53 protein-coding genes and 2 pseudogenes are annotated in these 55,633 nt (G+C 42.3%); 17 read left to right on the top strand and 38 right to left on the bottom strand.

Features of this window, described 5'->3' with window-relative positions; all coding sequences use genetic code 11:
* Positions 1-324 precede the first annotated feature (324 nt).
* The 7 genes from PseudUWO311_RS20355 to PseudUWO311_RS20325 all read right to left on the bottom strand — a co-directional run bounded on the left by PseudUWO311_RS20355 (position 325) and on the right by PseudUWO311_RS20325 (position 11,134).
* Positions 325-5,475 (bottom strand): translocation/assembly module TamB domain-containing protein, encoded by a 5,151-nt coding sequence (locus tag PseudUWO311_RS20355; protein ID WP_142657066.1) that lies wholly within the window; start codon positions 5,473-5,475, stop codon positions 325-327.
* A gap of 190 nt (positions 5,476-5,665) precedes the next feature.
* Entirely contained in the window at positions 5,666-6,349 is a 684-nt protein-coding gene (gene rppA, locus PseudUWO311_RS20350; RefSeq protein ID WP_142657071.1) for a two-component system response regulator RppA, read from the bottom strand.
* Between the two features lie 638 nt (positions 6,350-6,987).
* Positions 6,988-8,013, bottom strand: coding sequence for a DUF3326 domain-containing protein (locus PseudUWO311_RS20345; protein WP_142657065.1), 1,026 nt, complete (start codon positions 8,011-8,013; stop codon positions 6,988-6,990).
* Positions 8,010-8,774: an ABC transporter ATP-binding protein gene (locus tag PseudUWO311_RS20340; RefSeq protein WP_142657064.1), complete on the bottom strand. Its 765-nt coding sequence runs from the start codon at positions 8,772-8,774 to the stop codon at positions 8,010-8,012. The genes PseudUWO311_RS20345 and PseudUWO311_RS20340 overlap by 4 nt, the downstream gene beginning before the upstream one ends.
* A gap of 30 nt (positions 8,775-8,804) precedes the next feature.
* A complete protein-coding gene (locus PseudUWO311_RS20335; RefSeq protein WP_142657063.1) occupies positions 8,805-9,650 on the bottom strand; it encodes an Rpn family recombination-promoting nuclease/putative transposase in 846 nt (281 codons plus the stop codon).
* Between the two features lie 76 nt (positions 9,651-9,726).
* The gene (locus PseudUWO311_RS20330; protein ID WP_142657062.1) at positions 9,727-10,194 is read right to left on the bottom strand and encodes a GUN4 domain-containing protein; all 468 of its coding nucleotides are present in this window, start codon (positions 10,192-10,194) and stop codon (positions 9,727-9,729) included.
* 94 nt (positions 10,195-10,288) lie between these two features.
* Positions 10,289-11,134 (bottom strand): ribonuclease III domain-containing protein, encoded by an 846-nt coding sequence (locus PseudUWO311_RS20325; protein WP_142657061.1) that lies wholly within the window; start codon positions 11,132-11,134, stop codon positions 10,289-10,291.
* A gap of 168 nt (positions 11,135-11,302) precedes the next feature.
* On the opposite strand from PseudUWO311_RS20325, the gene PseudUWO311_RS20320 reads away from it, so the two are divergent.
* Both PseudUWO311_RS20320 and PseudUWO311_RS20315 read left to right on the top strand, forming a co-directional pair.
* Positions 11,303-11,533: a hypothetical protein gene (locus PseudUWO311_RS20320; RefSeq protein WP_142657060.1), complete on the top strand. Its 231-nt coding sequence runs from the start codon at positions 11,303-11,305 to the stop codon at positions 11,531-11,533.
* Positions 11,523-11,789 carry a type II toxin-antitoxin system RelE family toxin gene (locus PseudUWO311_RS20315; protein WP_142657059.1) on the top strand — a complete coding sequence of 89 codons (267 nt, stop codon included), beginning with the start codon at positions 11,523-11,525 and terminating at the stop codon, positions 11,787-11,789. Before PseudUWO311_RS20320 ends, PseudUWO311_RS20315 begins: the two co-directional genes overlap by 11 nt.
* A gap of 8 nt (positions 11,790-11,797) precedes the next feature.
* Here the strand turns inward: PseudUWO311_RS20315 and nblS are convergent, their stop codons facing one another.
* Positions 11,798-13,774, bottom strand: coding sequence for a two-component system sensor histidine kinase NblS (gene nblS / locus PseudUWO311_RS20310; RefSeq protein ID WP_142657058.1), 1,977 nt, complete (start codon positions 13,772-13,774; stop codon positions 11,798-11,800).
* Positions 13,775-13,844: 70 nt separating this feature from the next.
* On the opposite strand from nblS, the gene PseudUWO311_RS20305 reads away from it, so the two are divergent.
* Positions 13,845-15,497, top strand: coding sequence for a hypothetical protein (locus PseudUWO311_RS20305; RefSeq protein ID WP_142657057.1), 1,653 nt, complete (start codon positions 13,845-13,847; stop codon positions 15,495-15,497).
* Between the two features lie 227 nt (positions 15,498-15,724).
* A complete protein-coding gene (gene radC, locus PseudUWO311_RS20300; RefSeq protein ID WP_142657056.1) occupies positions 15,725-16,459 on the top strand; it encodes a RadC family protein in 735 nt (244 codons plus the stop codon).
* A 153-nt stretch (positions 16,460-16,612) separates the two neighbouring features.
* Here the strand turns inward: radC and PseudUWO311_RS20295 are convergent, their stop codons facing one another.
* The 4 genes from PseudUWO311_RS20295 to PseudUWO311_RS20280 form a co-directional block, all read right to left on the bottom strand.
* On the bottom strand, positions 16,613-17,059 hold the full coding sequence (locus PseudUWO311_RS20295) for a Spy/CpxP family protein refolding chaperone (RefSeq protein WP_142657055.1): 447 nt from the start codon (positions 17,057-17,059) through the stop codon (positions 16,613-16,615).
* A gap of 165 nt (positions 17,060-17,224) precedes the next feature.
* On the bottom strand, positions 17,225-17,647 hold the full coding sequence (locus tag PseudUWO311_RS20290; RefSeq protein WP_223807657.1) for a hypothetical protein: 423 nt from the start codon (positions 17,645-17,647) through the stop codon (positions 17,225-17,227).
* 452 nt (positions 17,648-18,099) lie between these two features.
* The gene (locus PseudUWO311_RS20285; RefSeq protein WP_142657054.1) at positions 18,100-19,767 is read right to left on the bottom strand and encodes a protein kinase domain-containing protein; all 1,668 of its coding nucleotides are present in this window, start codon (positions 19,765-19,767) and stop codon (positions 18,100-18,102) included.
* 53 nt (positions 19,768-19,820) lie between these two features.
* Complete coding sequence (locus tag PseudUWO311_RS20280; RefSeq protein ID WP_142657053.1) at positions 19,821-21,893, bottom strand: GAF domain-containing protein; 2,073 nt, start codon at positions 21,891-21,893, stop codon at positions 19,821-19,823.
* A 481-nt stretch (positions 21,894-22,374) separates the two neighbouring features.
* On the opposite strand from PseudUWO311_RS20280, the pseudogene PseudUWO311_RS20275 reads away from it, so the two are divergent.
* A pseudogene (locus PseudUWO311_RS20275) lies at positions 22,375-22,845 on the top strand (hypothetical protein); the annotation flags it as partial.
* 276 nt (positions 22,846-23,121) lie between these two features.
* Entirely contained in the window at positions 23,122-23,724 is a 603-nt protein-coding gene (locus tag PseudUWO311_RS20270) for a Uma2 family endonuclease (protein WP_142657051.1), read from the top strand.
* 27 nt (positions 23,725-23,751) lie between these two features.
* On the opposite strand, the gene PseudUWO311_RS20265 is transcribed toward PseudUWO311_RS20270, so the two are convergent.
* From PseudUWO311_RS20265 to PseudUWO311_RS20235, 7 genes are all read right to left on the bottom strand, one after another.
* Positions 23,752-24,939, bottom strand: a complete 1,188-nt coding sequence (locus tag PseudUWO311_RS20265) for an LptF/LptG family permease (protein ID WP_142657050.1) — start codon at positions 24,937-24,939, stop codon at positions 23,752-23,754.
* Between the two features lie 70 nt (positions 24,940-25,009).
* Positions 25,010-25,738, bottom strand: a complete 729-nt coding sequence (gene lptB, locus PseudUWO311_RS20260) for an LPS export ABC transporter ATP-binding protein (RefSeq protein WP_142657049.1) — start codon at positions 25,736-25,738, stop codon at positions 25,010-25,012.
* Positions 25,739-25,821: 83 nt separating this feature from the next.
* The gene (locus PseudUWO311_RS20255; RefSeq protein WP_142657048.1) at positions 25,822-26,418 is read right to left on the bottom strand and encodes an LptA/OstA family protein; all 597 of its coding nucleotides are present in this window, start codon (positions 26,416-26,418) and stop codon (positions 25,822-25,824) included.
* Positions 26,415-27,992, bottom strand: coding sequence for a bifunctional pantoate--beta-alanine ligase/(d)CMP kinase (locus PseudUWO311_RS20250; RefSeq protein ID WP_142657047.1), 1,578 nt, complete (start codon positions 27,990-27,992; stop codon positions 26,415-26,417). Before PseudUWO311_RS20250 ends, PseudUWO311_RS20255 begins: the two co-directional genes overlap by 4 nt.
* Before the next feature lie 321 nt (positions 27,993-28,313).
* Complete coding sequence (locus PseudUWO311_RS20245; protein ID WP_142657046.1) at positions 28,314-29,393, bottom strand: septal ring lytic transglycosylase RlpA family protein; 1,080 nt, start codon at positions 29,391-29,393, stop codon at positions 28,314-28,316.
* 737 nt (positions 29,394-30,130) lie between these two features.
* Positions 30,131-30,952, bottom strand: a complete 822-nt coding sequence (gene larE / locus PseudUWO311_RS20240; RefSeq protein WP_142657045.1) for an ATP-dependent sacrificial sulfur transferase LarE — start codon at positions 30,950-30,952, stop codon at positions 30,131-30,133.
* A gap of 261 nt (positions 30,953-31,213) precedes the next feature.
* Positions 31,214-33,928, bottom strand: a complete 2,715-nt coding sequence (locus PseudUWO311_RS20235; RefSeq protein ID WP_142657044.1) for a valine--tRNA ligase — start codon at positions 33,926-33,928, stop codon at positions 31,214-31,216.
* A gap of 459 nt (positions 33,929-34,387) precedes the next feature.
* On the opposite strand from PseudUWO311_RS20235, the gene PseudUWO311_RS20230 reads away from it, so the two are divergent.
* A complete protein-coding gene (locus PseudUWO311_RS20230) occupies positions 34,388-34,945 on the top strand; it encodes a pentapeptide repeat-containing protein (RefSeq protein WP_223807656.1) in 558 nt (185 codons plus the stop codon).
* A gap of 7 nt (positions 34,946-34,952) precedes the next feature.
* On the opposite strand, the gene PseudUWO311_RS20225 is transcribed toward PseudUWO311_RS20230, so the two are convergent.
* Positions 34,953-35,519 (bottom strand): hypothetical protein, encoded by a 567-nt coding sequence (locus PseudUWO311_RS20225; RefSeq protein ID WP_142657043.1) that lies wholly within the window; start codon positions 35,517-35,519, stop codon positions 34,953-34,955.
* A gap of 148 nt (positions 35,520-35,667) precedes the next feature.
* On the opposite strand from PseudUWO311_RS20225, the gene PseudUWO311_RS20220 reads away from it, so the two are divergent.
* Positions 35,668-36,801 (top strand): cob(I)yrinic acid a,c-diamide adenosyltransferase, encoded by a 1,134-nt coding sequence (locus tag PseudUWO311_RS20220; protein ID WP_142657042.1) that lies wholly within the window; start codon positions 35,668-35,670, stop codon positions 36,799-36,801.
* 201 nt (positions 36,802-37,002) lie between these two features.
* Here the strand turns inward: PseudUWO311_RS20220 and PseudUWO311_RS20215 are convergent, their stop codons facing one another.
* Positions 37,003-37,212, bottom strand: a complete 210-nt coding sequence (locus PseudUWO311_RS20215) for a hypothetical protein (RefSeq protein ID WP_142657041.1) — start codon at positions 37,210-37,212, stop codon at positions 37,003-37,005.
* Positions 37,213-37,328: 116 nt separating this feature from the next.
* On the opposite strand from PseudUWO311_RS20215, the gene PseudUWO311_RS20210 reads away from it, so the two are divergent.
* Positions 37,329-37,514 (top strand): hypothetical protein, encoded by a 186-nt coding sequence (locus tag PseudUWO311_RS20210; protein ID WP_142657040.1) that lies wholly within the window; start codon positions 37,329-37,331, stop codon positions 37,512-37,514.
* Here PseudUWO311_RS20210 and PseudUWO311_RS20205 read toward each other — a convergent pair.
* The 5 genes from PseudUWO311_RS20205 to PseudUWO311_RS20190 form a co-directional block, all read right to left on the bottom strand.
* On the bottom strand, positions 37,504-38,361 hold the full coding sequence (locus PseudUWO311_RS20205; protein WP_142657039.1) for a hypothetical protein: 858 nt from the start codon (positions 38,359-38,361) through the stop codon (positions 37,504-37,506). The genes PseudUWO311_RS20210 and PseudUWO311_RS20205 overlap by 11 nt on opposite strands.
* The gene (locus PseudUWO311_RS20200; protein WP_190303589.1) at positions 38,358-39,338 is read right to left on the bottom strand and encodes a MarR family transcriptional regulator; all 981 of its coding nucleotides are present in this window, start codon (positions 39,336-39,338) and stop codon (positions 38,358-38,360) included. Before PseudUWO311_RS20200 ends, PseudUWO311_RS20205 begins: the two co-directional genes overlap by 4 nt.
* 64 nt (positions 39,339-39,402) lie before the next feature.
* Positions 39,403-39,567 carry a hypothetical protein gene (locus PseudUWO311_RS24185; RefSeq protein ID WP_190303588.1) on the bottom strand — a complete coding sequence of 55 codons (165 nt, stop codon included), beginning with the start codon at positions 39,565-39,567 and terminating at the stop codon, positions 39,403-39,405.
* Positions 39,564-39,938 (bottom strand): hypothetical protein, encoded by a 375-nt coding sequence (locus tag PseudUWO311_RS20195; RefSeq protein WP_142657037.1) that lies wholly within the window; start codon positions 39,936-39,938, stop codon positions 39,564-39,566. The genes PseudUWO311_RS24185 and PseudUWO311_RS20195 overlap by 4 nt, the downstream gene beginning before the upstream one ends.
* A gap of 54 nt (positions 39,939-39,992) precedes the next feature.
* The gene (locus PseudUWO311_RS20190) at positions 39,993-40,292 is read right to left on the bottom strand and encodes a hypothetical protein (protein ID WP_142657036.1); all 300 of its coding nucleotides are present in this window, start codon (positions 40,290-40,292) and stop codon (positions 39,993-39,995) included.
* Between the two features lie 232 nt (positions 40,293-40,524).
* Between PseudUWO311_RS20190 and PseudUWO311_RS20185 the strand changes: the two genes are divergently transcribed.
* Complete coding sequence (locus PseudUWO311_RS20185; RefSeq protein ID WP_142657035.1) at positions 40,525-40,884, top strand: helix-turn-helix domain-containing protein; 360 nt, start codon at positions 40,525-40,527, stop codon at positions 40,882-40,884.
* Here the strand turns inward: PseudUWO311_RS20185 and PseudUWO311_RS20180 are convergent.
* The 4 genes from PseudUWO311_RS20180 to PseudUWO311_RS20165 form a co-directional block, all read right to left on the bottom strand.
* Positions 40,881-41,228: a hypothetical protein gene (locus PseudUWO311_RS20180; RefSeq protein WP_142657034.1), complete on the bottom strand. Its 348-nt coding sequence runs from the start codon at positions 41,226-41,228 to the stop codon at positions 40,881-40,883. The two genes, PseudUWO311_RS20185 and PseudUWO311_RS20180, sit on opposite strands and share 4 nt — an antisense overlap.
* 221 nt (positions 41,229-41,449) lie before the next feature.
* A complete protein-coding gene (locus PseudUWO311_RS20175) occupies positions 41,450-42,322 on the bottom strand; it encodes a hypothetical protein (RefSeq protein ID WP_142657033.1) in 873 nt (290 codons plus the stop codon).
* 31 nt (positions 42,323-42,353) lie between these two features.
* Entirely contained in the window at positions 42,354-42,815 is a 462-nt protein-coding gene (locus PseudUWO311_RS20170) for a hypothetical protein (protein WP_142657032.1), read from the bottom strand.
* A gap of 151 nt (positions 42,816-42,966) precedes the next feature.
* Positions 42,967-43,317 (bottom strand): two pore domain potassium channel family protein, encoded by a 351-nt coding sequence (locus PseudUWO311_RS20165; protein ID WP_142657031.1) that lies wholly within the window; start codon positions 43,315-43,317, stop codon positions 42,967-42,969.
* 37 nt (positions 43,318-43,354) lie between these two features.
* On the opposite strand from PseudUWO311_RS20165, the gene PseudUWO311_RS24670 reads away from it, so the two are divergent.
* The 4 genes from PseudUWO311_RS24670 (at position 43,355) to PseudUWO311_RS24180 (ending at position 47,489) form a co-directional block, all read left to right on the top strand.
* A complete protein-coding gene (locus PseudUWO311_RS24670) occupies positions 43,355-43,477 on the top strand; it encodes a hypothetical protein (protein WP_263402994.1) in 123 nt (40 codons plus the stop codon).
* A gap of 266 nt (positions 43,478-43,743) precedes the next feature.
* Positions 43,744-44,289, top strand: a complete 546-nt coding sequence (locus PseudUWO311_RS20160; RefSeq protein ID WP_142657030.1) for a hypothetical protein — start codon at positions 43,744-43,746, stop codon at positions 44,287-44,289.
* A 358-nt stretch (positions 44,290-44,647) separates the two neighbouring features.
* A complete protein-coding gene (locus PseudUWO311_RS20155) occupies positions 44,648-47,104 on the top strand; it encodes a CHAT domain-containing protein (RefSeq protein ID WP_142657029.1) in 2,457 nt (818 codons plus the stop codon).
* Positions 47,105-47,315: 211 nt separating this feature from the next.
* Positions 47,316-47,489: a hypothetical protein gene (locus PseudUWO311_RS24180; RefSeq protein WP_190303587.1), complete on the top strand. Its 174-nt coding sequence runs from the start codon at positions 47,316-47,318 to the stop codon at positions 47,487-47,489.
* A gap of 250 nt (positions 47,490-47,739) precedes the next feature.
* On the opposite strand, the gene PseudUWO311_RS20150 is transcribed toward PseudUWO311_RS24180, so the two are convergent.
* Together PseudUWO311_RS20150 and PseudUWO311_RS20145 are read right to left on the bottom strand one after the other, a co-directional pair.
* Entirely contained in the window at positions 47,740-48,441 is a 702-nt protein-coding gene (locus PseudUWO311_RS20150; protein WP_223807655.1) for a histidine phosphatase family protein, read from the bottom strand.
* A 198-nt stretch (positions 48,442-48,639) separates the two neighbouring features.
* A pseudogene (locus PseudUWO311_RS20145) lies at positions 48,640-48,849 on the bottom strand (formylglycine-generating enzyme family protein); the annotation flags it as partial.
* A gap of 314 nt (positions 48,850-49,163) precedes the next feature.
* On the opposite strand from PseudUWO311_RS20145, the gene PseudUWO311_RS20140 reads away from it, so the two are divergent.
* Positions 49,164-49,466: a DUF433 domain-containing protein gene (locus tag PseudUWO311_RS20140; RefSeq protein ID WP_142657028.1), complete on the top strand. Its 303-nt coding sequence runs from the start codon at positions 49,164-49,166 to the stop codon at positions 49,464-49,466.
* Positions 49,463-49,807 carry a DUF5615 family PIN-like protein gene (locus PseudUWO311_RS20135; RefSeq protein ID WP_142657027.1) on the top strand — a complete coding sequence of 115 codons (345 nt, stop codon included), beginning with the start codon at positions 49,463-49,465 and terminating at the stop codon, positions 49,805-49,807. Before PseudUWO311_RS20140 ends, PseudUWO311_RS20135 begins: the two co-directional genes overlap by 4 nt.
* Here the strand turns inward: PseudUWO311_RS20135 and PseudUWO311_RS20130 are convergent.
* Together PseudUWO311_RS20130 and PseudUWO311_RS20125 are read right to left on the bottom strand one after the other, a co-directional pair.
* A complete protein-coding gene (locus tag PseudUWO311_RS20130) occupies positions 49,793-50,326 on the bottom strand; it encodes a hypothetical protein (RefSeq protein ID WP_142657026.1) in 534 nt (177 codons plus the stop codon). The two genes, PseudUWO311_RS20135 and PseudUWO311_RS20130, sit on opposite strands and share 15 nt — an antisense overlap.
* A 29-nt stretch (positions 50,327-50,355) precedes the next feature.
* Complete coding sequence (locus tag PseudUWO311_RS20125) at positions 50,356-50,649, bottom strand: nuclease-related domain-containing protein (RefSeq protein WP_190303586.1); 294 nt, start codon at positions 50,647-50,649, stop codon at positions 50,356-50,358.
* A gap of 119 nt (positions 50,650-50,768) precedes the next feature.
* Between PseudUWO311_RS20125 and PseudUWO311_RS20120 the strand changes: the two genes are divergently transcribed.
* A complete protein-coding gene (locus tag PseudUWO311_RS20120) occupies positions 50,769-51,353 on the top strand; it encodes a hypothetical protein (protein ID WP_142657024.1) in 585 nt (194 codons plus the stop codon).
* Between the two features lie 37 nt (positions 51,354-51,390).
* Here PseudUWO311_RS20120 and PseudUWO311_RS20115 read toward each other — a convergent pair whose 3' ends face one another.
* The 4 genes from PseudUWO311_RS20115 to PseudUWO311_RS20100 all read right to left on the bottom strand — a co-directional run bounded on the left by PseudUWO311_RS20115 (position 51,391) and on the right by PseudUWO311_RS20100 (position 55,477).
* Positions 51,391-51,711 (bottom strand): hypothetical protein, encoded by a 321-nt coding sequence (locus PseudUWO311_RS20115; protein ID WP_142657023.1) that lies wholly within the window; start codon positions 51,709-51,711, stop codon positions 51,391-51,393.
* A 253-nt stretch (positions 51,712-51,964) separates the two neighbouring features.
* Positions 51,965-53,644 carry a type I restriction-modification system subunit M gene (locus tag PseudUWO311_RS20110; RefSeq protein ID WP_142657022.1) on the bottom strand — a complete coding sequence of 560 codons (1,680 nt, stop codon included), beginning with the start codon at positions 53,642-53,644 and terminating at the stop codon, positions 51,965-51,967.
* A 37-nt stretch (positions 53,645-53,681) separates the two neighbouring features.
* Entirely contained in the window at positions 53,682-54,677 is a 996-nt protein-coding gene (locus tag PseudUWO311_RS20105) for a YhcG family protein (RefSeq protein WP_142657021.1), read from the bottom strand.
* On the bottom strand, positions 54,674-55,477 hold the full coding sequence (locus tag PseudUWO311_RS20100; protein ID WP_142657020.1) for a restriction endonuclease subunit S: 804 nt from the start codon (positions 55,475-55,477) through the stop codon (positions 54,674-54,676). The genes PseudUWO311_RS20105 and PseudUWO311_RS20100 overlap by 4 nt, the downstream gene beginning before the upstream one ends.
* Positions 55,478-55,633: the final 156 nt, after the last annotated feature.

The raw sequence follows: 55,633 nt of genomic DNA, 5'->3' as shown, positions 1-55,633 counted from the left end.
GTTTTGCCATGCATTTAATATCTTGTGCCGTAAATCAAGCGAATATGCTGACATATTTTGTTTAACTTTAGTGATGCTTTAGATTACTAGACTTGTGGCGTGTTTGATCGGAATTTGCTGTATGAAAGATGAAACCAAAGTTGAAGGCTTACTACATGATGAAAATGGCATTAGAAATTAAAACTTTCAAGAGCATCCTCTATGGAATAAGATTGCGTCTATTTTGTAGTGGTTTCAGCATTTCTTCAATTCATTGACGATTGAGAGTAGCAATTTCCTTAACTCTAGAAGTTGAATCCATTTTTGTTGCTGCCCATGCTAACTTTAAAAGCGGTTCTCATATTCGATTGAGATACCTGTGTTGCCATTTGTGCCGTAGTTACCGCGCAATAAAATATTTGGATCGACACGATAACGAACGGAGAAATTAGTTGGTTGCGTGGAGTCATTAATAATCCTTTGTAGAGCCACTGAGAAGCTATTACTCACATCGATCGCAGCCTCGGCTGATAGACCTAAAGTGCCTGTGCCACTACCTTGCGTCTTCGTAGTCACAGGACTGAGGTTAAATTCCGCAAGATTAAGTGCATCGCCAATCGCATCTTGGAGGAAGGTTAGAACTGTGCTTCCTGCAAAACTTGCCAGCGCCGAAGAAGGGTCAGATCCACCTTGTTGTTGAAGAATGCCACCACCAATCAGCGCAACGATTTCTGCTTGACTGCGCGGTGGGCTGCTGGAAAGACGAATATCTGGGACAAGTGCTGTCCCCGTTACACTAGCTTGGACTCGTAAAGTCTTCTGCGCCCCCAAATTGCTAACAGGCACTTCATTGGGGCGAAACAGATCATCGGGGCGATTGGAACTGATCGGTACACGGGTAATCTCAGCCACGGCTCCAGTAACGCGGACATTGAGAGACGGATTGAGTCCTTGGGAAGGTTTAAATTCTGCAAAGTTTTCGTAGGCGCGATCAAGACGGAATCTTGTCGAAATTGCATTAAACTGTCCACGAGATATATTAATACGACCTTCTGGCTGTGGATTTGATAGAGTTCCGTTTACAATTAATGTTCCTTCACTTAAGAAGTTGAATAGTGGGAAGCGCGTTACCTGCATATTTTGCAATTTAACGGCAAGGCGATCAAAAGCAACATCTACTGAGTTTGTAGTATCATTCGCCAATTGGGTGTTATTTGCCGCTTCATCACCGATCACAAATCGACCATCGCCCAGCGCCACTTCGCCTGTGAGCACTGGTGCTAATAGAGAACCCCGCACGATCACACGAGTATTAAAATTATCAGAACTAATATCCCGAATATTCAGCTTTAGCTTATCCGCATTGATCGCAAGGGCTTGTTGATATTCTGGACTATCAACTGCTAAAAGATTCCCATTACTAATTGGCAGAATACCAGTGAGAGCAAGTTTCCCTTCGCTAAAGTTGCTAGTGATATTACTAATTAGGCGATCGCGAGTAAAGTCAACCGTGCCTTGAACCTGCGTAAAATCTCCTGGTAAGCCTGCAACCTTGACCTTGGCATTATCAATCACCATCTTGCCAGCGATTTTAGGGTCTCTAAATGTTCCATTTGCTCTGATGTTAATACTGCCCTTGCCATCCACCCAGCGCACAGGTTGATTAAAAATGTTGATGAAATTAATCCCTTCATCTTTAACATCGAGCTTAACGTCAAAGATACCAAAAACACCAAAATTACCGGAAGCTACTACTGAATCTTTGCCTGCGGTTTTCATATTGGCATTAAAATTGATATTTAACTTGTCATAGTTAAACTTTATGGCAATGAAATCTAGCGCTTGACGATTAACAGAACCATCAGTCAAACTCAAATTCCCAACCACTTTAGTGTCAAGAATTGTAGTCCCAGTAATCGATAGATCGCCATTGACTTTACCCGTCAAATCAAAGGGAATTGCACTAAAAAATGGTAGTGGCCGTAAAGACTCAATTGGGAAATCCTTGAGTTCAATTTTGCCGCTTTGTTCGCGAATACCCAGCAATGGGTTGGAGGATGGAATAAGTCTAATACTGGCGTTTGTAACCCGTCCATAGCTTTTGTTAGACTGAAAATTCGCCTTCGCGAGCGCAAATACGCCATTAAAATACTTTCCTTCTAGTTGGATGTCATCAACAGCAAATTTCCCATATTCAAATTTTTTGCCAACTAGATCAAAACCTAAGCGAATACCACTAGTTTTATTCAGTCCAAAGGTGATTTTTCCTTTGATGTCACCACGAAAATCTGTGAGTGGTGGCAGATTGAAATTGCGAGCCGAGGTAACTGTTTCTTGCTGTTCTTGTCGCAGTTCAATTTGGGTAAGATATTGTAATTGTTTATATAAAGGTTCTCCTAGTAATTTAATTGCTTCTAATGGTTTTAATTCAGCCGCTCTGTTTTTAGTAAAGGTAATTCCTTGGGTAACATCGACGATATTTGCCCATTGGAGCGTGGCAAATAGATCCTGCATTCGACCTTGGGCAATTTCGACAGCACCTGCGATTGGGTCATCAATGTAAGGATTGTAAGTCAGTCGGAACTTGTACTCATTGCTAATTTCTCCCTGACGGACGATTAAACTCCCATCCTTGACATCAAAAACTCCGTTGGCGTAGGACACTTTGGCGATCGCACGTTCCGCAACTACCCTTCCGAAGCGAGGACGCTCAACGGTAACATCACCAATCGCAGTGGGATTATTTGTAAAATCAACGATGAGATTACTAGACAGCTTGCCACTCATATCATTTTGCCCAGCCAGAGAAGCAGCTAAGGCAAGTGGAATATTTTTGACTGCAACTTGTAAACGACGAGGGTTATTCTCAAAACGTCTACCTGTCGCTGTAGATTCTCCCAAATTTACCGTAAAATCGATGGGACGAAACGCATTATCTAGTCGGGCAGCAATGCGATCGCGCTTTCCGCGCAAATCAACATTTAAGCCTTGATTGCCATCAAAATTGAGCTTCCCTTCCAATCGTGTATCAAAGGCTAACTTATCAACTCTTAGTCCCGCTAGGAGTAGATCGCCTGTTGCTTGAATAACGCTGCCAATTCCATTTAAAGCTCCGTTAAAAGTGAGCTTATCAAGTTCTATTTGATTAACCTTTAAGCTGGCTACGCGTAGATTACCGACTAGTCTTGGAGCCGCCAAATCGCCATTAATTGAGCCATCAAAATCTAGTGAACCGCGTGACGGAGGCACAATCCCTTGCTTGGCAAAGCTAGAACCTAAAGAAGCGAGATCGACATTATCCAGTTGTAAGGCTCCTGCGATTTTAAGTTTGTCGATCGCCCCTGAGAGGTTGCCCCGAAAATTAAAAATCCCTGAGGCTTGAGCAGGGATTGTACTAGAGAGAGTTGCCAAGCGATTGATATTAACATTGCGCGAAATCAGATCGAGGTTAATTCCTGCAATGCCTGTGGGAAATTCATTGCGTGAATTATTAGGGAATGATAGATCTACTTTGCCATTGGCGGTTAAATAATTACCAACTTGTAGTGAAGGAATCAGCAGATTCTTTCCATCCCATATCAAATTCGCGGCAATCGCATCTGGGATTTCTGTTAGCCCCTGTGGCAAGTTCACAGTGCCATCACCAGTAATATCTGCTAACGAAAAACCACCGCGATCGCTCCGTAGGTTGATGAATCCGTCGAGAATGCCTTTTTGATTGAAGAGAAAGGCAGATAAAGGGATCCCATTACTATTTAGCTGGGATTTCCACGCACCGCTAGTGATGTTGTAACTACCTGCTATCCCAATCTCACCAATGGGAAACCGCACCCGCGTATTCCGAATCGTCGCTAATCCATCCGCCAGAAAAACTTCTCCCCTCGCAGGATAGGTAGCATTAGGAGCATCAATTTGAGCCAGAATTTGGGGATTTGCTAAAGCACCAGTAATTTGTAAAGAACTAGTAATTTGACCAATGGTGATCGGTAATTTTGCCCCATAGAGTTTTGTGAAATCTTCGGCAACGCCAACGAGGCTTGAAGTAAAGAGGACTTCCGCAGGTTGATCCTTTTGGGGTAAGCGAATTTGCCCTTCGCCTGTGAGGGTTGCACCTGTGGAGGCGGCTTGAACTTTTTTGATTTGGAGTGTATTTAAATCCTTGAGTTCAATGGTGGCTAAAAAGCGATCGATAGTTACCCGATCAAAGCTCACGGATTTGGGCGTAGTAATGTTTAGTGTCAGAGCGGGTTTTTGAGTTGTTCCCGTAAGTTTACCAGCGAGCTTCACCTCTCCTGCGATCGCTACAGGTGTTTTGATATTAAAGCTTTCCAGTCCTTTAGCTAGATCTAGTACAGTGCTAGCAAAGTTTAAATTAAAACCTTTTTGCTGATTAAATGTCCCATCGACAGTGGTTACTAACAACCCATAGTTTGCAGAAAATTCCTTTAAAGTTGCATCAGTACCATCAAAGCTAAGTTGCCCTGAAATCTCAGTGATTGGTTTGATTAATTGTGGCAATTTCACCGCACCATCAGTAAGTTTGGCGGTTATAGCAATTTTATTTGCCCCCAACAAAGAGTCACTCGCAATGGTATCAGTAGGAGTTACTTTGTCTGCACTTACCGTAATATTTGCCTCAGCATCAAGTTTACCCTGTTGAACTTCCAACGGCGAATTAAGCGCAAAGCCTTGGACTGAGGCGATTTGCAAGTCTTGAGACTGGACATTAATTTTACCCTGTCCCCTTGTCAAATCCCAATCGATCGCAAAGGACATATTCCCTTTGTTACCATCTTTATCAGCATTGGCAACCTCGATCGCCTTCTTCAGTTGCTCAGGATTTGGTGGTGCGGCGATCGCCGCAAGATTAGGCAAAGTTATATGCCCTTTGCCATTCATCTTTAAACTTTGATTGTTCAGATCAACAATCTTCCAATTGCTCTCAATCTGCACTTGACTGAGAGAAACCAATTCTCCCTTAGCGATCGTCTGAATTGTCAACTGAGCATCATTAAAAGTTATCGTCCGCAAGTCCACAAACCCATCTTTAGTTTGCTTTTCTGGCGGCGTAATTTTTGGTAATTGCAGTAAACCTGTAACGTCCTGCTTGAGAAATAATTGGGGTTGCTCGGCGATCGCATCCAAACCAATTTTGCGACTGATCAAATAGCTCCAAAGATCAACCTTAACTTCGATCGCCTCAACCGCTAAAAAATTTGCCTCTTTGTCGGTTGGTGGCACAATTGACTTACCAAACCTAATGCTAGAAAAACCAACTCGTTCAACTTTGCCTAGTTGTAAAGGACGCTTGAGCGATTTGGCAAGCTCGGTCTGTAATAGTGGTGACAATTGCTCATTTAAAAAATAGCGTCCATACCAAAAAGCACCTAAGCTAGTTGCTGTAAATGCGATCGCAAGTCCAACACCTACGCGCCCTAGTTTTTGGGCGAATGTAGAGTTAGTCGGTCTCTGCGGCGGTAGTTGAGCCTGTCCCACAATTTTTCACTCCGTTGATGCCCTCACGACACCATTTTACATATGTTCGCCTTAGATCGGGTTTCATTTTTTGAAAGCCTTACTAAGCAAAGCTTTTAAAAAATATCAGGTTTTCTTTATCAAGTAAAGTACAAGCATTTACAGATATTGTAAAAGGTTGGCTTTGCAAACCTTTTACAATATCTGGCTTCTAGCCAAAGCGATAGCCTTTGCCATACACAGTATTGATCAAAGAAATTTGGCGATCGCGATCAATTTTGCGCCGTAGTAATTTGATCTGCGCTGCTAGGGCATTGCTCGTTGGGGCATCTTCTCCTTCTTTCCAAAGATGTTGCGAGATTAGTTCATGGCTTAGTAATTGGTTTGGGTGAAACATAAAATACTCTAAGAGCTGATATTCTCTCTCGGTTAAAGCGATCGCAACTTGATCTCGATATACGACTTGATTATCGCGATCAAGTTCCAAGTCTCCATAACTTAATTTTGCAGGCTCACTAGTTAATGCGATCGGCGAAGGGGCACGGCGCAGTAACGCCCTCACTCTGGCGAGTAACTCCCTCAATTCAAAAGGTTTTACTAAATAATCGTCAGCGCCACTATCTAAACCTGCGACGCGATCGTCAAGAGTATCTTTGGCGGTGAGGATGAGAACGGGTGTACTATCTCCTTTCTGACGCAATGAGCTGCAAATTTCTACCCCCGACTTCTCAGGCATCATCCAATCCAAAATCAGCAAGTCATAATCACCTGTCTGCGCTAATTCCCAGCCGCGATCGCCACTATTAGCGCTATCAACAAAATAGCCCTGATTTGTCAAAATCCGTTGAAGTGGTTCAGCTAGCTCTTCTTCGTCATCTACCAATAAGATTCGCATAAGTTTCCCATCAGGCTTAACTTCTTCCATTCTCAAATTAATTAATACCAAAACACAAAATGGCTACGCCATTTTGTGTTTTTTAAACACAGAACCAATATATCCATCGCCCGCTTAGCAAGCGGTAAATATATTGGTTTTTGTATTTAATTAGGACTTACGCAAAAGAACAAGATGTAGGGGCAATTCATGAATTGCCCCTACAGTAAAATGAGGCTTTCAGGGCATTTTTGCGTAAGTCCTATTAATTTTGCGTAGCTACTTATTGCCACAAGCGTGGCACATTAAGCGATTATGTTTTCCTCTCAATCTTAAGAGCATAGCTTGCAAGGATACTTTTAAACTTGAGGCTTGAGCATTATCGATCGCCCAAACTTGTAATGTTGTGGCTTGCTTGTTTTTCAGTAAGGATAATACTTGCAATCGCTCTTTGTCTGAGCTTGTTTACTGCCGCCCTAGCATCTTTTTCAGCTCTTCTTAACTTTCACTTATTTCTAATCTGCATACTCCTGCCATTTTTTTGCCCTCTTTCTTCTTTTTATCTTATATAGCTGTCGCCCCTTTGTGTTTTGGTATTAACAGTCTAGATTTGTTGCCACAGCAATATTCTCTGCAACGCCAATGCATAAAAATATCTCTTATACCCGCAAGCTTTGAGGATTAATTCCAGATTTAATTGCAGTCAAAACCCCGATCGCTTCCCAATAATTTTCAACTTGAATACCTTTTAAGCCCAACATTTCAGGCGTAACATTCAATGCTGTTTGATTTTCTCTAACAAAAATAGTCTGCACATGGGGAAGTGGATTAAGTGCTAGTAAACCTGCGCCGCCACAGGCACTATAGGGAGTGACGATCGCATCAATCCGATCAGCTTTCAAATCACCTGCATTAAATAAATCTGGCGATGTAATGATTTTTGGAGCGCGGCTCAAGCCAACCAATACACAAGGCAAAAACGTATAACCTAATTCTTCGGCAGCAGCGCGAGGCGAAACGCTCGGATCTAGTGGCAATGGTTGCAAAGCAGGAGCATGGGCGCAGGGAATGGCAAACTCGCGCACAATCGCATGACTAATTACGGCTTCGGCTCCCGCGAGAGCATCGACTCCTTTACCTTGGCGATAGTTTTGTAACGCCTCGCTATCTGAGTCATCAGGAAATCTTGCCACCACTGCGATCGCTTCGACTTTGGAGACTTTAATTAATTTTTCGGCGGCTCTGAGTAAACTATCGAGATTGGCGATTGTTCCCCATGTCGCGCCAGAGTCTCCCGATCGCAGTTCTACACCAAGAGGCTGATCGGTAACGAGAATATCCGTAATATTTAAACCTAATGTGGCTTGAGCAGCTGCGATCGCTTGACGGTGACGCAATTCTAAATCTGGCTCCATACTGCGATCGAGAATTATGCCAATTCGATTAGCTCGGACAGGACGCAAACCCCAATGCCCCCTTGCCATGCGATCGATCGCATAACCTTCCACATATAAAACATTCGGCATTGACCAATATAAACTCGCGCCGTTTAAGACATTGGGATGCGTAATCACGTTATCTGCTATTGATGCGATCGCTCTCGCCACTGGCAAAGCATCCCCCGCATAGCCACCAATAGCAGCATTAATCCCAGTTGGAACAAGCAGTAAAACATTAAATGTCATGAACCTAAGTAAGCCTCTAAAACTTTAGGATCAGACTGAATTTCGGTAGGTGAGCCATCGGCGAGGTTGTGACCTTCGGCTAAGACCCAGACGCGATCGCACAGAGACATAATCACATCCATATTGTGTTCGATGATCAAAAAGCTCATTCCCTCTTGGTTCCACTTGTGGATATAGCAGCAAATCTCCTCAATCAAAGCAGGATTTACCCCCGCCGCAGGTTCATCTAGCAAAATCAATTTAGGGTCAGTCATCAAAGCGCGAGCAATTTCTAATAACTTGCGCTGTCCACCCGATAGACAACCCGCAAAATCATCTTCCATTCTAATTAAGCCAACAGACTCAAGAATATGTCTGGCTTTTTCGCGATTCTCTCGCTCTTGAACGGCAATTTTTTGTCCTTGAAACCAAGTGTTCCAAAACTTTTCGCCCACCTGATCTTGAGCGGCTAGCAACATATTTTCTAGCACTGATAACCTCGACAACACACGCGGCACTTGAAAGGTGCGGATCATGCCAAGTTTAGCGATCGCATGGGGTGGTTTGCCTTGGATTGGCATTCCATTAAACTGCACCGTACCGCGATCGGGCTTAAGGAAATTGGAGAGCAATCCAAAAAATGTAGTTTTTCCTGCACCATTTGGACCAATTAGCCCTGTGATACTTCCCGCAGGTACTTCGATTTGAGCATTACTGACTGCATGAATACCGCCAAAGGATTTAGAAATATTTTCGGCTTTGAGAATTGGCGCTAGGGACATAGAAAATTAGAGCTTGGTTGAATTTTGTGATTAGAGATTAGCTTTTGGCTTTTGTCCCTTTTTTGTGGATAGTTTTTGCAGTTTTAAGATTTGTTTTGCGGTTAGCCCAGTTAACTGAGCTACCAAATCTGGAGACATATTAGATCGCAGCATGTTTAGAGCTATTTGATTAGCTGCTTCAACCTTGCCTTTGGCTAAACCCTCAGCTTTTCCTTTAGCTAAACCTTCAGCTTTTCCTTTAGTTAAGCCTTCGCGCAAAATTTCTTGATAAACTACAGACTCTTCCATGATTTCACTCCTAAGTAATCGTTGAATTACTTCATGATCTAATGCTAGCCCAGAAATAATTGCTGTGGCAGCAGTGACATTACTTTTAACTTTTCGATCTTCAATATTGTCGATTAATTTGGCAACTTCTCGTAAGGTTTCGCTGGGATTACCTGTTTTTGTTAAAACTGCTAGAGGTAAAAGTCCTTGATACTGTTGAAAAGTCTCTGTAGGTTGCTCCCACAGTCGAATCACATTAAATTCATGATTTAGCTTGTTGGTTGTAAAGTTGGTTTGATAGGCAAGTGCTGATTTTGTTGGTCTTAGGTAGATTACGGTTTGATGAATTTCCTTGGCTGCATATTTACCGTAAAGTCGCAAGTAATAGTTCGCCATCCGATAAGGCATTGTGTCATCGGTTTTGGTTTGAAACTCCAGATGCATAATAACTGCTGAGGATTCTAGAAGAATAACTGAATCGGCACGAATCGGATCGACTGAGAGTTCTGATGGTTCGAGTTTGGTTAGGGCGATCGGTTTCCCCAGCAGCCAAGTAGCAAAGTCAGTGGGAAAATTTTCGACTAAGAATTTGCAGGTATTATCGTACATCTATCGGGTTAGTGGCGTAACTCTACCTACTTTTGATTCTTGAATTGGGGGATCAAGAAGATCCAAACAAATCTCTTTATAATGTACACATTTCAGCACGCTTCAACAGTTTAATCTTCGCTTTAGCCCCATTCCCAACAAGTCGGATAGCTGATGAGGGAAGGTGTCCTGTGGGTGCATTCAGGTTATAAATGCGATCATTCTTAGATTGCCCTCGCCAACCAACGAGATCGTTAAAACTGTCCCAATCTCCATTTACCTTTTCCAAAATTTCAACCTGAACGCTGAATCCAAAATTACCACTCGAATAATGTGTCCATAGTTGATCAATTATTTTTAAATCCTCACAGGGAAAAGTATCAATTAATTCGCTTGGCAAATAATCAACTTGCTCGACAACACGCAACATCAATTCCTTTGTTTCTAGATCGGCATCTTGCCATTGTCCATTACTCAATAAATCATTAAGTTTGCTGTAGCTTATGTCTATTGATGAAATTAAAGAATCTGTACTGAAAATATTTGCAGGTAAAAACTGCGACATAGATTCATCTTGGAAAAACTGATTTTCTATCTCAGTAATGATTTCTTTTGGGATCTGCCTAAAGAGCCAATCTCTTGAAACATTCAGTCCCCCATCAAGATATATTGCACCTATATATAGCTTCTAACCCATCCGTCAAATTTTTAGTCCCCAACATTCCATCGTGGCGAATAAAGCGTGCTAAGCCCAATCTGTTAGCAATAAATTCTAGTGTGTTATCCTTCACCAACTTGTCTCGATTACTCGACAACTTACCTTTCCCATATTTACCTTTGAGGTTGTAGAGGTATTCGAGAACAATGAAATCTAATAAAGAATCTCCTAAAAGTGCCAACCCTTCATTATGATCACCAGAATTTTTCCATCGCACGGCATAAGAACGCTCTGTAATTGCTGTTTGAAGGAATGCTTTATTACAAAATTCGTGCGAGATTGCCTTTTCAATAACTGCTATATCAACTATTGATAAATTATTCTCTATAGTCTCGCTACTATCTGAGTCTAGAGGCGAGAGAAATTGATTTATAAACCAATTCTGAACTCTACCTAATCCTTGATCCAAATAGATTGCAGCTAACAATGCTTTAAACGAGCGGATAATATCTTCTGAGCTAATTAGATCGTCTGTCTTTTTAATCCTGACAAGTTTATTGAGACAGATTTTTTCTGAAAATAAGATCGGATTTCCGTCCTTCTTTACCAATTTATCTCTTTCATAAGAAATAAATTGCTTACCAAGCTGGTTGCCATGAACTTTGTATAGATGCTCAACTACAATTAAGTCAAGTAAAGTATCTCCAAAAATTGCTAAACATCCGTTATGAGCTTCAGGAGTACCTATCAATCGTGCATAAGTTGTGTGAGTTAGCGCTTGCAAAAGTAAATTTTTATCGAGAAATGTTAATCCGATTGCAGATTCAATAGCTTTTATATCGCTCATGATTTTTTTAAATGTTGATATGCTGACTTGGGCTAATTATCCCATAGTTTATGAAGGTGATTTTTTCTCAGAGCCTGCTTTGTCGAGGTTCCGCAATCGCCCATCTCATCAAAGGCAGACCATAAGCCAAGCTATAATTTTTATATAATTAGTAACCTAGCTAAGCATATGACTACTTTAGAAATTCGTCATCAAATTGAAGAGTATATTGATTGCTTATCTTCTGAAGGACTAAAAGTAGCCGTAGATTTTTTGGCATATCTTGCAGAAAGGGAGAGCCAAGAAGCAACAGATGAACTACTCAGTATTCCCGATTTTTTGGACTCTTGGGAAGAAGGTAAACAAGATATTGCTAAAGGTAATCTAACTAACTGGCGTAGTATTCGCGATGACGTATGAAATTGCTTTAACAGATAAAGCTAGAGATTTTTACAAATTCGCTAGCCCAGAGATCGCAAAAAAATTAGCTAGGTGCTTTAGTACTCTAGAGCAAACTCCATACCAGCATCCCAATATAAAAGCCCTAAAAGGAAATCTTTCAGGCTTTTATCGGTTTAGAGCTGGCGACTATCGGGTTGTGGATGAAGTAAATGAACAATCTAAACAAGTGCGTGTAACAAACATTGCTCATCGCAGTGACGTATACGATGCCTAGTCAAATTTTTAAACTGACATTGCTTGCACAGGTGCTGCGATCGCATTAACTACAGGTAACTCACACCGATCTTGATAGACACTTAGATCAAACCAGAATGTACTACCAACACCAACTTCACTCTTGATATGAATCTCACTGTGATGTTTTTCAATGATATTACGCACAATCGATAGACCGAGTCCTGTCCCTTCGAGAGTATGCACTTTATCTTCTACACGATAAAAACGATCAAAAATGCGATCGCAATCTTCGGGAGGAATGCCATAGCCAGTATCCTCAACCTCGACCCTCACATAATTGACGACACGATGAGGTTGAGTAGTAGTTTGATCTTGCCAAGGATAGATCCGAATCGTGACCTTGCCGCCAGTTTCGGTGAACTTTAAAGCATTCCCAACTAAATTGTATAAAACCTGCAAAATCAAATCATAATTCCCCCAAATCCTTTCGAGGTTGGGCGAAATTTCATGCAATAGCTCAACACCCTTAGAAGAAGCATTGAGCTTGTAAGTCCGCACCGTTTGCTCAATCGTCTCAGATAAGTCGATCGCCGTGAAATGATATTGACGACCTGACTCTAAGCGAGATAGATCCAACACATCATTCACAAGGCGTGTCAGGCGATCGGTTTCATTATTGGCTGTACCGAGAAATTCTTTCTTCTGATCATCACTCAGTTCATCACCATATTCGTGCAAAGTCTCAATAAAAGACTTGATATTAAATAAAGGTGTGCGTAATTCATGGCTAACATTGCTAATAAATCGACTCTGAGCAGCATTTAGCTCCACCTCTCGGGTGATGTCCTGAATCGTAATTGCAATCCCCTTAATTGCATTACTGGAGCTGAGCACACTCGTAATCCAAATTCTAAAAGCATGGGCAAGCACCGAGTCGCCCTTCTCGCCAGAAGCCATGATCCGAAATTCGCCGCCCTCGCGATCGCCTGTGGCAATTTGCATGAGCGAACGCCCTAAATCAGCGCTGAGGCGATCTGGCAAAATGTTCAAAATACTTTTACCTTGCCATGCATTTTTCTCTAAATCCTGATCCCACCCCATAATTTTGATCGCCGCAGGATTGGCAAGTACGATCCGCATATCCGAGTCAAGTAACAACGCGCCATCTGCGATCGTCGATACTAGAGTTTCCAGCTTTGCCTTTTCAGCAGTCAACTCTTCGATATTTTGCTCTTCGTATTTTTTCAGACGTTGCGCCATCTCATTAAAGCTACGGATTAATTCCCCAAGCTCCCCACCAAAAGGCAAGTCGATCCTTTGCTTGAAATTGCCACTAGCAATATTTTGTACCCCTGCCACCAATTCCCTAAGTGGTCGCGTAATCGTCACCGAGTTTGAGGCTGCTCCCAAAATCACCATCGCCCAAATCGATACAAATACTGCTGTTGTCACATCTAGAGTTAGGCTCGACGAAGCAACTGCCGTCGGGTTAGGGTTGATGCCGATCGCAATAATTCCTAGGGCTTTGCCGTTATGCTGCAAATTGACAAATATATCGGTGACTTCGCCCTGTGGCGTGACATGTTGTCTTACCAAAGGGCGATCGGGACGCATCATCGGATCTTCAGGTAACTGAATGCGTCGCCTGATACTTAAAGAATTTTTTACCTCATTAGAGTTAAATGGAATCCCGTAAAAAATCTCACCATCGGGATCAGCGTAGAGAATATAGCGAATGCTAGAACTACTATCGTAAAATTCTTTAGATAGGCGAGTAACTTCTTGGAGATCATTTTTGGCTACCAATGGGGCAACATTAGCTGCAAGTAATAACCCCAAATCTTTACCAAAGCGCGTATCATTAAGGCGAGCATCGGTCTGAATATCGTTAACTGCCCAAAATGTGACAGCGCTCATCAGCAAAGAAACTAACAGCGTAATCAAAGCCATTAGCTTGGTTTGTAATGAAAATTCTGTCCACCAACGTTTGGGGGTATTGTAAATTTGAAGCAAAAAGTTCATCTTTTTGTAGTCATTTGGTTGGATATTGTTGGATATTTGTTGGATATTTGTATGACTTTTCGTTTAATATGTGCGATCGAAACGCAAGGATGAGGATCTCAAGATGGATGAGGCTAGCATTGTCACTGCGATAGAGGCAGACCTTCAAAACTATAAGGTAAAAACTCAAATCCGCCGCAAAGAATCTCAGTTGCATGTTCTGATTACCAGAGCAGATGGCGATGATGTTGACTATGCCTCTCTCTATGATATTGTGAAACGCCGTATTGATAAGCTACCGATCGAGGGGGCGGATAGCTTAGTTGTCTATGGTAGGTTGTCTGGAGCAAAACATCCAGAATGGCATAAAACTGCGGAGATTAAGCCACCTTTGCCACTAATTGAACTTGATCTTGAAGATTTAGAGGAATTTGACGATGTCAGCAACATCAAAAATCTAGCATTTCATCCTGACAGCGATGAGACAGAGATTCAGACTAAAAATCTTGAGTCTGGGCTTCCTGATGACTTAAAAAGTTTTAAGAGTAGTATCGATAATGATCTAAAAGCAGCCGCTAATAAAGCTAAAGCTGTCCATGAAACTACTAAAGATAAAATTAATAATATTAAGACTGAGGATTTTGATTTAGACAATCTGGAATTGCAATCATTTAGTTTAGAGTCGCTTCAGCAAGATACTTTTGAGTTAAAGTCTTTTGATCCTGAGCCTTTTGAAGTAAATAGTCAAGAATCAAAACCGCGATCGCCTTTAGAGGAGAAAAACTCATGGTCGGCGAAGAATGAAGACTTTGACTTTGATTCCTCAGTTACGGATGAAGACTTCAACTTTGAGTCTCCCACTGTAGCAGCGATGCCAATGCCTTTGCCGCCACCACCACCCACAGTTAGACGTACTAAAAAAAAGCCTGTCCCTAATGTCGAGATCGATAATGAACCAATAAAAACTGCTTACCCTAAAGATAAGTCTAAGCTTCTCTCTGTGGCTTTTGCCGTGGGTGCGATCGCGATCGTCGGAATTTGTGGATGGCTAGTGTGGGATCGTTCTAATCAGCAGCAATATCTTGCTAATGCAAGGAACTTTAGTAATCAAGATATTAATCCCAAGAAAATTACGAAACTAGAAACGCTCACAGGAACGCGCAATCGTTTACAAACTATCGTTTCTCAGCTAGAAGAAATCTCTGATCGACCTGCGTCTCTGTATGCTGAAGCCCAAGCTGAGTTAACAACTCTGCGTCCAAAACTTGCTGAGTTTGATCGCAAGATCAATGTTGAGCAGGCGGCTAATAAAAATCTTGAGTCATCGAAGAATGCCACAATTGAGGCGGCGAAATCAACTCAAAACCCACCACACAAGTCAACTGTTTGGAAGTCGGCTCAAGAGAAGCGACAAATGGCTTTAAAACAGTTAGAGGGTGTGACTACTGACTCAGTGCTATATGGAGATGCTCAGCAACGCATTAAGGCTTATCGTGCAGAATTAGACCAAATCACAAAATGGGTGGAAATCCAACAAAGGGCTGAGACAGCAGTAAGTACGGTCAATCCTGCTACGGTAAATCAACTTAAGCAGTTAAAAGCTAAAGCTCCAGAGAAGCAACAGTATTTACCACAATGCCAATCTATTTTGCAGCCCCAAATCTCTAATGCTGAATCTCAGAGAACTGGATTTCCAGTTCCCGTTTTGACTAGCTATCTATGTGCTTATTTCTGGGATTCATAGAAAGTATTTATGGCTCAACCACCACTTCCTAAATTTGAAAGTAAAAAGTAAAAACTTAGAGATTTAGACGACAGTTTTTTAATTAGAACCCTGAGGCAAATTCTCGCAATAGAGGAGCTATTGCGAGAATTTGCCTCAGGATCGTTCATCTCTCTATTTTCTGAGCATTGACTAAGAATCACGGTAAAATACAGTAAAATTTCTTGCAATAATCGGTACAACTTTACATGACTTATTCTCTGCGAATTGTGGATATGGCTGAGAGCGATCGCCCTCGCGAGAGATTACTTAGTCAGGGCGTTCGCAGCTTATCCAATGCAGAGTTAATCGCAATCCTATTAGGCACAGGTCAGGGGGCAGGTAAACTCTCCGCCGTAGGACTAGGACAGCTAATCTTACAAACCATTGGCAAAGATCGCACCAGCGACCCTGTCGCAGCTTTGCAAAACGTATCGCCACAGGAACTCATGCAAATAGAAGGAGTCGGGCCAGCTAAAGCAACCGCAATCTTAGCTGCGATCGAGCTAGGGAAGAGAGCGCTCTATGCCAAGCCTCCAGACTTAACCGAGGTTACTGATCCATCGGTAGCCGCCGCTGCCCTCAGTCAAGACCTGATGTGGCAACCCCAAGAACGCCTCGCCGTAGTGATGCTCGACAACAAAAATCGGATTATCGCCCAACGCATTATCACCATCGGCACAGCGACAGAAACCCTCGCCCATCCCCGCGATATTTTCCGAGAGGTTCTCAAAAGCGGTGCAGTGCGTCTAATTGTGGCGCACAATCATCCATCAGGAAATACATCTCCAAGTCCAGAAGACATAACGCTTACTCGTCAATTACTAGAAGCAGCACGAATGCTAAGCATTCCACTTTTAGATCATTTGATTTTAGGAAATGGAACCTTTTCCAGTATTCGCGAGACTTCAACATTATGGAAAGAAGTTCCCCAAGCAGAATAAAAACAAATGATTTTTAACTGATGTTACGTGGAAGAAATTCCTGTGATGGCGAAAGTCTAGGGCTGGCACGGGGGCACAGCCCCTACAAAATCTAAATTGTTTAGTTAGGGGCAATGCCCCCGTGCTTGCCCTGTCATGCTAGCGAGGACTTCCTTAACGAGTCGTGCCGCGATTTGATTGGCGTTGTTGCTTCATTTGCTCAAGTTGTTGTTGCTGAGCAGGAGTCAAGACATTCTTCATTTGCGCCTTGGTGTCTTCTGCGATCGCCTTCATCTGTTGCTTTTGAGCATCGGTTAAATTCAGAGACTTGCGTACCCCCTTGCGATCGCCAGATTGACGTGCTTGTTCCATGATTGCGCGTTGTTCAGCAGTCAAAACACTTTGACTACGAGTTTTCGCACTCTCACGAATTGTCTTAATTTGCGCCTTTTGAGCATCAGTCAAGTTCAACTGCTTCCAGCCATCACCACGGGGCTTATGTTTTTCGGTGCTATTTGGGGTGGTGGTGTTTTGTGCAGAAACGAGATTTGGAATTGTAACTGCTCCGACTGCCACAGTTACACAAGCGATCGCCAACAATTTTTTGATATTACGAAACATTTGATTTTCCCCTTTGTGAGAAGGCTTAATTATCTGTACGAGGGTTTTGACAAGCGCCACGATCAAAAGGTTCAAAACCCCAAATAATTTTTTTTAATTAGCCTCCGTAAGGTGGGCATAGCCCACCTTACTTGCTAGATTTGGGCACAGCCCAAATCTAATTTTTTAGCTGGCACAGCTTCTCAAAATCACACCGATAATGATGCCAATCCCGACAAAACGGACAATTTGCCAAAAAGGTTCACGAAAACTACTCCAAGAAAGTAGCCGACTTTCAAGATCGGCTTCGATTTGTTCGAGTTGCTCGCCTACTGCTTCTAATTGCTTGAGTAATTCCTCTTTATGGGGGCTAGATCGCTCATTGAGAGAATTAGGCTTACGACGAATTTTTTGATTTTTGTTACTGGTTGCGCGATCGCTAGAAATATCTTGAATTTGCTCTCTAATTTGTTCCTTTTGCGTTTGCAATTCATTTTGCTTAATCGAATCACGCCGAACTTGCAAGAAACGCTGTTCGATTTCTTCTAATAGTCCTTTAGTTTCTTGGAGTTGAGCTTCTATATCGCTCCAATCAGAAATTTCTGTCACAACATCAATCTAAATAAGTGGGATTTTAGAATCCATTTAAGAATTGTCTAGATCCCCCCAGCCCCCCTTGTAAAAGCTAACCTGTACACACAAGTCATAAAACCCAATCAAGGCAACAATTTAATAGCCCCCTAGCCCCCAATTCTGGGGGAACAAGAAAATAAAATTCTTTCAAAGTCCCCCAGAATTGGGGGATTTAGGGGGCTTAGAACATTGAAACGAAGACGGAGAGACTTGTGTGTACACAGTAGGCTTTATACCAATTCACAAAAGTGTGGCTACGCTTTTGTGAATTAAAAACAAAACCATGTAAGGGTTTTAAAAACACAAAATGGCTACGCCATTTTGTGTTTTGGTATTACAAGGGGGATTGACATGGATCTCTTAGAGCTTTTGACCGCAGAAAGTAATTCTTAAATGTTTCTTACAGTGCAAATCACTATATAGCAATTTTACAGGCATATTGGCTTTGTGCGATTAGCTGCAACCCAACCTGCAATCGGAGCAGAAATTTGCAGCCAGCCTTGCTTCTCACTCTGCACAGTAATTTGTGTGCCATTGTCCAACTTACCAACGATCGCAAAATCTACCCCCGCATCTTCACGGACATTAATCGGCGGATTAGGATCGGAAATTAGACGTTTTGTATAGTCACATAGAGAATTGGAAATATTGGTAGGATTGGATTGCAACTTATTAGAGTTGCGAGCAAAACGATCTTGATAATCACGAAGATATTGCACATTTTTTATTTCCGTTGCAGTTAGCAGATCCTCAGGAAATTTATCAGGCTCATAGATGGGTTTATACCAAGGTTGCATATTGAAATATGACTGCAATTCAGGATCTTTAAAGCGGCGACCATAACGGGCAAATACTTCATTACGCATGATATCTAGCTCAAGAGCACTCTTATTCGCTAAATCTTGATCGCCGATCGCGCGTTCTGAGAGAAAGAGATATTTGGGGCTAGGTAAACCAGCACTAATACTTATTTCATTCTTGTTTAGTTCATTTTTGATTGTGGGCGATGGACGGAGCCAAAACCACATGACAATACCCATGACTGCGATCGCCGATATGATCCCCACCGCGATCATCCCTAAAAGGTTTTTAGTACTGGACTGTTGGCGATCCATTGCCGAGACTTTTGAGGAAACCTCTGTGGCAACATCATCATTAGAATTAAAAGCTGAGACTAACCCTTGAGAATTAGTCTGCATAGTCGTTGATAAAATTGTGGGTGCGATTGGCAATGCTAATTTCCGTAAATCTGTTAGTACAGCTTCAGCAGACTGATAGCGATCGCGAAAGTCATATTTAACTAACTTATCGATGATTGTTGCTAATTCATCGCTGACATTGGCACGATATTTTAAAGCTGCATGGTCAGGAGAATTTCGCCAAGCTAATTCACCTGTTTCCATATTCTCAGACAATAAGTTTGGGGCAACTCCAGTCAAACCTTGAACTGCGATCGCCCCAACAGCATACAGATCGCTACAGGGTCTAGGCTTGCCGATCGCTTGCTCATTGGGCATATAACCATCAGTACCAATCGCGACCGTAGAGCCAATAGCAGAGACAACGGCAGTTCCCACTTGCTTCACAGCCCCAAAATCGATCAGTACTAATTTGCCATCAGTACGCCGCCGCATCAAGTTAGCGGGTTTAATATCCCGATGGATTGCACCCTGTTGATGCACAAAAACAAGGGTTTCTAGTACATCAATCAAAAAAGCGAGCGCCTGAGCTTCATTCATCCGTCCCACTGGATAGCCATCAGCAGATCGCTCGATAGAGATGATTTCGTTAGTAAGCTCATAACCATCGATCAGCTCTTGTACCAAATAAAACTGATGATCTTCTTCAAAATGCGCTAACAAACGGGGAATGCGATCGTGGCTACCAAGCTTATGTAAAACCCTTGCCTCGGTCTCAAATAAACGACTAGCAATTTCCAATACAAAAGTATCTCTAGAAGTAGGCTGTAGTCGTTTGACCACACATTTCTGATGGTCAGGCAACTGCAAGTCTTCAGCCAAGAAAGTCTCTCCAAAGCCACCACTTCCGAGGGTTTGGATGATTTTATATCTCCCACTAATCACTTTGCCGATCATGTGCAGGTAAACCAATTAAAGTAGAGTAGAGGAGCGCAACGCACTCCTTTACTTTATAACGCATAGCGCGATCGCGCTATGCGTAGAGCATCAGTTGCCCTCTGCGCCTCGATCGCTACCTGTGATAAGCAAGCATAAATTAACACGACATAATTCGCCCTTATCGCCAATTCAAGTTGACGACATTGATATGAAAGTGTCAACGCGCCTATATAGTCGCTGCTTGAGCGTAATGTATTTAAGGCTTGTAATAGTCTTGCCCGATCATCAACAGCCAGTGCCCTGTCGATTGATTGGACTAGTAGAGGGGTCTCTTCTAAGTACGAGTCAATCACATTTAACAAAAACTCAATTGCTTTAAGATCATTACCCGCAATCTCTAAAATCGTTTCCATAAACTGTGGTTCGATTGCAGGCTCTTCATCTTCTTCATTATTATGCGAAAAATCTATAGTTGTATCAAAACCAGTGTGAGACTCATCCATCGACTCAACTTCAGAAGACTCAACTTCAGATTCATTGACTTCTGATTCTAATGATTCTTGTTCAACCAGTTCTGGAGCATGTGTTGCTGGCTCCATTGATTGGATTTCAGATTGAAAATCTGTTTTGCTGTTCTCTGGCTGCAACTCGTCAGATGCGAAAGACTCTGTTGCTTCTATCTCATCTAATTCTGTTTCAGCTAACTCTGGAGCAATCATCTCTCGCTGAGATTCTGGCGATTCTATATCTTCCACCTCAGATGATTCTAATTCGCTTTTTTCAGATGCCAAGCTTTCAGTCTCAGATGATTCTAATATTAATGTCTCTGGAAGAAACACCTCTGTGTCAGCTACAGAATTCTCTACTGATTTATCTTGGACTGATTTATCTTGGTCTGATTCGTCTGAGTCAGATGCAATGTCTGAAATCACTTTAAGATCATCAGGCATAATCGCGTAGGAGATATCCTCTCGCGTGAAATTTATCGCTGGCTCATCTAGCAGAGCTGTCTCATCAGACTCTACTCCTTCATCTACACTAGGGATTGGAGATATAGAATCTGGAACTAAATAAAGGGGTGGCAGTCCATTCCGAGAAATTGATTCGTCGCTAAAGCTAGTAATTTCTTCAGCGTTACTAATTATTGTTTCTAATTCACTCTCTTCTACATCTGCATCATTCTCATGCAGACTAACTTCTATCTCTAAATTATTAGTCTCCAAATCTTGATTTAGGGCATTATTTTCCTGTTCTTCAACGACATTCTGATTGATTGACGTGGTGGTTTGCTCATCAATAGTTGACTCAGTGAGTTGCTCAGTATTTGAAGTAATCTCTGACTCAATAGCCGAATCAACCTCTGGCTTAGCTGATTTCTCGGCGAGTTCAGCAACTGTTTGTTGTAAATTATCTAATTCAATCTGTAAAGTCTGCAAATCATCAGTAAGCTCTTGAGATTGCTGGCGCAAATTAGTTAAGGAAATCGCAATACCAATCTGTGCTGCAATCAACGATAGAGAAGTGCGATCGCTTTCTGACCAACTGTGATATACACTCCCATGAAAAGCAACTAGAGTGCCCCAAACATCTTGTCCTGCATAGATCTTGTTTGCAGCATAGGATGAAATGCCGATCTGTTCGAGCAGAGTGACGATATGAGACGACAGACTAGAAGTCCGAATACTGTCGATGGTCTGAGCAGATTGGTCTGGCTCAGCTGACTCGAACATGTGCCGAGCCAATGAAAGCTGTCTTTCGGGCATATCGGCAAGAGATGTCAACCCTGAAGCGATCGCATCAGTGGCAAACTCACCCCGTCCATCAGGATGGCAACGAAAAATTGCGACACGATCCACTTGCAGTAATTTCTGGGCTACTTGCACAGCTATTTGTAAAACTAGCTCTAAAGATGGCGATCGCTGAATAGCATCAGCAAGCTGTGCAAGTGCTTTTTCTCTAGCAATAATATTGCTAAAAATATCCGTCTGTGTTTCTGATGACTGTGCTGTTATCAGTTTTTCATACCGCTCTTCCCAGCTCATTTGGTGGACGCGCTCCTGCTGCACCAAAATAGCTTTGAGGTGTTCATAAGCAGCGCGATCGCGGCATAGGTGGCGGACTTGATCTAAGAGGGTAGAATCCATGGGTAAGAACGACTATCCCCGAATATTTTCTAGCTTTGCTGAGATAGGGGGTTACGCTATCTAGACCATGGATTTTAGCCGACTTGTTTTGCTGATCGCATGAGACACAAAGCGTAACTTTGAGCGCAACTTTTGTTTTCACTGTAAGGTTTTGCTATATGAATCCTTACAGTGAAAACAAGTTAAAATCATGTTAAACAATAAATAATTTGAAAAACCTTGTTTTAGTTGTCACCATCCGTTTGGATAAGTACCTACTACAGAGATTTATACTCAAATCCGAAGCAATAAAATTTTTAAAAGTGTTGATAAGTGACACTTTTAAAAATTTTATTGTGGTTTGTTTGATCGGGAATTACTGGAAAAAGACAAATCGCGCCGCCATTTGTCTTTAGGGTTTGTTTTACCCTAATGCTGATGTTGAAAGCTATACAATATTTTCCCAAGTTATTTATTTGCAAATCAAAATAAGTTAAAAAATATGGCACGCTATACCCTTGCCCAGAGTCCTGAAGTCGTCTTGACCGTTGCTGGCAAAGATTCGCCAAAAGCACGAGAAAAGGCGATGGCAGAGCTAATGGAACTAATGGACTCAGGCAAACTCGATACTGATCTTGCCGATGGCTTTAGTCCCGATCAATTTATAGAAGTGAGAGAACTTTCCATGTCTGAAGATCGCGAAGATCCTATTACCCAAGCCGTGCAAGTCTTAAACAACCTCGCAACGTTAAAAATCAAGGTTCAAGAGTTACGCTCTGATGCGATGCAGGTGCGATCGCAAATCGATATTTTGTTTAGCGATGAACTTGTATCTGAGGAACAAATTAACAGTATTAAAGAAGGTTTTAAAACTCTCAAAAGTTTTGCCCAACTTAATATGAAGTTTCTCGATGCGCGATCGCAAGCTGAAAATGCGCGTCAAGTCCTCGACGAAGCCCTAAAGTCACCCAATTCAGAAGTTAAACCTCCTATTGAAAGTGTGATTAGTGCTACTGAGGTAGAAACTGTTGAAGTTACTAATGTTGCTTCTGAACCTGTTGAAGCTATAACTAGTGCTGATGTGGAAGAGCCTGTAACCACAATTGAGGATGCGATCGTTGAAGTCCCTGTGAGCAAATCCACCAAAAAGAAATAAATTAACAACAAATTAAAAAGGCAACGCTTCGCGTTGCCTTTTTAATTTTCGGTGAAGTTAAAATTAAATCTATAACCATTACATCTGAAAATTATGGTTGCTTTACCCGATCGCTTGATAATGACCTATGAAGAATATCTTGCTTGGGAATCAACCCAAGAAATGCGCCACGAATTTTGGGATGGTGAAGTAATCGCAATAGCTGGCGGCACTCGTGACCACAATCGAGTTTCAGTTAATTTTCTTAAAGTGCTAGATAATGCTCTCGCCGATCTCTCCTGTGAAGTTTACATCGCTGGTGTCAAGGTACAGATTCAGCCAAAACGCAAATATTTTTATCCTGATGTCGTAGTTACTTGCGATGAACGCGATCGCAATGATGCTCTAGTAGTTGCGTATCCTTGCCTAATTATCGAAGTTCTCTCACCATCGACTGAAGCCTTTGAATCTCTTTCAGAGACGCTACGCGAACGCGGATTTAAGTTTTCACAATACCGCAAGTTTGAGACTTTGCAAGAATACGTTTTAGTGCAAGTCGATCAGCCAATTGTGGAAGTATTTCAACGCAATGATCAGAGGCAATGGGTGTTTTTTGAATATGGTTTGAGCGATCACTTATTCCTCAAATCTGTAAATCTCGAAATAGCTATTAGCGATTTGTATCGACAAATTCAATTTGAGCAAAAAAACGAATAAAGGTGGCGCTTTGCGTCACCTTTATTCTTAAGTAACACGAGTAAGGATAATAATCCCAGCCGTAATGCCTATTAGATTAGGCAACCATGCGGCAGCGAATGGGGAAAGAAATTCAACTTGTCCGAGAGCGCCACAAATAAATAGCAGTAAATAATAGCCAAAAATAATTAACACACTCAATCCAAAACCGATCGCTGCACCAGTACGCTGAGGTCGCATTCCCAGAGATGAACCGACAATCGCGAAGACTACACAAATAAATGGCAGGGCATATTTTTGCTCAAGCCTGACTTCCAACTTGCGTATTTCTTTGGTATTGCCAGACTGCTTGAGTAAGTCAATATTGCGACGAATATCGGCAATATTCATTTCTTCGGCACTGCGTTGCTCTTGAGCTACATCAAGGGGAGCACGAGGCAATTGGAGATTTTGATCATCAAAGCGGAGAATGCTACGGTAATTGCCATCTGGCCCCACCAGATAGGTCGTACCTTGACTAAACCTCCAGACATTTTGCTCAGGAATCCAGACAGCGGACTCAGCAGCAAGAATTTGCTGAAGCTGACCTTGCGAAAAGTCCAAGACCGTTAAACCTCGCATCTGTTTGCCGTCAAAGCTCCGTGCATAAAAACTCCGAACTAAGCCTTGTTTGGTAGTGCCATCTTCTTGCGGCACTTCACCATATTGTTGATAAAAAATATCTTGGCTTTTAAATTGCACATTTTCTTGATTTAAAGCCGCTCGCAATGTACTACGCGATTGCCAGTTTGCCGCAGGAACGATCGCTTCATTAAATACATAGGTCATGCCCGTGACAAACAGGCTCAAAACTAGCGCAGGTGCAACTAAACGGTAAGCACTTACACCACAACTTCGTAAAGCAGTTGTCTCACCATCTCCAGACATACGACTGTAGGAGAGCAATGTCGCTAGCAACATCGACATCGGGAATGAGTACACCATGAAGCCTGGGATCTGGTAGCCAAAAATCTGAAACGCTGTTAATACGCTTAATCCCGCATCAGTAATCAGGCGAATCAGTTCAAATAGTGAGCCGATCGCTAAAATCACGGAGGAAAATGCGCCCACCCCAAACAGAAATGGGGTCAACATTTGCGTGAATAAATAGCGATCCATGATCGACAATCTCGGTAGCCATCCTAGCGACACGTTTGTAACTTTTTTCCTTGGTTGAGTCGTTTGTAAGGTTGCCATTTCCTTTATCGAGATTACATGTTTTTGGGTTAATTATTTTTTACAACACCTACGGTGTTGCAAAAAATAATTAAAAATGAAACTTTTCGCCGAGATAATATTTGCGTACATCAGGATCGTCAGCTAATTCTCTGCTAGAACCGTCAGCAAAAACTTCACCTTCACGCATGATATAAGCGCGATCGGTGATTGTTAAGGTTTCGCGAACATTATGGTCGGTGATTAGCACGCCCATATTGCGATCGCGTAAGTTTTTGATGATGGTCTGAATTTCGCTAACAGCGATCGGATCGATCCCCGCAAAAGGTTCGTCTAGCAAGATAAACTTGGGACCTTCTAGACCAACCGCCAACGCTCTCGCGATTTCTGTACGGCGACGCTCTCCCCCAGACACTTGGATTCCCATCGTATCAGCAATTTTAGTCAATCGAAATTCTTCTAATAAAGTGCGGAGGCGATGAATCTGCAATTGCTTAGGGACATTGGTTTGCTGCATCACTAATAGGAGATTATCACGCACCGATAATTGTCGAAAAATCGTGGCTTCTTGAGCGAGATATGCCATGCCCATCCGCGCTCGCTTATGAATGGGCAAGCTGGTAATGTCTTGTTTGTCGAGCCAGATGCTACCACTATCAGGTTGAATCAGCCCTGTTGCCATATAAAACGAAGTGGTTTTGCCAGCACCATTTGGGCCAAGCAGTCCAACAATTTCCCCCTGCTTGACGGTGAGACTCACTTGCTGGACAACTTGCCGACCACTGTAGTTTTTACTAACGTTGTCGAGGGAGATTTGCATTACTCAATTTGGTATGGAAATTTGAAAATGTAACACTGGATTTAGATGAGGCAAAGCAGTTTTTGTAGCTTTATACATCAACATTACTTACCATCAGGAAGAATCTCTTGTGGTTTTGTCTGTAACTTTTCAGGAGGAATGCTCAATGTGGGGGGACTAACCTGCTGCTTTTTAAAGGCAGGCTTAATTTGAGTTACGGGTGTTGCCGAAGTTGCGGGATTACTTACAGCATCGCGATCTGGTACTACATAAATTGTTTCAACCTGTTGGTTATTAGGAGGGGACGCAACAAATTTCCCTTCAGTGACGAGATAGGTGATGGTTTGAGCCTTGATGCTATTGACACCTTCTTGAATGACGACCACATTGCCCGTTAAAACGACACGCTGCTCCTTAGAAAAATACTGTGCTTGCTCAGCGACCGCATCAATCTGTCGGGCAGGATAACTCATTTTGACGTTGCCAGTTGCCGTAACTACACCTGTGATCGAATTTGCTTCTTGGACATCGGCACGGATCGTTAGAGCTGTGTTTGATTGAGCTTGTGTGGGTGGTAGTGAGCTAGAGGCGATCGCCAAAAGAGAAATAACAGCCAGCAATAACTTAGAGATCGCCGATTGATACTTTATTTTTCCTTTTGTCTTTTTCCCTTTTAATGCAAATCTACTTAATGGCTTCATCGATTTTGTACCTTTTGTTCATACAAATTTACAATGGCTGCGACCACTTCTTCTATAGTTAGACCATCTGTATTGACCAAAGTTGCATCTTCAGCCTGAATCAGAGGTGCATGGTCGCGGGTAGAGTCTTTGCGATCGCGTTCTTGAATTTCTTGTTCGAGGGTGGCGAGATCGGGAGCAACTTGACCTTGGGCGATTAGATCGGCTTGACGGCGTTTAGCTCGCTCTTCTGCTGAGGCAGTCAAAAAGATTTTCACCTCTGCATCAGGAAAGACATGGGTTCCGATGTCACGACCTTCCATGACTACACCACCTGTTTGCCCAATGAGTTGTTGTTGTTTAACCAAAATTTCCCGCACAGCAGATTGGGCAGCTATCGACGATACATTTGCTGTTACTTCAGGCGTACGAATCTCATCAGTGATGTCTTCCCCATTTAGCAAGACTTGCATCGGCTTACCTGCAATCGGATTAGCAAACAGTTGGATTTTTGATTTGGTAGCGATCGCTTGTACTTTTTCTTGATCTCTTAAATCAATGCCTTCTCGTAATACCGCAAGAGTAACACTACGATACATTGCGCCAGTATCCAAAAATAATAAGCCTAATTTGTTAGCAACCTGCTTGGTAACCGTTGATTTGCCCGCACCTGCGGGCCCATCGATCGCAATGATCGGATTTCTGGGAGTGATAGTGTGGCTTAGCAAAATATTATCGATCAAGCGTGTGTTTCCAATTCGAGCCGCGATCGCCAGCATCAACTCAGATGCAAAAGTAATTTGATTGCATGGCTGCAATGTCTTGGCATCGACTAACTCAATATACTCTAGATGAATTTCTGGTAGCTTCGCTAAATAATTTCGCGCAGCTTCAATAATTTGCGCTGATTTACAAAGCTCGTAGCACAAAAAAAACTGCTGTTGGGATTGCAGTAAGCTTTGATAAATATGGGCAGCCAAAATCCGTTCTTTGCTTGACAAATACTGATTACGAGAACTATAGGCTAAGCCACTTGGTTCACGCACTGTTGGACAACCAATAACCTCCACAGACAAGTTTAAATCAATCACCAGTTGCCGAATAATAGCGAGCTGTTGACCATCTTTATTGCCGAAGTAGGCTCGGTCAGGCTGCACAGCATTTAGGAGCTTAGTGACGATTGTGGCTACTCCTTGAAAATGTACAACTCGCGATCGTCCACACAAGATATTGATCATTTCTGGTGGTGGAATCACTTGCGTTATTTTGGCAATATTACTTACGCCCATCTCTAGAGCATCTGGCGCAAAAACCGCATCAACTCCAGCGTTCTCACAGATCTGGAGATCATTTTCTAATGTACGTGGATATTGATCAAAATCTTCACCTGCACCGAATTGTAAAGGATTGACAAAGATACTTACAACCAAACAAGAATTTTCAGTCCTTGCTCGATCAATTAAGCTCAAATGACCAATATGCAAAGCCCCCATTGTTGGCACAAGTCCTACAGACACTTGCCCTAAGGTCTGTTTTTCTTTTTGGGTGTTTAAGTAATTACGCAGAGAAGCGATCGTAGTAAATAGCTGTGTCAAGCATCAACCTCACAGGAATCACTATAAAAAGCAGCAATTCTAATTATGAAACCAAATTTGAGTTTTTGTGCGATATAGGCAATAAAAAACAAAACAGGCTTTGAAGAAAGTCATCTAAAGCTAACTTTTAACTTTCTTCAAAGCCTATAGCAATAAAAAGGGTACTTAGAACATCAAACCAAAAATGCAAATGGCGACGCTTCGCGCCGCCATTTGCATTTTTGGTTTAAATAAACAAGAGAGTCTAGGGTAAAACGCCAGACTCTCTTGTTTTGGAGCAAGAACTAAAGAGAGCGCAAGACTCTATTTAGTTCTTTTAGGTTATTTAGACAATACTTCAAGTCTAACTGGAGCAACTCCAGAAGAAATTAAACCAATTACATTAGCAGCAGCAGTAGAAATATCAATTACTCGACCATGGGCATAAGGTCCACGATCATTGATGCGAACTACCACTGACTGATTATTATCCATATTTACAACTCTCACCAAAGTCCCAAAGGGCAAACTTGGGTGGGCGGCAGTTAACTCGCTCGCATTAAAGATTTCACCACTAGCGCTGTAATTTCCATCAAAGCCTGGACCATACCATGAAGCCATGCCAGACATTACTCCGACGATGCGACTATTCAATGCAGGGCTAGAAGAACTAGCTGTATATTTAGGCTTTGGAGAATTGGCAACTTCTTGCACAGGGCTAGCACCACCGAGCAAACGACGCAATAAGTTTGCCGATTCTAAAACATCTTGTGTTTGATTTTGCAAAGATTCAGGGAAAACAGCTTGCTGATCAAACTTCAAAATGGCGCGATCGCCTAGTTTAATAACATAGTTGCCATTTTTCCAAGCAGGGATAATTGTGTTGGCATCAATACCATCACGATTAAGTTGATTAATCAAAGCGGCAGCAGCAGTGGCACGTTCAATGGGATCTGATGACGTTAGCAGATTTTCAGAACTATCATTTGGTGATTTTGCTGGGCTATCTGCCGAGTTGCTAGGTTCTAAGTTATTAGTGTTTGATGGCAACTTTACCGATTCAGAGTTCTTTTTAGTTTCGCCTTTAGTTTTTAACGAATCTGACGAAAGACTTTCTTGGGCTGATTTTGGAGATTCTTCAGATTCAAGATAAGTAACTACAGGAATTCCCCGAACATAGACCGTAGCGGCATTTTTGCCATTTAGCTTGTGTGTATGGATACGGGCAATCGCATCGTCTTTTGTTCTAATCAAGGACTGCGATCTGGTTTCACCAACTTTAAGAGAAGTAGCTACTTCTGAAGTTTTAGCTTCTAGTTGAGATACTGATTGAGCCTGTGCGCTATGGCTAGCAAGACTTGATGCGATAGCAAGAGCTACTACTGAGGTAGAGAGAGTGTAGCTCCAGTTCCAATTAAGCATAGGTAAAACAGAAAATGAAGATAAACGACTAAATTATTGACAGAAGCTTGGCTGGGAATGACTTGCAAATGAAATCGCCAACAACAAGTTTCTCAAACTAGGAACAAAACTTTAATAGTTCGTTCATGTGATTTAGATTAACATGGTTATTCAAAATGATAACAACTTAGCCGTAAAACCCTTACCACAAGAACATTTGAGCTCTTCTTTTCTGTTAAAAATCAAAATTTTGCTTCTTTCCCATTAGAATTCTTTATAAAAATGGAACTTTGTACTCTTAAATACAAAAAAAACTCCGCAAAAGTATGCCTTTTGGCATAGGTAGTTTTGCTCTCAAATAAGTTTTATATGCATAAGGCTTCAATATACAAGAAAATTTCAGTTTTGAAGGTAATCCATCTTAAGTTTTGTTCGTATGTAAACCTTATGAAGACATGCTCTCAGAAATAAAGTGTCAGAAATAGCAATAAATCAACCTAAAGATAGATACGAAAAACAAATCTATAGAAACTATTCAGAAGCATTTTGATGAATATGTTCGATTTGGACTAATTTTAGATTTTCGAGTTAAAAAAGTCGTAACTAAACCAGAATAACTAAGAAGTTAAGCAAAACATTTAAGGGCAAAACATAAGAATTTCTAATCAATCGACAGAAACTTTTTCAAAAGTCTTGAAAAATTCAGGTAATAAATAAAGAAAAGAAGGCTACACAATGTGTAGGCTCCTTTTCTTTATTTATCGCGCGATCGCATCATTTAGCTTTCCGCTCCGAAATCCTTCTAAGTCCAAGGTAATTAGACCAAATCCATATTCTCGAAAGGCTCTAGTCAGATCAGCGATCACCATAAATTCCATAAATTCGAGCAGGCGATCGCTGGGCACTTCGATTTTGGCAGTATCACCCATAGATCGCACACGGATATCGCCTTTCCAGCCGCGATCACGTAGATATTGTTCGGCATTACCAACGCGCCGTAATTTCTCAATGGTTATTTCCTCGCCATAGGGAAACCGAGAGCTTAAACATGGCTGTGAAGGCTTGTCCCACCAAGGCATTTCTAGATATTGCGATAACATCCGTACTTCGATTTTGCTAATCCCCACTTCAGCAAGAGGCGATCGCACGCCGCGTTCTTTTGCCGCTTGAATTCCTGGTCGATAATCTTGCAAATCATCAGCATTTAAGCCATCGACGACAAAGCTATAGCCCATTGTTTTCGCTAGGGGTTTAAGAGTGTCATGCAGTTCGCTTTTGCAGAAGTAGCAACGATTAATCGGATTGGAGGTGTAGTTGGGATTATTCATCTCTTCGGTTTGCACGATTTGATGCTTAATACCCATAAATTCGGCTTGCACTTGAGCGGCGGCAAGATCGGCAGGTAATAATGACGGTGAGTTGGCAGTAATCGCTAAAGCGCGATCGCCTAAAACATCAAAGGCAACCTTGGCAACAAGAGTACTATCGATGCCGCCAGAATAGGCTACCAAGACTTGCGATGATTCGTTGAAAATTTGACGTAAGCGATCGAGCTTGTCGGACAAAGTAGCATTTAACATAAAAATATTTACAGCGCTTTGCGCTGAACTAAAAATTATTAGGACTTACGCAAATCAACCAAGAACTAAAGTTCTTGGCTCAAAGCTCAAGTCAGTTAAAACTGACTAAAGAAAGCCTCAAACTAACCTGCTTCAACAGGTTTAAGCTTTTAGCCCGCAATTTATTGCAGGGCAGATGCGTAAGTCCTAATTATGTTGAAAGTGCTGCTTTGCAGCACTTTCAACATAATAAATAGAGAAAGCGCTTTGCGCTTTCTCTATTTATTTTTGCAACTGAGCTAGACGTGCTTTAAGAATCTCTTGCTGTTTCAAGGATTCTTCCAGTTCTGCACGGGCGGTAGCGACCACTTCAGGTGGGGCTTTTTTAACATAGCCTTCATTGTTTAAACGACCTTGGCTAGACGCGATCGCTCCTTCTAATTTCTTAAGAGTGCGCTCTAGCTTGGTAACCAATTGAGCAATATCGACAACACCAACTAACGACACAATCGCTTGTACTGTCCCAACAACACCTGCGATCGCCTCCTCAGTGGCTGATTCATCAACGGTTGCCAAAATCGCCAAATCTTCGACTCTTGCCAAATCAAGAATATAGCTCTGTCCAAACTCGAGCAAAGTCCGTTCGCGATCGCTGTCGGATTGCAAAATCACTTTGACTTTCAGACTAGGCTTAATTTCGGCTTCAGCGCGAAGATTGCGAATCGTACGAATTGTGCCAATGATTAATTTGAATTGTTCCTCTAGTTCCTCATTGATATGGGTGGTGTCAATTTCGGGATAGGGTTGGATGGCTAGAACTGGGAGATCGCTTGATGGTTCGCTTGTGCCATAGGTGAGCAATTGCCAGATTTCCTCAGTAACGTGTGGCATAAATGGATGCAATAAGCGCAAAATCCCATCAAGGACAAAGGCAAGGGTTTGCTGCACCGTGGCGCGCGAATTTGGATTGGCTTCTTCCTGTAAACGCGATTTGACAAGCTCAATATACCAATCACAAAAATCACCCCAGAAGAATTCATACAGGCTCTTGGTTGCTTCACCCATGCTGTAAGCATCAAGTTGTTCGCGTACTTGTAACACAGTCTGAGCATAACGCGACAAAATCCAGCGATCGGCAAGTTCTAAATCTTCAACTTGGAGCGCGGCAGCGCCATGCTCCAAGTTGAGATTCATCATTACAAATCGCGAAGCATTCCAGAGCTTATTTGCAAAATTCCGTGCGGTCTCTACGGTTGTAGATTCATCAGTTTTACGATTGTAATCGAGACGAATATCTTGTCCTGCACCTGTTACCTCTTTAACGAGAGAATAGCGCAAAGCATCAGTTCCATATTTATTAATTAGAACTAACGGGTCGATGCCATTATTTTTGGATTTAGACATCTTCTGATTATTCTCATCGCGCACCAGCCCATGAATATAGACCGTATGAAAAGGCATTTTCCCAGTGAAATAACCCGCCATCATCGTCATCCGTGCGACCCAGAAGAAGATAATGTCAAAGCCAGTAACAAGCACACTAGTGGGATAGAAAGTTTCAAAGTCCTGTGTTTGCACAGGCCAGCCCAAAGTCGAGAATGGCCATAAACCAGACGAAAACCATGTATCTAGTACATCTGGATCACGCTCTAAAGTTACATCTTCGCCAAATTTTGCCGTAGCTTGTTCATAAGCCTCGGCTTCGGTACGGGCGACAAAAATTGTGCCGTCGGGGGCATACCATGCAGGAATCTGATGCCCCCACCATAGTTGACGCGAAATACACCAATCCTTAAGGCGAATTAGCCAATCACGGTAAACCTTTCCCCAGCGATCGGGTACGAAAGTAGGAGAATTTTGTTTGTCAAATTGTTCCAATGCAAAATCTGATAGTGGCTTGATATTCACAAACCACTGAATTGAGAGCAATGGCTCCACAGGAACTTTGCCACGTTCAGAATAGGGAACGGTGTGGGCATAGTCTTCAATCTTTTCTAATAAGCTCATTTCATCGAGTTTTGCCACGACGTTTTTTCGCGCTACAAAGCGATCTTGTCCTTGAAATTCACCACCATTCTCATTGATCGAGCCATTTTTATTGAGAATATTAATTAGTGGAAGCTGATGACGCTTGCCCATCTCAAAGTCATTCGGATCATGAGCAGGTGTAATTTTGACGCAGCCACTGCCAAATTTTGGGTCAACATATTGGTCGGCAATAATCGGAATTTCTCGATTCATAATTGGCAACATGATTGTCTTACCAATTAAATGCTTGTAGCGATCATCCTCAGGATTGACCGCTACAGCTGTATCACCCAACATTGTTTCGGGACGAGTAGTAGCAACTACCAGATGTCCAGAGCCATCGGCTAACGGATAGCGAAAATGCCAAAGATGACCATTTACTTCTTTACTATCAACTTCGAGATCAGATACAGCTGATTGGGACTCTGGACACCAGTTGACTAGATATTCACCACGATAAATCAAGCCTGCTTCGTAGAGTTTGACAAAGGCTTCGGTTACTGAGTTAGATAAACCTTCATCCATTGTGAAGCGCTCGCGTGTCCAGTCGGCGGACACACCTAAGCGCCGCAATTGCGAAACAATCGTCCCACCCGATTCAGCTTTCCATTTCCATGCGCGATCAAGAAATTTTTCACGCCCAACTTCTTGATTGGTTTTACCTTCAGCTTTGATTTGTTTATCGAGAATAGTCTGTACAGCAATGCTTGCGTGATCTGTACCAGGTAGCCAGAGGGTATTAAAACCGCGCATACGGTGATAACGGATCAAGATATCGATTAATACTTCTTGAAAAGCATGCCCCATATGTAGGCTGCCCGTGACATTGGGCGGTGGGATCATGATGCAGTAGGGTTCCTTTTCGCTTTCGCTGGCTGCTACAAATACGCCACTTTCCTCCCAATATTTTTGCCATTTGGCTTCAGATTCGAGAGGATTATATTGTTTGGGAAGCTCGGTCGTACTCATAGCGGTTTACTGAAAATTTAGACAAAATCAATGGGCAACTTAAATTAAAGCAACTTAATTAAAGTTTATATACAGCTTATATCTTATAGTGTTTCCCAGACTAGCATTCTGCAAATATTGTCGTAGTCCATCATCAGTTCCCATTTATGAGATTAGACAGTTTTAGAGAATGTGCCCCTTTGGTGCACATTCTCTAAAACTATTTGTATAAATTATTTGTATAAATTACTGATCAAACGCTGTAGGATCGCTACATGTCACAGGCAGTTTTCAACAAAATTGATTTCAATTTTTTGGCTGTAATTTACATTTTGGCTTGAGGTGGAAGCTTAAAGTAGGCTAAGATTTTAGCCCAGAGCTAATTATCAAAAAAATTTGCTAGGCACTGACAATTGAGATATTTTTATTGCCAGTAACTGAAGCTAACTAAGTCATAATCATCTGCTAGGAGTAAACGTCTTGGAAGTCGCTCAACTGTTGGAACTATACAAACAGGGACAACGGAACTTTTCCAACATAGATCTGAATAACGCTCAATTACGCAGTGTTATTTTGATTGGTATTGATTTGCGTGGCTCTACTTTGAACAAAGCTGATTTGAGCAGCGCTAATCTAATCGAGGCGAACTTGACAGGAGCTAACTTGATCGAGACAAATCTTAGAGGTGCTTTGTTAAGGGGCGCAAACTTTTCTGATGCAGACTTAAGTTGGGCAAATTTAACTTGGTCGAATTCTTCTAATAGTAAATTTATTCGAGCCAACCTAAGTGTCACTAATTTTAGTGGGGCAAACTTGATTGAAGCCGACTTTACAGGCTCAATTATGAAAGGGGCTAATTTGCGGGGAACAAATTTGCGTGGTGTAATAATGAAAAATTTGAGAACCTGTGCTGATACTGAATTTACAGGTGTTCGGAACTTGGACGATCGCACACGCTTATATCTATGTACGATCGCTAGTGGTACGCATCCGTTTACTAAAAATGACAGTCGCCAGACTTTGGGCTGCCCAATTTAAAGATGTTCTATTGCTTTTCTGTGACTTCTAGCAAATAAGGAAAAGAAGTATTTTCTTCGTAAGAGCCAACCCATACTTCATAAGTCCCTTCTAGCCAATCGCCACCGATCGCTGGATTGCGATCGCCAACATCGTCACTACACCAACTTCCACCTGGCCCGCGCACGAGCAAGATTGTGTCGCCAGAGCTTTTGACCTGCATGTTGAGATATTTAAATGGTTTGGTGAGCGTAATCTTGTGATCTGGTTCTGCGTCAATAAAGCCAATACAATCGCCTGTTTCGGTCACTTTACGTCCAGATTTTTTTTGAGTCTCGACTCCACCACCACTAATGCCCCGCAGTTGAATCGATTTCGGCGTAAAGCTCGGTGCGATCGTAATATCTTCAAACATTTTCACGAAACTAGCCTTTTTACCAGAAGTGTTTTCTATTTTTTCTGGTCTAGTAATCTCGATGGTTGTGTTTGGCTTTACGCTTGGCTTAGTCTGCGATCGCACTGCTGTATCCACAGCTAATATCGCGGTGGTCATAGCTGCAAGGGTAATTAGCGATCGCGCTGCAAATTTTCTCATGACACAAATGTATTGGTTCTAAGACGTAGATTTTAGCATTCTGTACCAAAGGATCAAAGGATCGTAGGTAGCGCTTTATGGCATCTTTGATCCTTTGGTTTTCGATATAATCACAGTGAATGAGAAATGAAAGAGCTTAGATAAAAACATGGCAGCGATAGGCATCATGACCGCACAGGTGCGTCCCGAACGTGAGATCGGACAAATCCATGTTTATGACGGAACAGGCAAAGGTAAATCACAGGCGGCTTTGGGCGTAGTCTTGCGATCTCTTGGCTTAGGAATGTCCGACACATCACCCTTTGGCACAAGAATTTTGTTATTGCGATTTCTCAAAGGTTCTGAGCGTGAATATTCTGAAGATGCCGCAATTTCCGCATTGCAACAGGGATTTCCCCATTTAATCGATCATGTGCGGACTGGTCGCTCTGAGTTTTTTGATGCTGAACATGTCACCCCCTTCGATCGCCAAGAAGCAGAAAGAGGTTGGGCGATCGCCAAAGGCGCTATGGCTTCAGGACTTTACTCAGTCGTTGTCTTAGACGAGATTAATCCTGTTTTGGATTTAGGCTTAATTCCCGTCGATCGCATTGTCAAAGATTTAAAAAACAAGCCACCTCATCTCGAAGTCATCTGTACAGGTCGCGGTGCACCTCAATCATTAGTTGATATCGCTGATCTCCATTCTGAAATGAGATCGCATGATGATGCCCATGCCGAGAAATATGGTGTGACGGGAATCGAAATTTATACGGGCGCAGGTAAAGGCAAAAGTACATCAGCATTGGGGCGATCACTGAAGGCTATCGGCACAGGGATTAGTCGCGATTTATCCCACCGAGTTTTAATTATGCAATGGCTCAAAGGCGGTGCTGGCTATACCGAAGATGCCGCGATCGCAGCTCTAAAACGCGGATATCCCCATGTAATCGATCATCAGCGTTGTGGACGTGATGCGATCGTTTGGCGGGGTCAACAGCAAGAAATGGACTGCATCGAAGCGCAACGCGGTTGGGAAATTGCTCAGGCTGCGATCGCATCGGGGCTTTATAAGACAATCATTCTTGATGAACTAAATCCCACTGTTGATCTGGATTTATTACCCGTTGAACCAATCTGCCAAGCCTTGCTCAAAAAATCTCGCGATACCGAAATCATCATCACAGGCAGATGTTTTAATCAACCTGCTTATTTTGACCTTGCGTCTGTGCATTCTGAAATGGTCTGCCACAAACACTATGCCGAAAAAGGAGTAGATCTTAAACGTGGTGTAGATTTTTAAACTAAAAAAGGGAGTAGCGGCGCTAATCGCCGCCACTCTCTTTTTTTGTAATGACAGGGTTGACGAGGATCGAACTCATGACCTATCGCTTAGGAGTCCACAAATCAAACTACATATAAGCCTGTTATATATGGGTTTTAGTTTGAAAGAAAATATGTAGTGACCGAAATAGTGACCGATTACTTATTTTGTCTGACATTTTTAACGCCTTTCTGGTGGTTTGTCCCAATAATTACGAATCGCCTCAACGTTGAAAAAGTATTTAGCTTTACGCGCCCCAGCCTTTCGACGGTCTTGGTAATGCACACCTTGTTTTAGTTCGCTGAGATAGCCAATTAGAGCTTTTCCACTAGAAAGTCCTAAAGCTTCAGCGGCGGCGGCGGTAGGTAAGTATTTAATAATTGTGTTCATGTTTAAGGAGTCCCCCTGACATTCGGGCTTATAAAATTGTTTTTTAAAATTCAGTGGCTATTCCAACTCGATCCAGTCGTCTGTACTTTAATCGGGAAATAATGTGAGTTGTCCTTGTGCCAATCGCTCTGACCTGTATCAAGCAACCATTGGTTAAAGTCAATCCAAGAAACATTTGGCTTTCGGCATGGACGTTGGCAATTTTGGCAAATCCACGCAGCTTTATCTTTGATGCGGGTAGCGATCGCATCCCAATCGCTGGGGTAAAGGCTTCTATTCATGGGCATGGCTTTAATCCTTAATTTTTGTCAATTTTTTTTCGATCTCTTTAATTTCTTTCTGGATTTCCTGCAATCGCTTTCCTGAGGCAAACTGAGTCTGCGCACTCTTATGCTCGTCGTGGTCAAGTTTGCCGATATACCTCGATCTTTTGTCGTTGAGCCATTTGTGGGGCTTGGCACTTTTCCAGACCACTTGATCGAAATTCCGTTTGGACGGACGCGATTTCTCAAGCCAAACTCCTTTCGGGCTAGCGCCTGATGATTCAAGAGCTATCGCTTCTTTTTGCAGATCTGCCAAGCGATCGCGCAAAATATCAAGCTTGGTTTTGGGAATCTCCACTAGAACGGATACCTTAGATTCATCCATGCGTAACTTTGCAACGGATAACTTAGGTTCTGAGGTAATTGGAGTCTCAAGATCGGGGGATTTATCGGCATCGATGCTAGAGAAATTTTCGAGAAATTTTTTAAGCTCGGCAACTTCTTTAGTAGGCTTTTTCAGTTCTGCTAGGACATCTGGCGATAGCAAGGCGATCGCTTCGGAGAGCTTATTGTTTTTGGCATGGTCGAGCGCGTGACCGATGGCATTAACCGCAAATGTGGGCAGATAGCGTCCTGAATAGTGATTACAAATTGGGAGCAGAATTTCAAATAGTTGGTTGTTTTTGGAAACTGTTCTTAATTTGGGCTTACCCATTTTTAAGTTGTGTGAGGTCACAACATCGGGCTTTGAGACATTGATACAAGTATTGCTAAGGGCTGTAATTAAGCCTTCTTCCCCATCTGTATCAACTACGCGATCGCCTACGGAAAATAAGACTGGTTGAACCAATCGGGGATCTTTGCCATGTCCCGCTAATGAAATCATGCAGCGCCTCCAAAAAACTTTGTTTCGAGTTGCTTCGCCAAATCTGGGTGTGTCGCCTTTAAGTTTTCAATCTTGGCTCTGGCAAAATCAAAGTCTTTTGAGGAGATCGCCAGACGGATCGAGTTTTCTAATAGGTGCAGATTTTCAATCAATGCATCTCGCTTTGGCGAGACTGAGGTTCTAAGCTCCAATTCCCACTTTTGCCAATCTGCGGGCTTAAATTTAGAAAAATACGCCTTACGATCGCGTGGTCGAGATTTTAAAGACTTCAATACAAACTCCTCAACGGCGGCGCGGGAAAATTGACCGTCAATAGGGTTGATCGGTTCTTCAAGTGTCTTTGCCTCAAATGCAATTTCATCAGGCACTAAATTTTGGGAGATTGCCTCTTGAATTTCAGCGATCGCCTCATCTAAAGAAATTTCAAAATTTTCTACGGCGCTAAGCGCCGCTTCTGAATTATCAAAATTCAAAAAATTGTCCTGATCTGATCTTTCTAATAGATCTAAAGAGATCTTAGAGATCTTAGGGTCACAGGATTCATTTATAGCAATGCTTTCAGCCGTCGCTTGTTGCATGGATGCACTGCTTGTTGCATCAGCGCACTGCATGTTGTGTGGGTGCAACACCTCTTCTTGTTGCGTGGGTGCAACATCGTTGCATGGGTGCAACACCTCTTCTTGTTGCGTGGGTGCAACATCGTTGCGTGTATGCAACAAACCTTTGCCTTTGATCGAGACATTTGCCATCACGATTTCTAGATCGATATAGCCTTTAGCATCAAGACTTTTTAATGCACGACTTGCCGTTGAGCGATTAATGCCAAGCTTTAATGCGATCGCATTTGCACTAACTTTTATGCCATTGCCATAGGGATCGAGAGTACGGATGTAATAAAGGACATTTAACTCACTAAGATTTAATTCCTTAGAAACTTCTAGCCATTCCTCATGTTCTAGTGGATAGAATCTAGCCATTTCTTTCGACCTCATTCGCACAGTCATCTCAATAGTCGAAAAGGTCATCACCTGAGCCAAAGCATTAAGGCACATCACGCAAGCACAATTCACAGGTGAAAAATAAGCCGTCGCGATCGCAATGCTCGACTAAATCTGGCTTGCATTGGCAAGCTATAGACTTGGCTATACTTGCAAAATAGCCTTCACGTTCTAGGGCTTCTCTAATCGTTGGTATATAGACACTCATAGCTCAGACCACCAACATTGATCTAGAAGAGTGACAACAATTTCACCATCGCAATCAATCCAAACTGAGTCACCTTTGATTTTTTTGATAACTCCAGTCACAAACCGACTGCCTGAGACGTTGTGCCATCCATTAACAACCGTTTCACTATGAGTTTCTGTGCTAACAAGATCGCCAACTTGAAAAGTTTCGAGCAACTGGTTACTTTGTTTATTAACTCTGGGGGCTGTTAGAGGAGCGCGATTTCTATAATTTGGGGAGGTTACGACCATTGCATATTTGAATGCAGTCCAGATACAATAGGCTTGATTCAATCTTTGGCACTCCAAAAGTTGCTCACGATTGAGCATTTCACAGATATTTTGTTGCATTGTTAGAAACTGAATAAAATTTGTAGTCCCGCTAGTTCGTGCTAGTGGTTTTTTTTATGGAAAAGTCTCTAAGCCTACGCTGATGACTTCAGGGAAGGTAAAAACTGCTTTAAAAAACTTATTAGCGATCGATTTTTTCTCAAAAACAAATAATCGCTCCTCCCCATCTTTACTGGTAAGCGTTTTGGAGCATTTGCCCCCTAATTGCTCTGCAAGCTCGTTAAAAGCTGAGGCATTTCCTTCAGAGTGGACTGATACGCATTTAAGCGATGATGTCCGCCTAACCAAAATATGAAAGTAGTACGAACTCGTCGTAAATCGTAGAGGAGCATCAAGCGGCAATCGAGTTGTCATAATATTCGAGACCCTTAATAATCAAATCCTCCAGAACAACGCAAAAATCAACGCCTTGCTCGGCAGCAATCAACGATATTCTACGTTTCAGAAATTTTTCGATAGCGGTAGTCGTCTTTTCTCTTTTAGCCATTATTTATCGATCGATAAATAATGTATTCACGTTTACACCTCAATACGTCTAAAATGCTTTATAAGTTCGTATATATCTATATGATTGTTATTTGCACATATGGATCATCAAAGTCGTTTAAGGTTGGCTCAAACAGTAAAGACCCTTAGAGGTGAAGCTTCTCAGATTGAATTTGCTAAAACACTTGATGTTAGTCAATCTACAATTGCGAGTTGGGAAAAAGCCACCAACGTGCCGACCCTTGAAAACTTAGAAAAGCTTGCCGAATTGTCTGGTCAACTGCCAGAAGAGTTTTTGGCGAATATCTATGGACGCACAATATCTACGCAAGAATGCCCCACAGTTGCTTTTGCGATTACCATAATGGACAATCAACAAATAGGTTGCTTACTAATGCAAATTGGTAAACTTTTTGGAGGGGATTTACCTGACGATATTGAAAATAAAAAACTCGATTAATCTTGCCATCCACAGATAGGGCAATTCCAATCAATGCGATCGCTATTCTCTTCATACACATAGAGACATTGCGGACATCGACCCGAAAATACAGGATGCGTCATCAAAATTTGATACTGTTGCGCTCTGGTTAACCTTGACTGATGATCGGTTTCATAGGTTATTGGCAATTTCACAAGATGACCATCAATAAACGTAAAACTATTGGGACACCATAGCTCTTGACCATCATCGGCAAAGTCTGAACATGAATCACCGTCAATGCCTTTGGGATGGATCGCACAGACTAGGTAAGCACTGTGGGCATTGTTGATGCAGCGATCGCAGTCGGGTATTTTGGGCATGAGTTGTGCAAATAGGTAGAAAATTGAAACAATAATTTCTACCAGAACAGGTGTAAATATTTACAGTTGTTGGTCGTGTTGAGAAATTCTTTTAGGACTGACGCAAAAGGACGAAATGTAGGGGCAATTCATGAATTGCCCCTACGATAAAATGTGGGTTTTAAGACGTTTTTGCGTAAGTCCTATCTTTGTGCGATCGCTATTCTCCGTCGATAACATTACTACTTCGGTTGAATGGCAGGTAGTGCTGTTGAGTCACAGATCTTGAATAGATTCCATTTTTCCCTCCTAGTTTTTGCCTCAAGAGTCATTTGATGATCGTTTTTTAATGCATAAACATAGGAGATTTTTTCTTTGTCGGAGATTACCATTGTGAATGATTGACTGTTTTGAGCGATCGTATATGGGAATTCAGAACGCGCAGAATTCTGCCTCTCATCAATAGATAGCCAAATCATTTTATTGTCTGAGGTAAAAATTGCTCTCACTACCATCGCTCGGGGTGCAATCATCAACCAAGTTCCAAGCACTGGATTTTTTGGCGAAGAAGTTAGTTCAGAATTCTCGCAAGCCTTTCTTAATTTAAGCTTTTTGGAATAGTAAGATCCTGTGGGGTTGAATAAAGTAGCTTTACCACCTGCCAGCACTTGAACGTCATAGTTTGTGGTCACTCGATCGCTAGTTGTAATTGCTAACTTCTTACCATCAGCAGAAAAAACATACTTGGCGATTTTCTCAGATTCTATTCTGTCTTCATAGGCAACGATTGGCAAAATCATTACTTGCCCATCTGCGGTGAAACGCATTCTAGAGACACCTGAATTACTATCGTCAGAGATCCAAATACCAGTTAATGGATTTGGTGGTTTAGCAGCTTGTATTTCAGGACTACTGGCGAGGATAGAGATAGAAGCAGTAGTGACAATACCCAGCAAAGCTTGATTGATATTCAACATAATAGAGAATGGCATTGTTTCATAAAATAGGGACTGCGGTGGTGCGGCATGATAAGTTGAAACTACATACCAAGAAACACCATAGACATGAAAAGTATGCACGATTAACAGCAGTGCGATCGCACTTTGTAACACCACCCGATCCACTGCGCGATCGCCTCACTCTCAACTACTTTTTCAAAACTTCAACTGACTGAGCGCGAAAAACTCGACTGGCAACGCCCACGTCATAACCATTAAACTTTTTAAAATCTACAGATCCTCGTAAACGCAAAATGTCGCCAGTTTTCAAAGTAAAAACTGGGTCTGCCTTATCGTTTGCAATACTAATTCCATAAGCCTCTATGCCAAATGGTGTGGCGACAGCTTCTTGTCCTAAAGGCATTACCCGAAATACAGTCTCTCCATCAAAATTGTAAGCCGCAAACAGATTGTTACCCTTGCCTGTTGCGACAAAACTAACCTCAGTAGTGACATCACAACCATTAAAAACTTCGGCTTGTGCCGTAATTTGAGCAAAATTCTTTAACGTACCAGCTTTAGGACACTCTGCCTGAGCCTGTGCCACATTGCCAAGTAAGGATAAGGCGATCGCAGAGGCAACAGTGGTCAAAATTTGCTTGGCATTCATGGTGTTTTCCTTGTTGCGTTCTAGGGGAAAGTCGATAACTAAATATTCTCACGGTATCAGATCTGAGGGCGATCGCAGTTTGTAGAAGTTAAGCTTCCTTTTGTAGAAGTTAAGCTTCCTTTTGTAGAAGTTAAGCTTCCTTTTGTAGAAGTTAAGCTTCCTTATTGACATCAAAATGTTTCAGCAAACTATAGACAACTGGAGATAAAACGATCCCCATTGCTAGGACAAAAACTAAACCACTAAAAAGCGCGTATGTAGAGGCAAAAATCTTAGCGCTGATATTCGGTAATGGGCTAATTGGTCCCATGCCACTAAGAATCATTGAAGCTTCGACTAAGGCATCTACCCAACTGAAACCAGCAACCCAGTGATAACCAATAACGCCTATACCTAGCCCTAGTAGTATGAAAACTGCTGACAAGACAAGATAAGTGGCAAATCTGCGGACTAAAACCTGAAGTGATTCTGACTGCTTTATTGACTTAATAAGGTTTGTCATTACATTCATGTAGAGAGATTTTACAACCAGCATAGCAATGTCACGCTATCCGATCCTTGTGCGATCGCAGTTTGTAACGGATCGATCGACTTCTTACTCAATGGTCATTGTGGAGACAGCGATCGCCTCTGGTACGGCAAAGCCTAATGCAGTCGAGTAGTTTAGGCAGTACTTTGGATGGTTAGGCGATCGCATTGGTTCTAGCGAAACATTCGGTTTTAGGGGAAAATATTTAATAACTTATTTTCCATTTGTCGTTAATTGCTATCACCATTTTAAGGATTTGCTTTCTTGAAATCTTTTTTCTCAAAATCTATCATCTAGTGCAATCTTGGCTATAGCTTTATGTATATCAGATATATTGAAAAAACGACAATTATTACTGCTCGAAATTTGCTACTTACATTCTTAGATCTGAGAAGATTTGTGCCTGATGTAAATAGGTGGAATGAGAAATCACTTTCATGGAGTCCATCAAGCCATTTCCGATTTCAACAGTTGATTGCAATGTTTAACGCCTTTGAGATCGAATGGAATCCAGAGGCATTCGTTAATGGGAAATTTATAAAATACGATGATCCGAGATATGCCTCATTATTAGATACATTACACAATTCAATGTTGGAAATGCTACCAGTGGACATGAGAGGAAGCATAAATTACGGTCATGGGTTTGGCGTTCACAGCGATCAATTAACCGATTGCTTTAACATCCTCTTCAAATACCGAGAGCGTGTTGGGAGCATCTTAACATTTTCAGACGGAGTACTTGCTGCAAGCGGTCTTTACCTTTTTGCTCATCAGAAAACAGATGAGTTGAATCGGATCGTCAGAGAGAATCTTGGCATAATTGATGACATCCTTGTTGCGATTATATCTCCAGAGGAAAAACAATTTGCGATGGTACAGATGGTAAATGACTACGGCTATCCAGATGTAGATCTCTGTAAGATTGATTTTGAAGATTTGTAAATATACATAAATCCTTTGGCTGTAACAAGAAATTGCAAAAAATTCACGCCAAGCGATCGCACTTTGTAACGCCTCCCGATCCCTTAACCAACCCTCTCCAATTTCTACACAAAAGCAGAGTCTTGATCGTGCGAAAGCTCATCAACTCTATTCAACAGACTTGTCTCGTCCGAGATCGCATGGTGTTTTAGTGGAAATTTGCCAAGATTGTAGCGCTTGTTAGATTTAGATGGGGGGTGATCGCAGTATGTAACGGGTAGCGATCCAAATCATCAAAATTTCATGAGTTAATGTCTATCTTTACAACTAAAATAGTGATATTTATAAGGATAAGATTTTTGCTCGGAGTATAGTTAAGATGCGCTCTAGTCTCAAGTCACTTAACTGTTTTACGCGATTGATCGCTGGCGGATTACTCGTTACGATTGGAATCAGCCTTTCCCCTATCCAAATTTTTACATTTTCCCCTCTAAAATCTGTCAATGCTCAAAGTATATATCCTAGGGAAAAAGAGGCTGAGCAACTTCTAAAACTAGGGGATGAACAGTATGAAAAGAGTCAGTTTCAAGAAGCATTACAAACCTATGGTAAAGCATTAAAAATTTATCAACAGAATAAAGATCGAAAGGGGCTAGGAAATTCACAAAGAAAATTGGGGAATATATATAATGCACTTGGACAATATCAAAAAGCAATTGAGTACCTTGAGCAAGCATTAGAGATTGCTCGACAAGTTGACGCTCAAGAGTCAGAGGGAAGAACACTCAATAATCTTGGCAATACATATAGCTATCTAGGCCAGTACCAAAAAGCAATTGAATATTATCAGCAATCTATAATTATAACCAAACAAATAGGAGATCTCAAAGGGCAAGTTATTGCACAGGGAAATTTGGGTAGTGCTTACGATTTAATTGGACAATATCAGAAAGCCATTGCTCACTATCAGAAATCTTTGGATATTAATCGTCAAATTGGCTATCGTAGTGGAGAGGCAAGAGCACTTAACAACTTGGGGATTGTATACAACTATCTTAAGCAATATCAAAAAGCAATTGAGTATTATCAGCAATCTTTAGTTATAGCTAAGCAAATCAAAAATACTATTATTGAAGGAGAAATAATCAATAATCTTGGTAATACATTGATAGCTCTTGGTCAATATCAAAAAGCAATTGAGTATTATCAGCAATCTTTAGTTATAGCTAAGCAAATTGGAGATCGGAATGGTGAAGGACGTGCGCTCACGAATTTAGGATACTTGTTCAAAAAACTCGATCAAATTGAACTAGCGATACTCTTTTATAAACAATCTATCAATGTTCGTGAAGAGATTCGCAAAGACATACGTGGACTCGGTATAGAAGCACAAAAAACTTATCTTTCTACTATCGAAAGTTCCTATCGATCCCTAGCCGATCTCTTACTCAAGCAAGACCGTATTCTCGAAGCCCAACAAGTCCTCGACCTTCTCAAAGTTCAAGAACTCAGCGACTACCTCCGCACCTTGCGAGGTAACACCCAAACAGCCCAAGGCGTTGACCTCCAACGTCCCGAACAAAACATCATCGCCCTAGCCACAGAACTCAACACCCTCCAACAAAAAGACCGTGAAAATAAACTCAGTGAAACCGAACAACAACGCCTCGCCCAACTAGTTCAAACTGAACGCGATCAAAACAAGCAATTCAACTCTTTCCTAAATAGCCCCGAAATTAAAAAACTGATTGCTGAACTGCGTCGCGTTGAAGAACAACAAAATCTCAACCTTTCCAGTTATCGTAAACTCCAAAAAGATGTCCTTTCCCAAGTTCCCAATGCAGTCCTACTCTATCCTCTAATCCTAGACGATCACCTCGAACTAATTATCATCAATGCCAAAACCCCACCCCTGCGCCGCACAGTCAAAATCAAACGTGAGCAACTCAACCAAGAAATAGTTGATTTTCTTAGTGCGCTTCGTGATGCTGGCTCCGAAGATGTTAATGAACCTGCCAAAAAACTCTATAAATTGCTAATTCAACCATTTGAAACAGAGCTAAAAGAGCTAAAAATCGATACGATTATCTATGCACCAGATGGACAACTGCGCTATATTCCCCTCTCGGCTCTCCATGATGGAAAACAGTGGCTAGTCGAAAAATATCGCGTTAACAATATCACTGCCGAATCCCTCACCTCCTTTGCGCCAAAACCACTAGCGAAGCCACGCATCTTTGCAGGTGCATTTGGTGGGAAATCTGGAGAGAAGACCCGCTCAGGATTTGAAGGTCTACCCGCCACCATCACAGAAGTCCAAAAAATTGCCAGCCTTTTCCCAAATACCACCACCTTCACCGAAGCCGCCTTTAGCAAACAAATCACCGCAACCAAAGCTAACTCCCATACAATTTTGCATCTAGCTACCCACGGGCAGTTATCAGTGGGAACTCCCGAAGACTCTTTTATCCTTTTTGGCAATGGTGAAAAAGCGACGATCAGAGAGATTCAAGATTGGTCACTGAGTAATGTGGATTTAGTTATCCTCAGTGCTTGTCAGTCAGGGCTTGGCAGCAAATTAGGCACTGGTGTCGAGATCTTAGGATTAGGCTATCAAATGCAATCCGCAGGAGCCAGAGTTGCGATTGCATCTCTGTGGAAAGTCAATGATGCTGGGACACAAGCACTCATGACTGCTTTTTATGGTGAACTTCAAAAAGGTGATATTACTGTTACTGAAGCATTACGCAGGGCGCAAATATCGCTAATTAGATCATCACAATACAATCATCCTAATTACTGGGCGGCATTTTTTGCGATCGGCAACGGACTGTAAGTAAACTTAAAAGTGGAAATTTTAATTATGTGTCAATAGCTGTGATCACTATCACTTTATTTTGTCTATAATTGACTGTATTCTCTATATTACGACAGTTAATCATTTATGAAATGCAAATCTTAGTAGCAAAAAAGCTTAAGTTATTTATCTTTGCACAAACATTTAAGATTGATACAGTTACATTTTAGTTCTAAAGAGAGGCTTTACCATGAACAAGCATTTTGCCTACATTTGTATATTTCCAGTTTTATTTCTCTTAGTTTCACAACTGGCAATTTGTGATAGTAGTTGGGCAGATAATCCTCAATCTGCTAACTCTCTAGGTGGTGCTCCTAGTGGTTCTAGTGGTTCTGCTAACTCTCTAGGCGGTGGAAAAAGGTAGGACGTAAATTATTGCCAACGTTGGCTTTGTTAGAAGATAATCTTCTCCAATCTCCTCACAAACACAGAATCCCGATCGCAGGATAATTCTAAATACTCGTTAGCCGTCATCGCCTAAAAGACTTGATTTTGAATCAATCTCAGAGGGTTCTAGTGGAAAATTGCCATGATTACAGCGCATGTGGGACTGGGATTAGGGGCGATCGGAGTTTGTACTGTAGAGATAGTCTATTTAGCATTCGACATCTCTTCTAAGGATCTAGTTCACCAATTACAATTACTTCGCCTTCGGCGTTAGCTTGTACCACCACAGCAGCCCCCGATCGCGGCACAATACCCGTTAAAGCTGTAATATTTACCTGATGCGTCACCATAACCACGACACCATCCTGTTGGCGATGTTCTGCGATCAGTCGGCGGGTTTGAGCGGTTTGGATATCCTCTGTACTGCGATCGCTAAAAAAGGAATTGAGAGAAGGTACTGGCTTCACTTCTCCTAAATTCAAAAGCTTGGCAGTTTCTAAACAACGACACCATTGACTAGATAAAACCTGTTTAATAGGAATCTGCCGCCGCCGAAATTCATTCCCTGCTTGGAGGGCTTGCTCTCGTCCTGTTTCTGACAAATTGCGCTGAGTGTTACAGTCTTCCAGTTGAAATCCACTGGGATCACCCGTGCCTGGTGCAAGCGCATGGCGCATTAGTAAGACTTTGCCTGAGCCTTTGAGAGCATCCCATTCATCATTGACAGGAGATTGGGCAACAGATTGAAAACTAGTATTTGCGGACATCATCATCACACTAGCGATCGCCACAATACTCTGGAGCATAATTCTTGATAGATAGTTTCTGTATTTTACCGTAACTGATTGATCGCAGTTTGTAACACCTACCGATCGCACCACTAAAGCACCCTCTCCAATCTCTTCACAAACACCGAATCCCGATCGCAACTCAACTCTAAATACTCAGTAGCTCTAGTCATCGCCGCATATTAGTCGCATGATGTTCTAGGGGAAAGTTGCCAATAGCATAGACCAAAGAAGCGATCGACGTTCTTTGCTACATCGATATTGAGTCTTGTTAGCGATCGTCCAAAGAGTTCAAAGCCAATTTGGCAGAATAAAAAAATTCTATCGCCTGACGGCTTTTGGCGCTCCTTTATAACTATTGTGCCAATCATCAGCACACCATTCCCACACATTTCCATACATATCGTATAAACCAAAGGCATTCGCCGCCTTAAAACTGCTGACATCGGTTGTCTCTTCTCGATATTTCCCTTTCGGTGCATCACCATAGGGATGGTTTCCATCGTAGTTGACGTAATCGGTAGTAATTGTTTCGCCAAAATGGAAGGTGGGAATGGAACGCAGATGATAAATCTCATGCCACTAGCCTGACAGGGTAAGCAGGGGGGCATGCCCCTACCTGTAAAATTTTATAACCTGTAGAGGCTGTGGACGGTGCGTGTCAGCCCCCAACCGTGAGGATCGCAGGAATTTCTTCCGCATAACATCAGTTAGATTGTAATACCTATTCACGAAAGTGTGACAACACTTTTGTGAATTAAAAACCAGACCCAGTAAGGGTTTTAAAATCAAGAAATGGCTACGCCATTTCTTGATTTGGTATAAGTGATAGAATTATTTAAAAGCTAAGTATAAAGATAGCTATGATACTCGCTGTAACTCAAAGATCGACCACCACATCTCGTTATGTAACTCGCAAATCCACAGGCGAACCAATCATCATTGGTACAAATACCTCTGTTAGAGCGATCGTTGGCTTGTGGAGATTAGGCACATCTCCTGAAGAAATTCCTAACTGCTTGCCACAGCTAACATTGGCACAAGTATTCGATGCTCTGAGCTTCTATCAAGATAATCAAGCAGAAATAAATGAATATATTGATCGCAATCGTGTCCCAGAGCATTTAATTCATCCAGCCGTAAAAGCCGCAATTCAAAACCTGTGAAAATATTCGCCAGCTTATATCTTGATGAAGATATGAATAACATGGTCGCCACACTATTGCGATCGCGTGGTATTGATGCCGTCACAGTTCAAAAGAGCGATATGTTAGGTAAATCCGATCAAGAGCAACTAACCTATGCTGCTACTAACGATCGTTGCATTTTGACCCATAACCGAGTTGATTACGAAGATTTACACTTGCAGTATGGGCAAGCCAATCTCACCCATTCAGGAATTATCGTAGTTCCTCAAAAGAGTCCCTATGAAATTGTTAATCGGGTCATGATTTTACTAGACTCAATGACTGCTGACGAAATTGCCAATCAGTTACTTTATGTTTAAGATGCGATCGCAGATATGTTTTGTCTCTGCTGTAAAACTAGATAACCTTCTCTTGCCACTTCCCGCCACACCATGAATAACCCGATGTCCGCCGCGTAGACTTCGCGCTAGTTGCTCCTGCTGCAAGTCCATGATTTTAATCAGGTCAGGTGCGATCGCCACTGGCACAACTTCATCATCCTCTTCAGGCTCTGGCAACAAAGACGGCTGAATCGCGATATCTGGGAATATATGCCAACGGATGCGATTGACTTGGTGCGGGCTTAGGGTGCGATCAAAATGGTAGGGAAACATATCCCAAAGTTTTTGTTGAAAATCGCCTCGGTCAACACTGTCATACATCTCATCTTGGCAGATTACCAAGTTTGACTCGATCGCATCGCCTAAGCCTTGTTTATCAAACACTGCCCTTGTGATATTGGTAAACACCACACCATAGCCATAGGGAACGATACATTTACCAGCATGGGGAGCTGCGATCGCATGGACTAGCTCGGCATCTCGTTCTAAGAGCTTCACTGCATGAAGGACATAGTTTCGAGCTTGTTCTAGGGTTTTTTTACTTGCTTGGGTTCGTTGGTGTTGCGATCGGAGATCGTCCAGTTGGATTTTGTGACGTTGAGAATGGTGTCGATTTTCCAGTCTTTGACCTCTAGGACTAATAAGCCGCGCAATGGGTGCAACACAATGAAATCGGGGTGCAGTTGCTTTTTGCCGATGGGTACGTCATACCAGATTAGATAGTCGTCATCTAGTTTCTGCTCTAATCTCACCGCAAAGCGCTTTTCGCCTGATGTCATTCGGGCTACACAACTGTTGAGGGATGGGATGAGAGAGGGCATGGGCATTACTTCCTATACATCATAAATTTTGATTTTTCGGCTATTTTGAGAAAACATTTCACTTCCAATTTAATCTGCTGAATGTAGTATGTAACACATGGCAAAAACATAACAAAAACATGGCAAAGAATATATTCTCGGTAATTCTGCTTCCCGTTGCAATCTTTGGCTGTGCCTTGATCAATGCCGATAAAGGGAATCAAGCTAGCACTGCAAGCACGCCTGTAATCTCTCCAGTTATCACTACTAAGTCAGAAGCCATCACCAAGGCAGAAATTCAGCGCAGTCCTATCAATCAACCAGAGCAGATAATTGCATCAAACTTTAGACGGGTTGATTCCTTCACCATTGATGAACTGTTTGCTGCTCATAGTGGCGGTTGTGGCATGAGCTTGCAAAAAAAATCTGCCAAAGGAACTCGCAATTTTGTATTTTTTAATGGCATTGCCCCTAACTCAATGTTGATGAAAATCAATGGCAAAATGACGAAATTTAGGCTGGTTGAAGCAACGGGTAACGATTTCTACGGTCAAAAAAATTTCCAAACCTTTGTTAGTGAAGATCAAGCAATGGAAGTTAGAGTCGCTGTAGTACAAGGAGCGGCTGGCGAAATTGAATCTCTTGATATCGATACAGGTGTGATGCTGATTAAAGTAAACGGTAGTTTTCAGCAACTAGAAGTATTTGGTGATGCGGGTTGTTAGCTGGTAGGGATTATTTTTCTAATAGAACAAATCGCCACTAATCCAAACACTCCATGATCGCATTCAACTCAGCCATCGCTCGAACTAAGCGATCGCGCAAAGCATCGTCAAGCTTGGGATTTTGTAAAGCTACCTCTTGGATGGCGGCTAACCATTGGGCGATCGGGACATGGCTAACGGCGGCGCGTAGTCCCATGTTTGTTAATACTGCAAGGTAAAAGCCTTTGAAGTCCTCTGGGTCGCCGTAGTCATAGAAGCCATCCCATAGCTCTAGTTTTTCGGGTGTGTATGCTTCGTATTGCTCGAAGGTGATTGGGGTGCGATCGCTTTGGGGTTGGGGGAGTGGTGGTTGTGTCATGGGTTTTTTATTTGAATAAATCTTTGAGTCTTGAATCATTCTTAACTACTTCGCTTAGTCTTTCAATGAGCAAAGCGACATCTTTTCTTAAGAGGTTTTATTGTGTGGACTCAATGCACCAACTTCGTAATAGTCAACTTTTTGCAGCATCGACTCAGAACTTACAGTAATTGCGAGATATTTTGAGGGTATTGCTTAGTCAAAAATACTTGCTCCTTAGAATACGATTATTCTTTTTCTTGCGTGACTCCAATCAGGGTAAAGGTGGTAAACCAAGCTCTTTGAGAAACTCGTTATGCCTATTTATTGACTCATCAATTTTCTCCTTCACTTCGACCAAAGTGGAATTCACCACAGCTAGATCGACTTCCTCCTCAGTTATGGCGGTGCTGATATAGCGAGAAATATTTAGATTGTAGCCATTGGATTCAATCTCTTCCATGTCTACAATTCGAGAATAACGCTCCTCTGATCGGCGGAATTGGTAGGTATCGATAATCTTGTCGATATGCTCTGGTAGTAGGCGATTTTGGCGCTTGCCCTTCTCAAAGTGTTCGCTGGCGTTGATGAACAGCACATCATCAGACTTTTTGCATTTTTTTAGCACCAGAATGCATACTGGGATGCCTGTGGAATAGAACAGGTTTGCGGGTAAACCGATTACGGTGTCGATGTTGCCATCTTTGAGCAGTTTGGTGCGAATCTTTTCTTCTGCACCGCCTCGGAACAGTACGCCGTGGGGTAGCACGATCGCCATTGTGCCTTCTTGTTTGAGGTAATGAAATCCGTGCAGTAAAAAGGCAAAGTCGGCGGCGGATTTTGGGGCTAGTCCGTAATTTTTGAAGCGTACATCAGAACCCAATGCTTCGGTCGGTTCCCATCGGTAGCTAAAGGGTGGGTTAGCGACTACGGCATCAAAGGCTGGCTTTTTGGCGGGGTTGGATTCTTTTAGCATCTCCCAATCGTTGGGCAGTGTGTCGCCATGAAAAATCTCGAATTCGGAATCTTTGACTCCATGCAGCAGCATATTCATCCGCGCTAGGTTGTAGGTGGTGATGTTTTTTTCTTGCCCGTAGATTTTGCTGATGCCTTGGAGTCCAAGCTGGTGGCGCACGTTGAGAAGTAGTGAGCCAGAGCCACAGGCAAAGTCAAGCACGCTGTCGAGACGTTTCTTTTTGCCTGTGGTGGGGTCTTGGCTGTCGAGGGTGACGATCGCTGACAGGATGCTAGAAATTTGTTGAGGTGTATAAAATTCGCCTGCTTTTTTGCCTGAGCCTGAGGCAAACTGTCCGATTAGGTATTCATAGGCATCACCGAGGGTGTCACTGTCGGTAGAAAAATCCTCTAGCCCTTTGGCGATCGCTTTGATGATGGTACAGAGTTTGGCATTGCGATCGCTGTACTTTTTGCCGAGTTTTTCGGAGTCTAGGTTAATTTCTGAGAATAGCCCTTGAAAGGTGCTTTCAAAGGATTCAGTTTCGATGTATTTGAAGCCATCGTTAAGGGTTCTCAGTAGTTCATCATTCTGGGTGCGTGCCATTTCCGCAATGCTTCCCCAGAGGTGTTGCGGTTGGATCACATAATGCACTTTGCGGCGCATCTGTTTTTCAAATTCGGCAATGTCGTCTGGATTTTGATCATACCAAACTTGAAGCGGCGTAGAGACCACCCCGTCAGGCTTTGCCTGCCACCCCTCCAGAGGAGGGGAATTTTTCTGCTTATTCCCCTCCTCTGGAGGGGCAGGGGTGGTCTTTATTGGATAGTCTGACCCTAGTTCTTTTTGGGCGGCGGTTTCGTAGTTGTCGGAAAGATAACGCAGGAATATGAATACCAGCATATAGTCGCGGAAATCGTCCGCGTCCATCGCGCCGCGCAGTTGGTCGGCGATCGCCCAAAGGGTTGTGCCTAGTTGTTTTTGATTTTGTTCGGTCAAGATCGTTTTCCTTTTTTTAAGTCAAAATGAGCGTTCATCACTGCATACCCTCGATCAGACGCTTTTCTCGCTCAATCTCGGCTATTAATTCCTCTTCGGTCGGCAATATGTGCTGATATTTAGAGGCAAAGAGTTGTTGGCTTTCTTTGATAACCGAATATTTGACAATGGTTTCGTCCTTGCTGTCGCAAAGAATAATGCCAATGGTGGGGTTATCGTCTTCGCCGCGCTTGAGGTCGTCAAACATCCGCACATACATATCCATTTGTCCGATGTCTTGATGACTGAGTTTGCCTGTTTTTAGATCGATGATGACAAAACACTTGAGTAGGTAATTATAAAAAACTAGGTCAATAAAAAAGTGGCTGGTTTCGGTGCTGATTCGCATTTGTCGGGCGACAAACGAAAAGCCTTTACCCAGTTCCAGCAGGAATTTTTGCAATTCGTTAATAATCGCCTGCTCCAGTCGGCTTTCTTTTAGTTGTCCCACTTCTGGTAGTTGCAAAAACTCTAGTACATATGGATCTTTGATAAATTCTAGATGCTTGGCTGTGCCAGTCGTTTCGGTTTCGTTGGCTTGGGTGGAAAGCAGACGCTGAAAACTCTGGCTTTTGATATTGCGTTCTAGTTGGCGTACTGTCCAGTTTTGCTCTCTGGATTCGAGGCAATAGTATTCGATCGCTTGGGGCGAATCAACGCGCATAATTAAACGCAGGTGGCTCCAACTCAAATCTCTACACACTGTGTAGAGAATCGCTTGATCGGGGAAAGTCAAGTAAAATTGGCGGCAATTGCAAAGGTTGGCATAAGAAAAGCCTTTTCCAAAATCAGCCGTTAGTGCTGTTGATAGGTCTTCAATTAGCCGTGAGCCATATTGGGCTTTGTGCTGCCCCAATTGCTCTTCTTCAACAATCCGTTGACCGATCAGCCAATAGGCTTCTACCATTGCGGCATTCACCGATGATCGCGCTTTGCTCCGTGCCTGTTCGAGGATGCATTTAATGTCTGCGTGAAATGCGGTCAAGTTGCTCATTCTCTTACCTCCTCAACGGATGGGAATAGCTGCTGCATTAGTCCTTTTTTATGCAATTTCAGCAGTTCTATCGCTTTACTTTGCGCGGCGATCGCTTCATCAATAGAAGATAGACAATCAGCAATTTTTTTCTGTTCTTTATTGCTTTTTGGGAAAGATATTTTTGTGCTTAGAATATCTGTTCTCGCAATCCCAGGAATCATATTTCCACTTCCAAGAGCTTCAAAATATTGTTTCCTCATAGCAAGACAATAAAAAATGAATTTCCCAGTATCTGGAGTAGCAGAAACAGCCATTAACTGTCTCCCCATAGCTACTTCATCAAGCTCTAAGAACATTAACTGACCAACACCACTTCCCTTAACCGTTAAAAGTGTATCTCCTCTGACAGCAAAGTTCTTGTTGTTCCTTGATGTCCACTTAAAAACTTCGCTCATATTATTGGTAAAGTCCGAGGGTCCAGTAAAATATGGAATTTTGTCCTCAGCTTCAGAATTATCATATTCATCTGGAGCAAGGTGCATTCCTGAAATAAGTTTTATGTGATGACTTAAAACATCATGAAACCAATCACCAGTATACTCAGGGAATCGCAATTTTGGCAGGGTTTCGCCTTCTGTGGGAAAAAGCTGCTGCATTAGCCCTTTTTTGTGGGCTTTGAGGGTGTCGAGTTTTTGGGTTTCTAAGGTGAGGCGATCGGCGATCGAAGTAAGACAATCAGCAATTTTTTGCTGTTCTTCTATTTTCTTTGAGACACGGATTTTAGTATCCGCGATATCAGATTGCCCAATAGTGGTCATTGTTGCTGTTTTCCCTTTCGCAACTAACTAGACTTCATCGGAAATAAAGAGGAGATAAGCCCTAAGCCTTTTTCCCAATTGAGATGCTCAAGTTAAGCAACCTTCCCATGTCTCATCGTAACCCTGAAATTGTGTAATCCACAAGAAGTTTCCATC

The sequence above is a fragment of the Pseudanabaena sp. UWO311 genome (genome assembly GCF_006937785.1).
In the GTDB taxonomy this organism is placed as follows: Bacteria; Cyanobacteriota; Cyanobacteriia; order Pseudanabaenales; family Pseudanabaenaceae; genus Pseudanabaena.
This window is presented reverse-complemented; position numbering and strand designations above follow the sequence as displayed.

Coding starts and splice junctions, on each gene's coding strand:
- PseudUWO311_RS20190 (WP_142657036.1), bottom strand. CDS start 40,292: ATGACAACTCGATTGCCGCTTGATGCTCCTCTACGATTTACGACGAGT.
- PseudUWO311_RS20340 (WP_142657064.1), bottom strand. CDS start 8,774: ATGTCCCTAGCGCCAATTCTCAAAGCCGAAAATATTTCTAAATCCTTT.
- PseudUWO311_RS20170 (WP_142657032.1), bottom strand. CDS start 42,815: ATGAATGCCAAGCAAATTTTGACCACTGTTGCCTCTGCGATCGCCTTA.
- PseudUWO311_RS20225 (WP_142657043.1), bottom strand. CDS start 35,519: ATGAGAAAATTTGCAGCGCGATCGCTAATTACCCTTGCAGCTATGACC.
- PseudUWO311_RS20270 (WP_142657051.1), top strand. CDS start 23,122: ATGGTTGCTTTACCCGATCGCTTGATAATGACCTATGAAGAATATCTT.
- PseudUWO311_RS20320 (WP_142657060.1), top strand. CDS start 11,303: ATGACTACTTTAGAAATTCGTCATCAAATTGAAGAGTATATTGATTGC.
- PseudUWO311_RS20105 (WP_142657021.1), bottom strand. CDS start 54,677: ATGAGCAACTTGACCGCATTTCACGCAGACATTAAATGCATCCTCGAA.
- PseudUWO311_RS20345 (WP_142657065.1), bottom strand. CDS start 8,013: ATGACATTTAATGTTTTACTGCTTGTTCCAACTGGGATTAATGCTGCT.
- PseudUWO311_RS24670 (WP_263402994.1), top strand. CDS start 43,355: ATGTCACGCTATCCGATCCTTGTGCGATCGCAGTTTGTAACGGATCGA.
- PseudUWO311_RS20180 (WP_142657034.1), bottom strand. CDS start 41,228: ATGCCCAAAATACCCGACTGCGATCGCTGCATCAACAATGCCCACAGT.
- PseudUWO311_RS20255 (WP_142657048.1), bottom strand. CDS start 26,418: ATGAAGCCATTAAGTAGATTTGCATTAAAAGGGAAAAAGACAAAAGGA.
- PseudUWO311_RS20165 (WP_142657031.1), bottom strand. CDS start 43,317: ATGACAAACCTTATTAAGTCAATAAAGCAGTCAGAATCACTTCAGGTT.
- PseudUWO311_RS20285 (WP_142657054.1), bottom strand. CDS start 19,767: ATGATCGGCAAAGTGATTAGTGGGAGATATAAAATCATCCAAACCCTC.
- rppA (WP_142657071.1), bottom strand. CDS start 6,349: ATGCGAATCTTATTGGTAGATGACGAAGAAGAGCTAGCTGAACCACTT.
- PseudUWO311_RS20220 (WP_142657042.1), top strand. CDS start 35,668: ATGGCAGCGATAGGCATCATGACCGCACAGGTGCGTCCCGAACGTGAG.
- PseudUWO311_RS20280 (WP_142657053.1), bottom strand. CDS start 21,893: ATGGATTCTACCCTCTTAGATCAAGTCCGCCACCTATGCCGCGATCGC.
- PseudUWO311_RS20185 (WP_142657035.1), top strand. CDS start 40,525: ATGGATCATCAAAGTCGTTTAAGGTTGGCTCAAACAGTAAAGACCCTT.
- PseudUWO311_RS20330 (WP_142657062.1), bottom strand. CDS start 10,194: ATGTCGCAGTTTTTACCTGCAAATATTTTCAGTACAGATTCTTTAATT.
- PseudUWO311_RS20215 (WP_142657041.1), bottom strand. CDS start 37,212: ATGAACACAATTATTAAATACTTACCTACCGCCGCCGCCGCTGAAGCT.
- PseudUWO311_RS20265 (WP_142657050.1), bottom strand. CDS start 24,939: ATGGCAACCTTACAAACGACTCAACCAAGGAAAAAAGTTACAAACGTG.
- PseudUWO311_RS20205 (WP_142657039.1), bottom strand. CDS start 38,361: ATGATTTCATTAGCGGGACATGGCAAAGATCCCCGATTGGTTCAACCA.
- PseudUWO311_RS20295 (WP_142657055.1), bottom strand. CDS start 17,059: ATGTTTCGTAATATCAAAAAATTGTTGGCGATCGCTTGTGTAACTGTG.
- larE (WP_142657045.1), bottom strand. CDS start 30,952: ATGTTAAATGCTACTTTGTCCGACAAGCTCGATCGCTTACGTCAAATT.
- PseudUWO311_RS20100 (WP_142657020.1), bottom strand. CDS start 55,477: ATGACCACTATTGGGCAATCTGATATCGCGGATACTAAAATCCGTGTC.
- PseudUWO311_RS20315 (WP_142657059.1), top strand. CDS start 11,523: ATGACGTATGAAATTGCTTTAACAGATAAAGCTAGAGATTTTTACAAA.
- nblS (WP_142657058.1), bottom strand. CDS start 13,774: ATGAACTTTTTGCTTCAAATTTACAATACCCCCAAACGTTGGTGGACA.
- PseudUWO311_RS24180 (WP_190303587.1), top strand. CDS start 47,316: ATGAACAAGCATTTTGCCTACATTTGTATATTTCCAGTTTTATTTCTC.
- PseudUWO311_RS20245 (WP_142657046.1), bottom strand. CDS start 29,393: ATGCTTAATTGGAACTGGAGCTACACTCTCTCTACCTCAGTAGTAGCT.
- PseudUWO311_RS24185 (WP_190303588.1), bottom strand. CDS start 39,567: ATGAGTGTCTATATACCAACGATTAGAGAAGCCCTAGAACGTGAAGGC.
- PseudUWO311_RS20335 (WP_142657063.1), bottom strand. CDS start 9,650: ATGTACGATAATACCTGCAAATTCTTAGTCGAAAATTTTCCCACTGAC.
- PseudUWO311_RS20155 (WP_142657029.1), top strand. CDS start 44,648: ATGCGCTCTAGTCTCAAGTCACTTAACTGTTTTACGCGATTGATCGCT.
- PseudUWO311_RS20140 (WP_142657028.1), top strand. CDS start 49,164: ATGATACTCGCTGTAACTCAAAGATCGACCACCACATCTCGTTATGTA.
- PseudUWO311_RS20120 (WP_142657024.1), top strand. CDS start 50,769: ATGGCAAAGAATATATTCTCGGTAATTCTGCTTCCCGTTGCAATCTTT.
- radC (WP_142657056.1), top strand. CDS start 15,725: ATGACTTATTCTCTGCGAATTGTGGATATGGCTGAGAGCGATCGCCCT.
- PseudUWO311_RS20125 (WP_190303586.1), bottom strand. CDS start 50,649: ATGCCCTCTCTCATCCCATCCCTCAACAGTTGTGTAGCCCGAATGACA.
- lptB (WP_142657049.1), bottom strand. CDS start 25,738: ATGCAAATCTCCCTCGACAACGTTAGTAAAAACTACAGTGGTCGGCAA.
- PseudUWO311_RS20115 (WP_142657023.1), bottom strand. CDS start 51,711: ATGACACAACCACCACTCCCCCAACCCCAAAGCGATCGCACCCCAATC.
- PseudUWO311_RS20235 (WP_142657044.1), bottom strand. CDS start 33,928: ATGAGTACGACCGAGCTTCCCAAACAATATAATCCTCTCGAATCTGAA.
- PseudUWO311_RS20195 (WP_142657037.1), bottom strand. CDS start 39,938: ATGCAACAAAATATCTGTGAAATGCTCAATCGTGAGCAACTTTTGGAG.
- PseudUWO311_RS20200 (WP_190303589.1), bottom strand. CDS start 39,338: ATGGCTAGATTCTATCCACTAGAACATGAGGAATGGCTAGAAGTTTCT.
- PseudUWO311_RS20325 (WP_142657061.1), bottom strand. CDS start 11,134: ATGAGCGATATAAAAGCTATTGAATCTGCAATCGGATTAACATTTCTC.